Source organism: Chthoniobacter flavus Ellin428, from assembly GCF_000173075.1.
GTDB classification, from domain to species: Bacteria; Verrucomicrobiota; Verrucomicrobiia; order Chthoniobacterales; family Chthoniobacteraceae; genus Chthoniobacter; species Chthoniobacter flavus.
On the sequence record NZ_ABVL01000006.1, the window covers coordinates 283056 to 340285 of the forward strand.

49 protein-coding genes and 2 pseudogenes (2 of these 51 cut by a window edge) are annotated in these 57230 nt (G+C 61.4%); 25 read left to right on the top strand and 26 right to left on the bottom strand.

Going from position 1 to position 57230, the window contains the following annotated elements; all coding sequences use genetic code 11:
• The 7 genes from CFE428DRAFT_RS12680 to gcvT form a co-directional block, all read right to left on the bottom strand.
• Positions 1-182 carry the beginning of a slipin family protein gene (locus CFE428DRAFT_RS12680; RefSeq protein WP_006979945.1) on the bottom strand. 595 nt of this gene lie to the left of the window's left edge, so the window shows 182 of its 777 coding nt (coding positions 1-182); its start codon is at positions 180-182; its stop codon lies off the left edge, out of view.
• Between the two features lie 148 nt (positions 183-330).
• Entirely contained in the window at positions 331-1599 is a 1269-nt protein-coding gene (locus tag CFE428DRAFT_RS12685) for an NfeD family protein (RefSeq protein WP_006979946.1), read from the bottom strand.
• Between the two features lie 156 nt (positions 1600-1755).
• Positions 1756-2643: a phosphoribosylaminoimidazolesuccinocarboxamide synthase gene (locus CFE428DRAFT_RS12690; protein WP_237705482.1), complete on the bottom strand. Its 888-nt coding sequence runs from the start codon at positions 2641-2643 to the stop codon at positions 1756-1758.
• Positions 2644-3164: 521 nt separating this feature from the next.
• On the bottom strand, positions 3165-3743 hold the full coding sequence (locus tag CFE428DRAFT_RS12695; RefSeq protein ID WP_006979948.1) for a Maf family protein: 579 nt from the start codon (positions 3741-3743) through the stop codon (positions 3165-3167).
• A 27-nt stretch (positions 3744-3770) separates the two neighbouring features.
• The gene (locus CFE428DRAFT_RS12700) at positions 3771-4433 is read right to left on the bottom strand and encodes a DUF4412 domain-containing protein (RefSeq protein ID WP_006979949.1); all 663 of its coding nucleotides are present in this window, start codon (positions 4431-4433) and stop codon (positions 3771-3773) included.
• An 11-nt stretch (positions 4434-4444) separates the two neighbouring features.
• On the bottom strand, positions 4445-4849 hold the full coding sequence (gene gcvH, locus CFE428DRAFT_RS12705) for a glycine cleavage system protein GcvH (protein WP_006979950.1): 405 nt from the start codon (positions 4847-4849) through the stop codon (positions 4445-4447).
• A gap of 23 nt (positions 4850-4872) precedes the next feature.
• Positions 4873-5988, bottom strand: a complete 1116-nt coding sequence (gcvT, locus tag CFE428DRAFT_RS12710; protein WP_049975625.1) for a glycine cleavage system aminomethyltransferase GcvT — start codon at positions 5986-5988, stop codon at positions 4873-4875.
• A 107-nt stretch (positions 5989-6095) separates the two neighbouring features.
• On the opposite strand from gcvT, the gene CFE428DRAFT_RS12715 reads away from it, so the two are divergent.
• Complete coding sequence (locus tag CFE428DRAFT_RS12715; protein ID WP_042724877.1) at positions 6096-6908, top strand: rhomboid family intramembrane serine protease; 813 nt, start codon at positions 6096-6098, stop codon at positions 6906-6908.
• Positions 6909-6998: 90 nt separating this feature from the next.
• Here the strand turns inward: CFE428DRAFT_RS12715 and CFE428DRAFT_RS12725 are convergent, their stop codons facing one another.
• The 7 genes and pseudogenes from CFE428DRAFT_RS12725 to CFE428DRAFT_RS12755 all read right to left on the bottom strand — a co-directional run bounded on the left by CFE428DRAFT_RS12725 (position 6999) and on the right by CFE428DRAFT_RS12755 (position 17885).
• The gene (locus tag CFE428DRAFT_RS12725) at positions 6999-9692 is read right to left on the bottom strand and encodes a right-handed parallel beta-helix repeat-containing protein (RefSeq protein WP_006979953.1); all 2694 of its coding nucleotides are present in this window, start codon (positions 9690-9692) and stop codon (positions 6999-7001) included.
• Positions 9693-9798: 106 nt separating this feature from the next.
• On the bottom strand, positions 9799-10824 hold the full coding sequence (trpD, locus tag CFE428DRAFT_RS12730; protein ID WP_006979954.1) for an anthranilate phosphoribosyltransferase: 1026 nt from the start codon (positions 10822-10824) through the stop codon (positions 9799-9801).
• An 8-nt stretch (positions 10825-10832) separates the two neighbouring features.
• A complete protein-coding gene (locus tag CFE428DRAFT_RS12735) occupies positions 10833-11942 on the bottom strand; it encodes a TFIIB-type zinc ribbon-containing protein (RefSeq protein ID WP_006979955.1) in 1110 nt (369 codons plus the stop codon).
• Between the two features lie 9 nt (positions 11943-11951).
• A complete protein-coding gene (locus CFE428DRAFT_RS12740) occupies positions 11952-12278 on the bottom strand; it encodes a hypothetical protein (RefSeq protein WP_006979956.1) in 327 nt (108 codons plus the stop codon).
• A 3-nt stretch (positions 12279-12281) separates the two neighbouring features.
• Positions 12282-13409, bottom strand: a pseudogene (locus CFE428DRAFT_RS41050) (SPFH domain-containing protein).
• 334 nt (positions 13410-13743) lie between these two features.
• Complete coding sequence (locus CFE428DRAFT_RS12750) at positions 13744-17055, bottom strand: DUF7133 domain-containing protein (protein ID WP_006979960.1); 3312 nt, start codon at positions 17053-17055, stop codon at positions 13744-13746.
• A 164-nt stretch (positions 17056-17219) separates the two neighbouring features.
• A complete protein-coding gene (locus CFE428DRAFT_RS12755) occupies positions 17220-17885 on the bottom strand; it encodes a hypothetical protein (protein ID WP_042724879.1) in 666 nt (221 codons plus the stop codon).
• 232 nt (positions 17886-18117) lie between these two features.
• On the opposite strand from CFE428DRAFT_RS12755, the gene CFE428DRAFT_RS12760 reads away from it, so the two are divergent.
• From CFE428DRAFT_RS12760 to CFE428DRAFT_RS12775, 4 genes are all read left to right on the top strand, one after another.
• Entirely contained in the window at positions 18118-20877 is a 2760-nt protein-coding gene (locus CFE428DRAFT_RS12760; protein WP_006979962.1) for a 2-oxoglutarate dehydrogenase E1 component, read from the top strand.
• Between the two features lie 93 nt (positions 20878-20970).
• Positions 20971-22155 (top strand): 2-oxoglutarate dehydrogenase complex dihydrolipoyllysine-residue succinyltransferase, encoded by a 1185-nt coding sequence (gene odhB / locus CFE428DRAFT_RS12765; protein ID WP_006979963.1) that lies wholly within the window; start codon positions 20971-20973, stop codon positions 22153-22155.
• A 282-nt stretch (positions 22156-22437) separates the two neighbouring features.
• Positions 22438-22869: a hypothetical protein gene (locus tag CFE428DRAFT_RS37270; RefSeq protein WP_131989218.1), complete on the top strand. Its 432-nt coding sequence runs from the start codon at positions 22438-22440 to the stop codon at positions 22867-22869.
• Positions 22870-22916: 47 nt separating this feature from the next.
• Entirely contained in the window at positions 22917-23696 is a 780-nt protein-coding gene (locus tag CFE428DRAFT_RS12775; protein ID WP_006979964.1) for an LssY C-terminal domain-containing protein, read from the top strand.
• 33 nt (positions 23697-23729) lie between these two features.
• On the opposite strand, the gene CFE428DRAFT_RS12780 is transcribed toward CFE428DRAFT_RS12775, so the two are convergent.
• Positions 23730-24515, bottom strand: a complete 786-nt coding sequence (locus tag CFE428DRAFT_RS12780) for a sugar phosphate isomerase/epimerase family protein (protein ID WP_006979965.1) — start codon at positions 24513-24515, stop codon at positions 23730-23732.
• Positions 24516-24617: 102 nt separating this feature from the next.
• Between CFE428DRAFT_RS12780 and ilvN the strand changes: the two genes are divergently transcribed.
• Both ilvN and ilvC read left to right on the top strand, forming a co-directional pair.
• A complete protein-coding gene (gene ilvN / locus CFE428DRAFT_RS12785) occupies positions 24618-25097 on the top strand; it encodes an acetolactate synthase small subunit (RefSeq protein WP_006979966.1) in 480 nt (159 codons plus the stop codon).
• 20 nt (positions 25098-25117) lie between these two features.
• Positions 25118-26138 (top strand): annotated as a pseudogene (ilvC, locus tag CFE428DRAFT_RS12790) (ketol-acid reductoisomerase).
• Between the two features lie 70 nt (positions 26139-26208).
• On the opposite strand, the gene CFE428DRAFT_RS12795 reads toward ilvC, so the two are convergent.
• From CFE428DRAFT_RS12795 to CFE428DRAFT_RS12810, 4 genes are read right to left on the bottom strand one after another with little or no spacing between them, the layout of a single operon-like run.
• Positions 26209-26400, bottom strand: coding sequence for a hypothetical protein (locus CFE428DRAFT_RS12795; protein WP_042724881.1), 192 nt, complete (start codon positions 26398-26400; stop codon positions 26209-26211).
• 46 nt (positions 26401-26446) lie between these two features.
• Positions 26447-26665 (bottom strand): hypothetical protein, encoded by a 219-nt coding sequence (locus tag CFE428DRAFT_RS12800; RefSeq protein ID WP_006979969.1) that lies wholly within the window; start codon positions 26663-26665, stop codon positions 26447-26449.
• Between the two features lie 46 nt (positions 26666-26711).
• Positions 26712-28028, bottom strand: a complete 1317-nt coding sequence (locus CFE428DRAFT_RS12805) for a DUF1552 domain-containing protein (RefSeq protein ID WP_006979970.1) — start codon at positions 28026-28028, stop codon at positions 26712-26714.
• Positions 28025-30478, bottom strand: coding sequence for a DUF1592 domain-containing protein (locus CFE428DRAFT_RS12810; protein ID WP_131989222.1), 2454 nt, complete (start codon positions 30476-30478; stop codon positions 28025-28027). The genes CFE428DRAFT_RS12805 and CFE428DRAFT_RS12810 overlap by 4 nt, the downstream gene beginning before the upstream one ends.
• Positions 30479-30663: 185 nt before the next feature.
• Here CFE428DRAFT_RS12810 and CFE428DRAFT_RS12815 point away from each other — a divergent pair, with 185 nt between their 5' ends.
• Positions 30664-33129 carry a hypothetical protein gene (locus tag CFE428DRAFT_RS12815; protein WP_006979972.1) on the top strand — a complete coding sequence of 822 codons (2466 nt, stop codon included), beginning with the start codon at positions 30664-30666 and terminating at the stop codon, positions 33127-33129.
• 97 nt (positions 33130-33226) lie between these two features.
• Here CFE428DRAFT_RS12815 and CFE428DRAFT_RS12820 read toward each other — a convergent pair whose 3' ends face one another.
• Complete coding sequence (locus CFE428DRAFT_RS12820; protein ID WP_006979973.1) at positions 33227-33661, bottom strand: hypothetical protein; 435 nt, start codon at positions 33659-33661, stop codon at positions 33227-33229.
• A 299-nt stretch (positions 33662-33960) separates the two neighbouring features.
• On the opposite strand from CFE428DRAFT_RS12820, the gene CFE428DRAFT_RS12825 reads away from it, so the two are divergent.
• Positions 33961-34866 carry an alpha/beta hydrolase gene (locus tag CFE428DRAFT_RS12825; protein ID WP_006979975.1) on the top strand — a complete coding sequence of 302 codons (906 nt, stop codon included), beginning with the start codon at positions 33961-33963 and terminating at the stop codon, positions 34864-34866.
• A gap of 113 nt (positions 34867-34979) precedes the next feature.
• Here the strand turns inward: CFE428DRAFT_RS12825 and CFE428DRAFT_RS12830 are convergent, their stop codons facing one another.
• Both CFE428DRAFT_RS12830 and CFE428DRAFT_RS12835 read right to left on the bottom strand, forming a co-directional pair.
• On the bottom strand, positions 34980-35390 hold the full coding sequence (locus CFE428DRAFT_RS12830) for a DUF2752 domain-containing protein (protein ID WP_006979976.1): 411 nt from the start codon (positions 35388-35390) through the stop codon (positions 34980-34982).
• A 10-nt stretch (positions 35391-35400) separates the two neighbouring features.
• Positions 35401-36369: a GYF domain-containing protein gene (locus CFE428DRAFT_RS12835; RefSeq protein ID WP_006979977.1), complete on the bottom strand. Its 969-nt coding sequence runs from the start codon at positions 36367-36369 to the stop codon at positions 35401-35403.
• A gap of 123 nt (positions 36370-36492) precedes the next feature.
• Between CFE428DRAFT_RS12835 and CFE428DRAFT_RS12840 the strand changes: the two genes are divergently transcribed.
• The 10 genes from CFE428DRAFT_RS12840 to CFE428DRAFT_RS12885 all read left to right on the top strand — a co-directional run bounded on the left by CFE428DRAFT_RS12840 (position 36493) and on the right by CFE428DRAFT_RS12885 (position 46177).
• On the top strand, positions 36493-37086 hold the full coding sequence (locus CFE428DRAFT_RS12840; RefSeq protein ID WP_006979978.1) for a hypothetical protein: 594 nt from the start codon (positions 36493-36495) through the stop codon (positions 37084-37086).
• Positions 37083-37610 carry a hypothetical protein gene (locus CFE428DRAFT_RS12845; protein ID WP_006979979.1) on the top strand — a complete coding sequence of 176 codons (528 nt, stop codon included), beginning with the start codon at positions 37083-37085 and terminating at the stop codon, positions 37608-37610. Before CFE428DRAFT_RS12840 ends, CFE428DRAFT_RS12845 begins: the two co-directional genes overlap by 4 nt.
• Positions 37607-37954 (top strand): rhomboid family protein, encoded by a 348-nt coding sequence (locus CFE428DRAFT_RS12850; RefSeq protein WP_131989224.1) that lies wholly within the window; start codon positions 37607-37609, stop codon positions 37952-37954. The genes CFE428DRAFT_RS12845 and CFE428DRAFT_RS12850 overlap by 4 nt, the downstream gene beginning before the upstream one ends.
• Positions 37951-39594, top strand: coding sequence for a hypothetical protein (locus CFE428DRAFT_RS12855; RefSeq protein WP_006979981.1), 1644 nt, complete (start codon positions 37951-37953; stop codon positions 39592-39594). The genes CFE428DRAFT_RS12850 and CFE428DRAFT_RS12855 overlap by 4 nt, the downstream gene beginning before the upstream one ends.
• Entirely contained in the window at positions 39588-40871 is a 1284-nt protein-coding gene (locus CFE428DRAFT_RS12860) for a DUF4350 domain-containing protein (protein WP_006979982.1), read from the top strand. Before CFE428DRAFT_RS12855 ends, CFE428DRAFT_RS12860 begins: the two co-directional genes overlap by 7 nt.
• Positions 40872-41031: 160 nt before the next feature.
• Positions 41032-41997: an AAA family ATPase gene (locus tag CFE428DRAFT_RS12865; protein WP_006979983.1), complete on the top strand. Its 966-nt coding sequence runs from the start codon at positions 41032-41034 to the stop codon at positions 41995-41997.
• A 333-nt stretch (positions 41998-42330) separates the two neighbouring features.
• The gene (locus CFE428DRAFT_RS12870; RefSeq protein WP_006979984.1) at positions 42331-43665 is read left to right on the top strand and encodes a DUF58 domain-containing protein; all 1335 of its coding nucleotides are present in this window, start codon (positions 42331-42333) and stop codon (positions 43663-43665) included.
• Positions 43666-43668: 3 nt separating this feature from the next.
• Entirely contained in the window at positions 43669-44682 is a 1014-nt protein-coding gene (locus CFE428DRAFT_RS12875) for a stage II sporulation protein M (RefSeq protein ID WP_006979985.1), read from the top strand.
• Positions 44679-45479, top strand: coding sequence for an RDD family protein (locus tag CFE428DRAFT_RS12880; protein WP_006979986.1), 801 nt, complete (start codon positions 44679-44681; stop codon positions 45477-45479). The genes CFE428DRAFT_RS12875 and CFE428DRAFT_RS12880 overlap by 4 nt, the downstream gene beginning before the upstream one ends.
• A gap of 59 nt (positions 45480-45538) precedes the next feature.
• On the top strand, positions 45539-46177 hold the full coding sequence (locus CFE428DRAFT_RS12885; protein WP_006979987.1) for a hypothetical protein: 639 nt from the start codon (positions 45539-45541) through the stop codon (positions 46175-46177).
• Between the two features lie 102 nt (positions 46178-46279).
• Here the strand turns inward: CFE428DRAFT_RS12885 and CFE428DRAFT_RS12890 are convergent, their stop codons facing one another.
• From CFE428DRAFT_RS12890 to CFE428DRAFT_RS12900, 3 genes are all read right to left on the bottom strand, one after another.
• Positions 46280-48073, bottom strand: coding sequence for a trypsin-like peptidase domain-containing protein (locus tag CFE428DRAFT_RS12890; RefSeq protein WP_042724883.1), 1794 nt, complete (start codon positions 48071-48073; stop codon positions 46280-46282).
• Positions 48074-48235: 162 nt separating this feature from the next.
• Complete coding sequence (locus CFE428DRAFT_RS12895) at positions 48236-49348, bottom strand: S1 family peptidase (RefSeq protein WP_006979989.1); 1113 nt, start codon at positions 49346-49348, stop codon at positions 48236-48238.
• 165 nt (positions 49349-49513) lie between these two features.
• Entirely contained in the window at positions 49514-50908 is a 1395-nt protein-coding gene (locus CFE428DRAFT_RS12900; protein WP_006979990.1) for a translocation/assembly module TamB domain-containing protein, read from the bottom strand.
• On the opposite strand from CFE428DRAFT_RS12900, the gene CFE428DRAFT_RS12905 reads away from it, so the two are divergent.
• The 6 genes from CFE428DRAFT_RS12905 (at position 50907) to CFE428DRAFT_RS33515 (ending at position 57100) form a co-directional block, all read left to right on the top strand.
• The gene (locus CFE428DRAFT_RS12905; RefSeq protein ID WP_202797418.1) at positions 50907-52826 is read left to right on the top strand and encodes an ATP-binding cassette domain-containing protein; all 1920 of its coding nucleotides are present in this window, start codon (positions 50907-50909) and stop codon (positions 52824-52826) included. The two genes, CFE428DRAFT_RS12900 and CFE428DRAFT_RS12905, sit on opposite strands and share 2 nt — an antisense overlap.
• A 183-nt stretch (positions 52827-53009) precedes the next feature.
• Positions 53010-53339, top strand: coding sequence for a hypothetical protein (locus tag CFE428DRAFT_RS12910; protein ID WP_006979992.1), 330 nt, complete (start codon positions 53010-53012; stop codon positions 53337-53339).
• A gap of 259 nt (positions 53340-53598) precedes the next feature.
• Positions 53599-54897: a hypothetical protein gene (locus tag CFE428DRAFT_RS12915; RefSeq protein ID WP_006979993.1), complete on the top strand. Its 1299-nt coding sequence runs from the start codon at positions 53599-53601 to the stop codon at positions 54895-54897.
• 147 nt (positions 54898-55044) lie between these two features.
• A complete protein-coding gene (locus tag CFE428DRAFT_RS33510; protein WP_006979994.1) occupies positions 55045-55752 on the top strand; it encodes an ATP-binding cassette domain-containing protein in 708 nt (235 codons plus the stop codon).
• Entirely contained in the window at positions 55749-56594 is an 846-nt protein-coding gene (gene hpnD / locus CFE428DRAFT_RS12925; protein ID WP_006979995.1) for a presqualene diphosphate synthase HpnD, read from the top strand. The genes CFE428DRAFT_RS33510 and hpnD overlap by 4 nt, the downstream gene beginning before the upstream one ends.
• Positions 56595-56644: 50 nt before the next feature.
• Positions 56645-57100: a glycine zipper domain-containing protein gene (locus CFE428DRAFT_RS33515; RefSeq protein WP_006979996.1), complete on the top strand. Its 456-nt coding sequence runs from the start codon at positions 56645-56647 to the stop codon at positions 57098-57100.
• Here CFE428DRAFT_RS33515 and CFE428DRAFT_RS12935 read toward each other — a convergent pair whose 3' ends face one another.
• A protein-coding gene (locus CFE428DRAFT_RS12935) for a menaquinone biosynthesis decarboxylase (RefSeq protein ID WP_006979997.1) crosses the window boundary here: on the bottom strand, positions 57101-57230 show its final stretch. It continues 1370 nt past the right edge of the window; the window shows 130 of its 1500 coding nt (coding positions 1371-1500); the start codon falls outside the window, past its right edge; it ends in the stop codon at positions 57101-57103. It abuts the gene before it with no gap.

Here is a 57230-nt window from a genome sequence, read left to right on the forward strand (position 1 = left end):
ACGACGGGGATGAGAAAGATGAGGCCCGGCCCCTTCGTGCCGAGGAGCTTGCCGAGCCGGAAGATCACGCCGCGTTCATACTCGCGCAAAATGCGCGCGACCTGCGGGAGGACAATCGCGGCAACGATGAAGATCGGGATCAGCCAGGCGACGAGTTGGGCGAGGGGTTCGAGGAGGTTCATAGGTGTGGGTTGGGTTCGATGGAAAGGAGGTGAGGGACAAAATGCGGAGAACCGCGAATGGACGCTAATGAACGCGAATAGGAGCGGAGGGAATTGCGGGCTGGTTTTTATTCGCGTCCATTCGTGTTCATGCGCGGTTTTATCTTTCTCAGACGGAGGGCGGCTTCACCCTCAAGGTGAGCCCTTGTACGGCGGCGACCTCAACGAGCGCTCCGGCGTCGATAGGTTGATCGCTCACCGCGTTCCAATATTCGCCTTCGATGAAAACCTTGCCGCTGCCTTCGTCGATGCGGGTCAGGGCAGGGACGGTCTGGCCGATCATCGTCTCCGTGCCGACCTGGATCGGCAGCCGTTGCGCGCGCAGCCCTTGGCCGACGACGAAGATGAAGAAGAGTGCAGTGACAATTGTCGCAGGCAGGATGTAGCCGAGCGAAAGGCGGAAGTAAGGTCCGGCGTGGTCGAAGAGCAGGAGCGAGCCGAGCAGGAAGGCCACGATGCCGCCGCCGGTGAGGACACCGTGCGTAGGCGCGTAGACATCGATGAGAAAGAGGACCACGGCGAGGCCGATGAAGGCGACGCCCGCGGCATTCACCGGCAGGATCGCCGACATATAAAGCGCGAGAATGAGGGCGACAGCGCCGAGTACACCGGGCAGGATCACACCGGGATTGCTGACCTCGCCGATCAAGCCATAGATCGCGATGAGCATGAGGAGGAACATGACCTCCGGCCGCCAGAGCCGTTGAAAGATGCGCTCCGACGGGGTCATGCCGATTTCGACGACGGTTGCGCCGCTGGTCTGCAATTTGTGCCCGTTGATTTCACGGCCGTTGAGTTGGGTGAGCAGGTCGTTCATGTCCTTCGCCACGATCTCGACGACTTTCTTTTCCAGCGCCTGGTCGGCGGTGATTGAGGCGCTTTCCTTCACCGATGAACGCGCCCACTCGACGTTGCGCTTCCGTCGCGCGGCGATGGATTCGATGTAACTCATCGAGTAACTCTCGAGCTTGGTCTTCATCGTTTCGTCCGGCTGCGAGGTGCTGCCGAGTTCGACCGGGTGCGCGGCGCCGATGGTGGTCGTGGGCGCCATCGCGGCGACATCCGCGGCGAGGGTGATGAAGCAACCGGCGCTCGCCGCCGTCGCGCCCGAGGGCGAGACATAGACTACGGTGGGGACCGGCGAGGCGAGCAGGTCCTGCACGATGGATTTCGTCGAATCGAGCAGGCCGCCCGGCGTGTCGAGTTGAATGACAAGACACTGCGCGCCTTGCTTGCCGGATTCTCGCGTCGCGCGTCCGATGTAATTCGCCGTGGCCGGGCCGATCGGCCCGTCGACCTTGATCGTGGTTATCTTTTCCGCGCCGAAAAGAACGGTGGGGAAGAGCAGCACCGCAGCCAATCGCGCCAGGGCTTTCATGCCCGTAGCCTAATGCCGGAAGGCAGTCGTTTCAATCCCGGCGGGGGCAGGATGTCTTAATCGTAATCCTTAATCTTTAATCCTCCCCCGTGCAGATGGAGATGTGTGATTAAGGATTGAGATTAAGGATTAAGGATTAAGAGCCGACGAGTTGGCTTACACGCCGGCCAGGGCGCGGCCGGTGAGCCGCGAATACGCCTCGAGATATTTCTCGCTCGTCTTGTGCACGACATCCGCGGGCAGCGCTGGCGCCGGCGGAGTCTTGTCCCAGGTGAGCGTTTCGAGATAGTCGCGAACGAATTGCTTGTCGAAACTCGGCGGGCTGATGCCCAGCGCATACTGGTCCGCAGGCCAAAAGCGCGAGCTGTCCGGCGTGAGGCATTCGTCGATGAGAATGACGCGGTCATCGAGCAGGCCGAATTCAAATTTGGTGTCGGCGACGATGATCCCGCGCTCCGCGGCATACGCCCGGCCTTCCTCATAAATGCGGATGCTCAACGTGCGCACCTGTTCCGCCACGTCATCCCCGACCAACCGGCGGCATTCGTCCCAATTGATATTCATGTCGTGCCCGCTCTCGGCTTTGGTCGACGGCGTGAAAATCGTCCCGGGCAACTTCTCCGCCTGGCGCAAACCCGCCGGGAGCTTGATCCCGCAGATCGTCTGTGACGCCTGGTATTCCTTCCACCCCGAGCCGGCCAGATAGCCGCGCACCACGCATTCCACGGGGAGCGGTTTCGCCTTTTTCACGACCATCGCGCGGCGCGCGAGTTGGGCGGCATACGGCTGAAGCGCTGCCGGGAAATCGGCCACTTCGGTGGCGACCACGTGGTTTTCCACAAAGCCGAATCGCTGAAACCAAAAGGCCGAGATGGAGGTCAGCACCGCGCCTTTGTGTGGAATGGGGTTTGGGAGAATGCAGTCAAAAGCGCTGATCCGGTCCGTGGCCACGAGCAGGAGGTGTTCGCCGAGATCGAAGATCTCGCGCACTTTGCCGCTGGCGATTTTGCGGATGCCGGGAAGGTCGAGGGTGAGGATTTCCATCCGCGGCAGCATGGGGGGACAGGCCGAAACAGCCAACTCTCAAAAGCTGGGAAAGCCGCCAGATATTTTAGCGTAGAGGGCGCAGCGCGGCAAAGCCGCAACCAAAAGGGGAGCCACGAACATTCGAAAAGACAGGGAAGGGAAAGTGACCCGCGAATCACCCGAATGACGCGAATGATCTGCCCTCATTCGTGTTATTTGCGTGATTCGCGGGCCAAAAATTCTACGCGTCGTGCGGACATTTTCATGGTTAGCACTGCAGAGGACGCGGAAACGCAGAGGGCCGCAGAGGGAACCACGGATTACGGGTTGCACGGATTAAAGAAATCGAACCGGCACTGCCTTCAATTCCGAGGAGGAATGGAACCGCCGGAACTCTCGCGCGAAGCCATCCGGCGCGCCGTTCCGGGGCGCGCTCTCCTGATCGCTGAGAGTAACACGCTTCTTCATCTTTTCCTCCTCTGCGGCCCTCTGCGTTCTCCGCGTCCTCTGCGTTTAAAACGCCTTTCCGAGGCGGAGCTTTACGCCGTCGCCTGCAAGAATTCCTCCAGCGCCGCCGCGAGCGCCTCCATCGGGAGGCCGATGACGTTGGTGAACGAGCCCTCGATGCTGTCGATGAGCTCGCCACGGTCTTCCTGCGCGGCGTAGGAGCCGGCTTTATCCAGCGGGCCGATGCGGGCAAGGTAGGCGCGCAATTGGGCGTCGGTCAGCTTGCGGAAATGGACGCGGGTGACTTCGATGAAACCGCGCTCCCGGCCGGATTCTTCGTGGCGTAGCCAGACGCCGGAGTAGACGTCGTGGCTCTTCCCGTTGAGCCGTTTCACCATGGCAAAGGCGGCGTCCATATTGGCGGGCTTGCCGAGCACCTCGCCTTCGAAGGCGACCACGGTATCCACGCCGAGGACGAGGGCGTGCGGTTCCTGGCGGGCGATGGCGTGGGCCTTGGCGCGGGCATTGAAAAGCGTGATCTCGCCCGGTGAAAGGTGCGGCGCCATGATTTCAGTGACCTCCGCCGGTGTGACGCGGAAGTTGTAGCCGTGCTTGAGCAGCAAATGTCTGCGGCGCGGCGAAGCGGAAGCTAGGGTCAGCGGCAACGACATAGAGCGCGGCGGTGAGAGCCGCGCCAGCTACTTCGGCTGAAAATTGAGCTCAGGCGAGGAAATTTCTTTGTATCCTGCCGGGATATCGAACGACTTCGGGTCGACGTTTTCCTCCTTCGCCGAGATGATCGTGGTGGTCACCTTTTTTCCGTTGAGGACGATCTCCGTCTTCATCGGCATCCCCGGCATATCCTTGATTTCCGGCATGAGCCCCTTGCCCATGGCGGAGATGGTGCCCGCCTGGAATTGATCGAGCTGCGTGAGCACACTCTGGTAGTTGGGAAAATCCTTCGCGATCCAATAGGTGGCCGTGAGCGCGCCCGCGCCGGCGGTGAAGATTTCGCAGTCGTAGGCGTCGATCTTTTCCTTCTTCCCGGAATCCTGCAGCTTCGCCGGCTCCGTGCCGGCGCGGAATTTTTGCAGCTCCTCCATCATCTTCTTCGTCTGCTCGGCGGTCACTTTGAGATAGGTCCGGCCGCTGTGCATGAGCGTGATCATCTCCCCGGTGGCGCCATTCGTGATCGTGCTCGCGGACGGGCTGAGGTCCGCGCGGGCTTTGTTGCCCTTGATCTTGATCGTCTGCGTGCTGTTTTGTCCGCCGCCTTCCACCTTCTGCACGACCACCAGGTCCGCATGCAGGCAGACGGTGACGGCGAGGGACGCGGCGACCCCGAGGAAAAACGTTTTCACGAGGGAAAATACTACACGCCTTCGCCGGCGCCACTGGCTCCGCCAATCTGCTCGCGATATTGCGCGGGACTCTTCAACTCCTCGATTTCTTCACCGGCCTCGACCTTGATCTTGAAGATCCAGCCTTCGCCGTAGGGGTCGGTATTGATCAGCGCGGGATTCTTCGAGAGCGCGTCATTGGCGGCGAGGACGGTGCCGGAAATGGGCGAGTAGATATCGCTCGCGGCCTTCACGGATTCCACCACCGCGATCTGCTGGCCGGCGGTGACTTGCGCTCCGACCTTGGGCAGCTCGACATACACCACGTCGGTCAACTCCGCCTGGGCGTGATCGGTGATGCCGACCGTGCCTTCGGCGCCGTCGAGGCGGATCCATTCGTGAGTGGCAGCATATTGGAGATTTTCAGGAACGTTCATGGTGCGAGGTATGTGGGGAAAAATCAGTTGCTGGCCGTGCCGGCGCGATGCAGCGGTTTCTTTTCGATAGTCGCCGGGAACCGTCGTCCGCGGATTTCAATTTCGATCTGTTCGTTGATCCGCGCGAACTCGGTCGGGATGTAAGCCATGCCGATGCCCACCTTGAGGGTGGGGGAGAGCGTGCCGCTGGTCGTCTCGGCGATCTTCTTGTCACCCTTGTAGACCGCGTAGTGCGAGCGGGGCGGCGGGCACGTTTCCGTCATCTTGAAGGGTACGAGGCGGCGCTTCACGCCTTCCTGCCGCTGTTTCGTGAGCGCGTCCTTGCCGATGAAGTTCGGCTTCTGCAGGTCGACGAAAATGGAAAGCCCGGCTTCGATCGGCGTCGTGTCCGGCAGGAGATCGGAGCCGTTGAGCGGATAGCACATCTCCAGGCGCAACGTATCGCGCGCGCCCAGGCCGCAGGGCTTGATGTCAAATTCCGCGCCCTTGCGCAGGATGTCGTTCCACGATTTCACCGCGCGGTTCGCCACGCAGAAAACCTCGAAGCCATCCTCGCCGGTGTAACCGGTGCGGGCGATGAAGTAAGTCTCGTCGTCGATCACGGCACGGAGGATTTCATTGCGGGCCGGCCGCGAGTATTTGCCCTGGAAAAAGGCATCGAAAAGCTGGGCGGAACGCGGCCCTTGCACGGCGAGGCCGGCGAAGTCGGCGCTCCGATTCTGAAAGTCAACGCCCGGCGCGAGATGCGATTTCATCCAGGCGAAATCCTCGTCGATCTTCCCCGCATTGACCACGAGCAGGTAATTCTCCTCGCCGATGCGGTAGACGATGAGGTCATCGATGACCCCGCCGCCGTCGTTGAGCAGGAAGGTGTACTGGCATTCGCCCACCGCAAGCCGCTCCACGTTGTTGGTCAGCAGGCCATTCAGCCAGGCGAGCGCGCCGGGGCCTTCGGCGAAAAATTGCCCCATGTGGGAAATATCGAATATGCCAAGATTGCTGCGCACGGCATTGTGCTCGTCGATGATCCCGGAGTATTGCACCGGCATCGACCAACCACCGAAATCCACCATTTTGGCGCCAAGGCGCACGTGTTCATCGTGGAGTGGGGTCTGTTTTAGGGCTTGAGCTGCGGACACGCCCGGCAGCGTAAGTGGTGGCGTGAACGTGTCAACCTGCTAGGGGCAGAAAGGATTCGCCGGTTGCAATTATGACAGGGGAATTCAAAGTCTGCGCAACCCGACTCATGAATTGGATCACTCGCGCCGAACGCCGCTTTGGACATCTCGCCATTCCCAACCTGATCCGGGTGATTACGGGGTTCAGCGCGCTGGTCTTCATCCTGTATAAGCTGGTCAACCCGCACCTCATCGAGGTCCTCGCGCTCGATCCCCAGGCGGTGATGCGCGGGCAGGTCTGGCGGCTCGTGACCTACATTTTCATCCCCTCCATCGGCAGCCCGATCATCGACTGGATCTGGGCGGCATTCTACATCGGGTACATGTGGTGGATCGGCGATGGCTTGGAGAACGCCATGGGCAGTTTTCGGGTCAATGTCTTCTATCTCCTCGGGATGATCGGTGTAACCATCGCGGCTTTCTACACCAGGTCCGGTTTTGCCGCCGCCATGCTCAATAGTTCGCTCTTGTTCGCGTTTGCGCGTTTCTACCCGGAGGAGATGATTTATTTGATGGGGCTCGTCCCGGTGAAGGTGAAATGGCTGGCGTGGATCTCCGGCATTTTCCTCGTGCTCGGCTTTCTGGCGAATGGGTGGAGCTATCGCATTTCCCTCCTCGTGGCTTTCGCGAATTATTTCATTTTTTTCGGCCGCGAGATTTTCCAGGACGCAGTCCATCGACGCGAGGTCCATGGGCGGCGCATGCGCTTCGAGGCGGCGCGTCGCCCCGACGAGGAGGCGATGCATCGTTGTGCGACCTGTGGCCGTACGGAAATCCAGGCGCCGGATCTCGAATTTCGCGTCGCACGGGATGGTCAGGAATACTGTGTGGAGCATCTGCCAAAAGCGCCCACACCGCCGGCGCCGCCAGCGGCGCAATAGCGGTTCGATCGGGTTCTTCGACTACGTGCCCGCCGCCTTCGCCCTCGGGCACTCCGCTCAGAATGACCGCGGGAGGGACGCGTCCCGCCTCTACCGCGAATCCGGATGCTCGCGGGCGCCTTCGGCTTCCACGATTGGCCAGGTCGCGCGATCGGGGCTGGCGTACGGACCCATCTTCTCCACCGGGATCGGCTTGAAACCGAGAGCCCACGCGGGCGAATCGGTCGCGAGCCGGTAGTCGTCCTTGTCCGCGTCGAGGAATTTCGGATCGGCGATGACGCTGTGCTGATCGCCGAGCGCCTGCCAGCTTTGCCATTCGTTCAGTGATTCGGTTTCCTCGAGCGCGACATCGGCCGCGTAGAGCGAACCTTTCTCCGCCGGCCAGTCGAAGCGAATGCGGAAATTCTTCATCGCCTCGTGGTAACCCTTCTCGCCTTTCGCGGGGATGCTGAAGGCGAATTCGAATTCCTGCCAATCCTTCGTGACCTTCGCCTCCGCCGGCGCACTGGCCCAGAAATGTCCCGGCTGCCCATTCTTCGGCGGCAGGTAAAACTGCACCATCAGCGAAGCCTTGGCGCTGTCCACGTCGGTATGCATCCGCGCCTTCAGGCGATAGGCCGCACCGGGCTTCAATTCGATCTCGTGGCTGATGACGATCGGATAATTGTCCCGCTTCTTTTCGTGGTTGAAGGCGGCGTCGATGCGCAGGATGCCTTCATCGTTTTGCTCGATCATGCCGGCGGTGCCGCCGGGCGTGTGGATCTGCCACTGCCATTCTTCCGGCAGGGCATTGACGCCGCCGGATTTGAAATGCGGATTCGGAGCGAGATTGCCGCCGATGACTTTGCCGGCCTTGCGCTGGCCAGTTTTGATCGGCAGGCCGTAGTGCCAGTAGAGATTGTCGTCGAAGTGATTCCGCTCCGGGTTGAAGTTCACCACGTTCAGCGCCTTCGCCTCGGGATTTTTCCACGCGATGATGTTGCGCGTGAAGACGTCGCCGGACATCACGCGGCCTTCGCTGTCGGGGATCTTTTCCGGCGGGACGTCCATGCCGCGCATGTCCTTCCACGCGGGCAGATGCGCGACCGACTCATAGCCTTTGATCATCTGCGGCAACGTCGTTTCCCAGAAGTGTTGCTTCACCGTCCAGCCGTTGAATTCCCACTGCCGCAGGCCGCCTTCGACGAAGATATTGTTCTCCACGCGGCAATCGCGCGCGCTGTGCCCGTGGAGGCAGGAGCGGCCGCAGCGAGCGACGATGTTGCCGATGACGTCCACGCCGCCGGAATTGTCGTCGAGATAAATGCCCCACGCGAAATAGGGCGAGGTCCACTTGCCGTTCCAACCGAAGCCGAGCACGTCGTGGATGAAATTGTAGCGGATGACCGTGCCTCGCGGGCTGATCCAATCGCGTCCGCCGCAGTAGGTCGCCCCCACGTCTTCGGTCTCCAGCGCGATGTGGCGCAGGTGATTGTATTCGAGGATGTGATTGTTGCCGGTGAACTGGATGGCGAAACGCGGCGTGTCGTGAATGAGGCAGTGCGAGACCCGCTGGCCGACGCCTTGGAGAGCGACACCCACGCCTTGTTTGTAATAGACGCCGACGTGATGGATGTAGCAGTTATCGACGAAGTTATTCGCCGAGGTGAGCGTGGGCCGATCGCCGCCGCTCAGGCTCACGCCGCTGCTGCCGGTCCGTGAAATGTCACAGCCGACGATGCCGTTGTCCGCGCCATCGTGGATGACGAGGCCGGTGCCGCTGAAGTCGCCGACGTTGCGCACCGTGCAGGCCACGATGCGGCAGTGGTTGCACTTCGAGAGCACCACCGCGCTGCCGTCCGCGCACTCCAGGGTCAGCCCGCGCAGGGTGAAGTAATTCGCGCTCTCGACCTTGATGATATCGCGCACGGTCGGCGCGTAAGCCGGCGCGCTCTCGAGCGGGGCGGGCGGCTTGAAGTAGAGATGCCAGGATTCCTTGTCGAGATACCACTCGCCGGGCGCATCGAGGTCTTCGAGCGCGCCTTGGAAATAGTAGCGGTCATTCGCGCGCATCGCGTAGCTGCCGTCCTTCGCGGTGGTGATGGTGTGCTTCTCCGCGTCCACGCTCTTCACGCGCAGAATGTCGTTCCACCAATTGTAGCGCGGGAAGACGAAGACTTCGACGTCCTGTGGGCGCTTCCACTCGCGCCAGTCCTGTGGCTTCACGAGCAACGTGTGCCGGTCCTCACCTTCCTTGTCGGCATACATCGGCCACATCTCGCCATCCGCGTAAGCCCAGCCGCCGCTGTAGGGATGCTGCGGGTCGTAGTTCGGGTAGCGGGCGAGGATCTGGCGCTGCCCGCCAAAGAGGAATTGCTTGAACGGTTTCCCCGTGAAGCCCTGCGCGGCGACGTCGGTCTGGTAGATGCCGTCCTTCCACTCGGTCCAGTTATGGATTTGCACTCCGCCGATGAGGACCGGCTTTTCGTTTTCGTAAGCGCGCCAGACGACCGGCGCCTCGGCGGTGCCGGTGTCCCGGGCGTCGAAGGCCAGGCCTTGCGCGAGCTCGTGCACGCCTTCGCGGATTTGCACGGTCTTGGGTGAAGTGTCCCCGCCGGTGATGGCCGTGCGCACCGCAGTCTGCGCTTGCTTGAGCGTTTGGAAAGGGCCGTCGGTTTTCTCGGGATTGGGCGTCGCGAGTTTGCCGGACCATTGGTCGTTGCCGTCCTTGGCGACATACCAGTCGGTGGCGTGAGCCGCCGTCGCGAGAGCGGCGATAAGGAAGAGAGTGAGATACGGTTTCATTTCAAAACGGATGATGGGCGGAGATCGAAGATGGGAGTTCGAAGATCGGAAAAGCGTTCTGCCGATCTCCTAACTTCGATCTTCGATTTCCGCGCTTCGCCAATGCTCAGCGCGAGAAGCTTTGCAGGGCGCGCAGTTTTTCCAGGGCGCGGCCGGAGTCGATTTGTTCCCGGGCCAGCGCGAGGCCGGCGGCGAGGTCCTTGGTGAGACCGGTGATGACAAAACCCGCGGCGGCATTGAAAAGCACGATGTCACGCTTCGCGCCGCGCTCAGTGCCGTCGATGATCGCAGTCAGTATCGCCGCGTTGTGTGCGCAATCGCCGCCGCGCAAATCCTCGATCGTGCATGTCGCCAGGCCGAGTTCGGTGGGATCGACGGTGCGCTCATCAATGAGCCCATCGCTCAACGCATGCACCATGCTGGGACCGGTGAGCGAAAGCTCATCCATGCCCCGGCCGTGCACCGCCCACGCACAGGCGCGGCCGAGCACGCCCATCGCTTCCGCGTATTTCGGCAACAGCAGCGGCGAGTAGATGCCCACGAGTTGATAGGGCGGACGCGCCGGATTGAGCAGCGGGCCGAGCAGATTGAAAATCGTCGGCACGCCTTGCGCGGCCAGCGTCTTGCGCACCGGCCCGATCGCCTTGTAAGCCGGATGATACGCCGGCGCGAAAACGAACCCGAGCCCGTGCGCCTCGATGCAACGGCGCAAATCCGCCGGCGAGAGATCGATCTGCACGCCAAGACGTTCGAGGACATCGGCGCCGCCGCACTTGCTGGTGATGGCGCGGTTGCCGTGTTTCACCACGCAGGCCCCGCCGGCGGCGAGGACGAACATCGCCGTGGTCGAAATATTGAAGAGCTCCAGCTTGTCGCCGCCCGTGCCGCAGATATCGATCATCGGCCCCGGCAGCTTTTCCGGGTCGAGACCAGGATCGACCGCGCGAGCGAGCAATGCCTGCACGAAGCCGGCAATCTCGCGGGCCGTCTCGCCCTTGTCGCGCAGCGCGCGAAGGAAATCCGCCTTGGCTGTCTCGGCGACCTCTTCCGAAGTCAGCGCGGCAACGGCGTGCTCGATCTGGGCGGCGTCGAGATCGCGCCCCGCGCGTAATTCCGCAGTGAGATCTTCCATCGTGACCACTAGCGTTGATGCGAGCCGGCGATGGCCAGGAGGATGAGGATGACGACGATGACCGCCAGCGCGGTGAGCAGGATCTTCACCCAGCTCAACGGATGCTTGCCGGCGATGGCGCCGGTGTAGCCGTTGACCACGACCTGGAAAGTCTGCGCGCCGTAGGTATAGGCGAGCACCCACACCGGCACGAGAATGTGCTTGAAGGTCTGGCCCGCGTAATCGGAACTCACCTGGAGCATGCGATGCGTGTCGCCGGGCACCTGCTGGGCGCACATCTGCTGGAGTTGCGCGTCCATGTTCTCGCGCGCTTTCTGCGCGGCGGCCACGAGGTCGATCTGGTATTGCTCCACTACCCAGCCGCTGAGGAAGCCGGGATCGTAGGGCTTGAGATCGGTCGTCGTGGGAAAAGGCTCGATCTTGCCGAGCAAAGGCGCGGGCACGCCACGCGAGGCGGGCACCAGTTCGTCGTCGAAAAAATGGTCGAGCGCGCCGCCGCTCGGCTCCCAGCGCGTGCGCTGCACCTGGCGCGATTGCTGTTTGCCGTCCGAGTCGGTGTAATACTCCGTCTCGTAATAGTAGTAGCCGCTCTCCGCTGTCCAATCGGCGTGGGTCTGCGCGTCGAAAGTCCAGTAGGGCAGATAAATGCCGTGCACTGTGTCAGTCAGCGCGCGCGATTTCAGCGCACTCGGCGCGAACCACACATCGCCGTACCACTTGCGCACGATGTCGCGCACGTTGGCCTCGGTGATCTTGAATTGCAGCAGACTCTCCGGCCGGATCGGCGCCTTGATATCCTCGACGGGAATGAGAGCCGACGAGCCGCAGAAATCGCAACGCTGGGCCACGCGCGTAGGATCGAAGACGGTGATCGCCTGACAACTCTGGCACTTCACCGATTTCTTTTCCGTCTGCCAGCCGCGATCTTCATCGGGGATATTGCGCAGCGCGGTGACGAGATCGTGTTCCTCGATCTCCCCGCCCGCATCGGGCGCGGCTTTCATCGGCGAAGTCGTGCCGCAAAACGGGCAGACGAGCGCTTGCTTCGCAGGATTCCATTGCGCCTCGGCGCCACACGCCGGGCAGGCAAACTTGGAGCGGGCGGAGATCTCGGCCATTGGGGCGACTTAGCGGAAAGTGGGCGGTGACTGCGGCGACAACTGGATGACCTGCTGCGGCGTCGACGGTGGCGCAGCCGGAGCGGGTGTGGCCGATGCCGGTGCCGGTGTAGCCGCGGCCTTCGGGCTCGGCGTGGCCGGCGCGGTCGAAGGCGGGATCGGGGTTGGCGCTGCCACGGGCGGCAGCGGACCCTTTTCCTTCGGCGCCATCAGGTAGCCGATGATGATCAAGATCATCATGCCAATGATCGCCACGATGAGCGCGACCTCGAGCAATGTGAAGGCGCGGGATGCAGGACGCGTGTCCCCACGCGTCGGGAAAGAAACAGACTTCATTATTTAACTCGCGAGAAATTGATCGAGCGCTGCCTTGGTAATGCGCCACGTCGAACCGATCTTTTTGCCCTTCAAGTCGCCCGCTTCGAGCGACTGCAGCACGTCGGCTTCGGGAAACGCCGAGCACCTTCGCAGCATCCGCCGGGCTCATCAGGTCGGGCGTCGTGACGGGTGTGGGGGCCACGCCGGGAATCGGCGGCGGCGACATCTGCGCGGGCTGGGTGCCCTGGCCGGGAATGGGAGGCGGCGCCGCGGGAGGAGTGGCCTGCGAACCGAGTACTCCGCCCTGTTGCTGCATCATCTGCTGTGCCATGGCCATGCCCACGGCCATTTCGCTGGCGAAGCCGCCGGCTCCGCCGCTCTGGCCGCTGCCCATGCCCTGGGCCATTTGGAATTTCACGTAGTCGTTCAGGTTCCCACCGCCGCCATCGACGAACGCTTGTCGATTGCCTGCTCGACTTCCGGCGGCAGGCTCACGTTTTCGAGCACGAAGGTCGTCATCTCCAAACCATACTTGGAGGTCACCACTGGATTGATGAGCGGCAGCAGCGCCGCGCCCACTTCCTGGTAACGCGCCGCCACATCCAGCACCGGGATCTTGGCCTGCGCGAGCGCTTCGCTGAAGAGCGAGACGATGCGCGAACGCATGGTGTCGGCGAATTCATCGAGGCGGAAATGCTGGTCGCTGCCCGCCACTTCCTTGAGGAAAAGTTTCGGGTCTGTGATGTGAAAATCGTAGGTGCCAAAGGCGCGCGCCCGCACGATGCCGAAGTCCGCATCGCGCATCATCACCGGGTTCGACGTGCCCCACTTGTTGCCCGTGAAGAGCCGCGTGTTGAGGTAATACACGTCCGCCTTGAACGGCGAGCCGAAGCCATACTTCCAGCCCTGCAGCTTGGTCAGGACCGGGATGTTGTCCGTGGTCAGCGTGTATTTGCCGGGACCGAAGGTGTCGCCGAACTGGCCGACATACACGAACTGCACCGTCTGCGATTCGCGGACGATGAGCTGTGCGCCATTCTTGATGTTTTTGTCTTCGTCCGGCCAGCGATAGCTGAGCGTGTCGCGAGAATCATCGGTCCATTCGATGATTTCGATCAGTTCGCCTTTGATGAAGTCCATGAGGCCCATAGTGGTGTGGTCCTTTCTGCGGGAAGGTTAGGGTTTGCGCGAGGGAGGATAGCGGAGGGGGGCGGGAGGTCAAAAAAGAAAGGCGGAACATCCGTTGAAGGCAGAACATCCAACATCCAACGTTCAACATTGCCCCCACGGCACCGCGGGCGTCTCGCAAAGCCTCGGCTCAACATCCAATGGCGCAAGCGCGCGGCGGGGACGGGACCCCGATTGGATATTCCGCTGGGAGGGGCGACTTTCTAGAAAAGACCCTGCGTCGCGAAGCGCCGCCCCAAAGGTGGCGCTTCGCGCGATGGGTGGGTCGGCGACTGGAAAGTCGCCGCTCCCAGTGCTACTTCCGCAGGCTTTCGAGCCAGGCCAGCAGGTTCTGCAGGTCTGTGATGGTGAAGGAATTGAGCAGGCCTTCCGGCATGATCGACTTGTCGCGCTTGCCGCGCTCGGCGATGTCCGCTTTTTCGAGGGTTACTGCCTGGCCCGCGATGTTGCGCACGTCCACGCTGTCGCCGCCTTCGCGAGTCACGAAACCTTCGATTTGCTCACCCTTCTTCGTCTTGAACCACTGGCTCTCGAAACCTTGCGCAATCTTGGCGCTCGGCTTGAGGATCGATTCGGTGAGCGTGGCGCGGTCGTAAATTTTCACCACGGCGCTGAGGATTGGGCCCTTCGGTGGCTCGTCGGGGTTGATCGTGTGGCAGGCGATGCAGCCGGCCTTGAGGAACATCTGCTGGCCTTCCTTGGCGTCACCGCCCTTTTGCACGCCGGCGAAGATTTCGTCGTAGGTCATCGAGCCGATGAGCTTCTGCGGCACGCCAGTGTCTTTGAGCCCGAGCTTCTGGTAAGCGAAGAGCGCGGCCTCGGCCACGGCGTTGTTCGGGTTGTTGAGATTCGCCTTCACCAGCTCGGCGAGCGGCTTCGCTCCGGAACGCGCGATGGCATGGAGCAGAGCAGCGGCCGTCTCCGGCTTGTCGAAGCTCTTCTCCACATCCTTCTTCGCCGCTTCGCGCTCGTTCTGGCGGCCCACGCGGCCGGTGGCCAAATTCACCAGCACCGTCGCGGCGAGTTGGCGTCGCTGTTCGCGGGCGGTGTCCTGGGCAGTCCCCGTAGCGCCGGCGACGACGACGCCTTTGATGGCATTGCCGTGCAGGAGGGAATTATATTCGTTCACCCACTTCGCATTGTGCCCGCCGCGGGTGAAATCCTCGAAGACCTGGGTGAGCTTGGCGTCCGGCAGATCGTGTCCGGCGAGTGGCGCGAAGGCCTCGACCGCGCCCGGGAAGACGGTGCCGTTTTCCGAATTGGCGGTGAAGATGCGCAGTCCGCGAACGCGCAATTCCGGCGCTTCCTTGTCATTGGAGACGATTTCCTGCAGCGCCTTGATCGCTTCCGGCGGCATCGATTTGTCGTTGCGCACCATGCCCTCAATGGCGGTCAGCTTGGCCGGCGTATCGCTGCCCGCTTTCTGCAGCATGAGTTCGACCAGCCCGGGGAAGGCAACCTTGCACTGATACATACGCTGCACGAGCCACTTCGAGTCGTCCGCATTGGAAGCGTCGAGCGCCTTTTTCAGCGCGGCGCTGATTTTGTCCGTCTCGCTCCACGAGATGGGCTGGTAAACCGGTCCCGTCGTGTCGGGGCGCGTGCTCCACCACACCGTCGGGCTTTCATAAGGCGCGTCCTCATTGGCCAGACGGCAGAGGGCGTTGAGGATGCCGCGGCGCTCTTCGCCCTGGGCCCCGGAGAGGCGCTGGATGAGGCCGTCCACGACCTTCGGATCGTAAATGCCGTAGAGCGCCTTGAGCGCACCGGACTTCACTTTCTCGTCCGCCGAATCGAGGGCATTGAGGCAAACATCGATGGCCTTGAATGCGCGCAGGGTGCGGAAGGCGACGTGGGCAATGATCGGGTCGGCGTCTGCGACCAACGGAAGAACGGCCGGCGCCGTCTCCGTTTTGTCCAGACGTCGCAGCGACGTCATGGCCGCGAGGCGCACCCGCGGGTTGGCGTCCGAAAGCCCTTCCGTCAACGCGCTGGACAATGCGAGGCCTTTGCCGACGCGCTGGTTTTCGTCGCCAAGTTCCTCGAGCACGAATTCGCGGAGCTCGGGCACTTTCAAGAAGGCGGCCAGATTGACGACCGAGCGTTCCTGGCGGCAGTACTTTTGTCCGAAGGTTTCCAGGGCGGCTACGCGGGCGCCGATGGTCAGCGATTTATCGGCCACGATCTTGAGCAACCCGTCTTCGACGGGACCGCTGAGCGTGTAGTTGCTGCCCGAGGCGCTGCCCGCTTCCACCGGATTGCCCGCCGGCAGTTTGTATTTGCCTGCCAGGATTTGTCGCTGGGCGGCCAGACGGAGGACAGCGCTGGGCGAAGCGATCGCCTTGAGCAGTGTGTTGAGATCTCCATTCGTCAAATCCGGCACCTCCACCTTCGGTGCATCCTTCTTCTTCACCTCCAGCACGTAGCCAGCGTAGGGCCCGTTGTAGTTGAAGGTCGCACCTTCCCAGCTCGTGATGTAGAGGCGTCCGCTTGCGTCCACGTCGATATCCGTTGGGCGGGTGAGGGCGAGCCACTTTTTCTGCGGTGTCGCGGAGCGCTCCCAAGCCGGGCGCGGGTCTTTGCTCTCGGCCTTGGTCAGCTTGTAGCCGGCGCCGTTTTGCACGAGATCGTCGTGATAGAAGATGCCACCCACGCCCCACTCCACGGTGAAAAGGCCCTTTGGCAAGCCGGGTTCATCGATCCAGATTGAGCCGCACGGGCTGCCACCGCCGAAGTCGGCCATCGTTTCGATCATGTCTTCGTTGAAGTTCTTGAAGAGCATGGGGTAGCCCATGTGCGCGCCGGGCGGGTGGAAGCTGAGACGATCGTTCCAACCGCCACCGTCGTTGGTGTTGTCGCGGGTGAAGACGTCGAGGGTGGGCGTCACCGAGACGTCGTAAATGTTACGCGTGCCTTCCACGAAGAGCTCCAGGCCGGTGCCGTCCGGGCGGATGCGCACCACACCGCCGCCGCGATGGGTGAGCGTGCGGCCATCCGTGCCCTTGGCATTGATGCAGCCGTAATCGCCCATGGCGATGTAGATGTAGCCATCGATGGCCAGCCGGCAGCCATTGGTCGTGTGATCGGCACCGCGGAAGCCGAGGTCGAAGCCGAGCCCGGTGAGGATATCTTTCTGGCGGGTGGCTTTGCCTTCGCCGGTGTCGTCGTAATAGGCGGTGAGATTTGGCGGGTGCATCACGTAGAGCACGCCGGGGCCGTCGCCCTTCGGGCCGTCCCAGATCACGCCGCGCGGACTTTCCACTTCGCAAAAGGTTTTCACCTCGTCGGCATGGCCGGTCCCCTTGGTGTCGCGCAGGCGCAGCACCTTGCCGCGGGCCTTGCCGGCTTCATTGCGATCGCGGCCGAGCGAACCATTTTCGTCCACGGCGACGAAGAGCGTGCCGTCCGGCGCGGCGCTCACGGAGGTCGGGTAGCCGGCCATCGGCGGCTTGGCAAAAACGGTGGCCTCGTAACCCTCGGGCAGCGTGACCGTCTTCAGGATCTCCGCCTCGGAGCGTTCGGGAAGTTGATCGCCTTTCTTTTGGGCCGAGGCAGGCAACGCCAGGGTCAAGCCGCAGAGGAAGGATAGGGCAAAACGGTGGGACATAGTCCCAAATCATTCCGGGTACGGCGAATCCTTAGCGAGATTTGTTTTCGGTGGGGGCTGCGGGATTTCTTAATCTTAATCTTAATCGTAATCTTACTCCACCGGGGGAATGAGGATTAAGATTACGATTAAGATTAAGAGGCTCTTCGATATGCCAGACATCCCTACGGCGTGATCGTCACCGACTTGATGTAGAGCGTCCCGTGTCCCGGCGTGACCAGCACGTGAAAGGTCACATCCTGCCCACCGCCGACATCCTCCCAGCGGACCTTCATTTTCTTCCAATCGCTGCCCGGGGTCGCGGCATCGAGCTTGTACATATAATTGTCCCGCTTATCGAGCCGCATGAGCACATCGCTCTTCGGATGGACCAGCGCCGACCAATACCAAAACGTGCCCGGTTTCCAGGCGATCTCCCGGTCGAAGACGATGGCTTTGTCGTTCATCTTGAAATCCTGGGAGGCCTTGTAGGTCACCTCCGCATTCACGGTGTCCATTTCCTTGGGCGTGCGGAATTTCTGGGAGAAATCCGCGAACTGCGTGGACTTGAGCTTGATCTCCACGATCGGCGTCGTGCCGGGTTTCTGGGCCGCGGCGGGTGCGCCCGCTGGCGTGGTGCCCGTGCCGGGCGAGGCCACGGGTGGAAGCAGGCTGTTGCGGGAATCGTCAGTCGTCGAGATCGTGCCGTCCGGCTTGAGGTAAACCACCTGGCCGTCGCCCATCCAGCGGGATTTGCCTTTGGCGAAATCGCCGTTTTCCAAGCCATCGGCGGACATCGCCGTTGTTGCGCCGGCAAGCATGAAGCCGCCAGCCACCAGTAAGCCGCACATCAAATGACGCATAATTTTGAATCCGGGGGTGAGGGTATGAGAGTAAAGACGTAGTTGCACGTCTGTTTATTAAGGAAATGGCGAGGGTTGTTACCGATGGTGGGCATTTTTCCCAGTTTCACCCCGTGGCGGTTTTGCGATCCATCTCAGCCATTCATCAGTTTTACTTATTTTATTAATTTCGTTTGGTCGCTCTGAAGGGTGTGCTTAGATTCCAAACCCAATTTTCTTTATGGCTATTTCGTTCGCGAATCGTTTCAACGCCGACCTCCTGGATCAGAATTATGAGCGGTGGCGCAAAGATCCCGCTTCTGTGGACTCGACTTGGGCCGCTTTTTTCGAGGGCTTTGAACTCGGCTCCGTTCAGCCGAAAAATGGCGCTGCCGCTGCTCAAGCCGGCGCCCCGGTAGCCGCGACCGCTGACGCCCCGCTCCAGACCCGCGTCGATGGTCTCGTTTACGCCTATCGTACCCTCGGCCACACCATCGCGAACCTCGACCCGCTGGCCCACGAGCGCCCGCAGAACCCGCTCCTGAGCCTGCGCGAACTCGGCTTCGACGAAAAGGATCTCGACCTCACGGTGAGCTCGAAGTTCCTCCTCGGCGGCAAGCGCATGAAGCTGCGCGAGATGATCGGCGCGCTGGAGCGTATCTATTGCGGCCCGATCGGCACCGAGTTCATGCACATCCAGAATCCGCGCGTGCGGAACTGGCTGCGCGAGAAGATCGAGAATCGTCCGGCGGAATCGAGCACGGAGCAGGAAGTGCAGCGCCGCATCCTGCGCCAGCTCGTGAAGGTCGAGAGCTTCGAGCATTTCCTGCACACGAAATACCAGGGCCAGAAACGCTTCTCGCTCGAGGGCGGCGAATCGCTCATCACCGCGCTCTACGGCATCCTTGAGACCTGCCCGAATCGGGGCGTCGAAGAGATCTGCCTCGGTATGGCGCATCGCGGCCGCTTGAGCGTGATTGCGGAATTTCTGCGCAAGCCGTTCCGCACGATGTTCGCGGAATTCTCCGAGAATTACCTGCCGAACACCACCGCCGGCGATGGCGACGTGAAGTACCACCTCGGCTATATGACCACGCGGAAGCTCAAGAGCGGCGAGGAAGTGGAAGTGCGTCTTTCGGCCAACCCCAGCCACCTCGAGGCCGTGAACCCCGTGGTGATGGGCATGACCCGCGCCCGCCAGCGCATCCGCAAGGACACCGATGATCGCCGCAAGGTCATCGCCGTGCTCATCCATGGTGACGCCGCGTTCGCCGGCCAGGGCATTGTCGCGGAAACGCTGAACATGTCGCAGCTCCAGGGCTATCGCATCGGCGGCACGGTGCACATCATCGTGAACAACCAGATCGGTTTCACCACGCTGCCCGCGGATGCGCGCTCGACGACCTATTGCACCGACGTGGCAAAGATGATCGAGGCTCCGATCTTTCACGTGAATGGCGACAACCCGCTCGCCGTGCGCTTCGTCTCGGAGCTGGCGCTGGAATTCCGCCAGACCTTCAAGCGCGACGTCGTCATCGACATCTACTGCTACCGCCGGCATGGCCACAATGAAGCCGATGATCCGGTCTCCACGCAGCCCACGATGTATGCCGACATCACCACGCACCCGAGTGTGGGCACGCAGTTTGAAAGGCAGCTCGTCTCCGCCGGCGTGATCTCGCAGGAGGAGGCCGACGCGCTCGAAAAGGAAATGGAAGAGCGCCACGAAAAGGCGCTGGGCATCGTCAAGGCGGCGGAGAAGGACCAGACGATCAACAGCTTCAGCGGTTCCACCGCCGCCCCGCAGCCGGTCTACACCCACGAGCCGGTCGACACCGCGGTCCGCAAGGAAAACCTCGCGAAGGTGGTGAAGGCGCTGACCAGCGTGCCCGAAGGCTTTACCATTCAGCCGAAGCTGAAGAGCTTCCTGCTCGAGAAACGGGCGAAAGTGTGGGCGAACAACGGTCCCTTCGACTGGGCCTACGGCGAAGCGCTGGCCATGGGCTCGCTGCTCCTCGAAGGCATCCCCGTGCGCCTCAGCGGACAGGATGCGCGGCGTGGCACCTTCAGCCAGCGCAACTCCTATCTCTATGACCAGAAAACGCGCGAGCGCTACTGCCCGCTCAAGCATATCTCGCCCGACCAGGCGCAGGTCTGCATTTACAATTCGCTGCTCAGCGAATCCGGCGTGCTTGGTTTCGACTATGGCTACTCGCTGAATTTCCCGAACCTGCTCTGCATGTGGGAGGCGCAATTCGGTGACTTCGCCAATGGTGCGCAGGTCATCATCGACCAGTTCATTTCCTCCGCGGAATCGAAGTGGCAGCGTCCGAGCAGCCTCGTGCTGCTCCTGCCGCACGGCTACGAGGGGCAGGGACCGGAGCACTCCTCCGCGCGTCTCGAGCGCTTCCTCCAGCTCTGCGCCGAGGACAATATCCAGGTCTGCAATCTGACCACGCCCGCGCAGTATTTCCATGTGCTGCGCCGGCAGATGAAGCGCACCTTCAAAAAGCCGCTGGTCATCATGACGCCGAAGTCGATGCTGCGTCTCGAAGCCGCGGCGTCGAAGCTCGAGGACTTCACCAACGATCGTTTCCACGAGATCCTCGCCGACCCGTTGCACACGGAACCGGAGAAGGTCAAACGCGTGATCCTCTGTACGGGCAAGGTCTACTACGACCTGCTGAAACATCGTGAAGAGAAGAAGATCACCGACGCCGCCATCGTCCGCGTGGAACAGCTCTATCCGTTGGATGAAGCGCAGCTCAAGGCCGCGGTGGGACACTATGCGAATGCCACGGCGCTCGTGTGGTGCCAGGAGGAGTCCCAGAACATGGGCGCCTGGAGCTACATGTTCTGGCACTTGAACCGCATGTTCCACTCGATCCCGCTCTGGTACGCCGGCCGCGGCGCCAGCGCCAGCCCGGCGGTCGGTTCGCTGGCCGGGCATCGTGCGGAGCAAAAGCTCATCATCCAGGACGCCTTTAACCTAGGCCAATAGCAATTCGGATTGCGGAATGCGGAATGCGGAATGTAAGACACCGCTCCGCGCTACCGAACTCCGAACCCCGATCTTCGAACTCCGAATTTTCCCATGTCTCTCGAAATCAAAATCCCTGCCGTTGGCGAATCGATCACCAGCGGGCTCCTCTCGGTGTGGCACAAAAACGACGGCGACGCCGTGCAAGCGGGCGATGCGCTCGTGACGCTCGAGACCGACAAGGTTTCGACGGAGATCACCGCCGAGAAAGCCGGCACCTTGCGGGTGAAAGTGCCCGCCGGCACCGAGGTGAAGATCGGTGAAGTCGTCGGGACCATCGAGCCCGCTGAGGCGGGTGCTGCTTCCGCGCCCGCGAAGAGCGCCGAGCAGGTGCACGATGATAAATCGGACGCGAAGCAGACGCGCGAACACGTCGAGCCGCCCGCCGCGGTGATGCCGAAGACCCCGGCGGTGTCGATCCCGAAGCAGGCTTCGTCAGAAGTGGAGCACACCGCGAAGCCGAGCATTTCCGAGGCTGTCGCCGCGGCGAATGTCTCGCTGGCCGTCGTTTCGGAAAATGCCGTCGCGCCGGTGAGCGAAGGGCGCATCACCCGCAAGAAGCTTTCGCCGTTGCGCCGCAAGATCGCGCAGCAGCTCGTGATGGCGCAGCACACCGCCGCCATCCTCACCACATTCAACGAATGCGACATGAGCGCGGTGATGAAGCTGCGCTCCAGCCAGCAGGAAGCGTTTACCAAGGAGCACGGAGTCAAGCTCGGCTTCATGTCGTTCTTCATCAAGGCGACCGTCAGCGCGCTGAAGGCCGTGCCGGCGATCAATGGCCGCATGGATGGCGAAGACTTTGTGCAGAATCACTACTTCGATGTCGGCGTGGCCGTCGGCACCGAGCGTGGACTCGTTGTGCCGGTCATCCGCGATGCGGATCAGAAGTCGTTCGCGCAGATCGAGCGCGACCTCGCCGATTACGCGAATAAAGCGCGCGAAGGCAAAATCAAGATCGAGGATCTGCAGGGCGGTGTCTTCACGATCAGCAACGGCGGCATCTATGGCTCGTTGCTCAGCACGCCGATCCTCAATCCGCCGCAATCCGGCATCCTCGGCATGCACAAGATCCAGGAACGCCCGATCGCTGAAAAGGGCCAGGTCGTCATCCGCCCGATGATGTATCTCGCGCTCAGCTACGATCACCGCGTGGTCGACGGCAAGGAAGCCGTGACCTTCCTGATCCGGGTGAAAGAGTGCATCGAGAACCCGGCGCGGTTGTTGCTGGATTTGTGAAATGACGAATGACGGATGATCCCGCGAAACGGGAACGAGTCGCCTTCCTTTCGTCATTCGACGTTAGTCATTCCCATGCCCCTCTTCTCGTGCCCAAGCTCCAGCTTGGGCACGCAGTTGTCTTGGAAGCTCCAGCTTCCCTCCGACGAAGCTGGAGCTTCGCAGACAGTGGCATTACCAAGCTGGAGCTTGGTAACGAGGGGCGAAAAGGCTTCCCGGTGGCGGGTCGCTTGCCCGAACTGGCCATCCCTCGCCGACGCGCGAATATCCTAACGAGCATCAATGAACTTCGTTTACCTCGCAGATGGAGCTGAATCCTTCGACTTCCTCTCGCCGGGGCAAGTTTTTCGCGGCGATCCTCTTTGTTGGGCCGGCGCGCCAGCGATGGTCGGCTGTCTTGTCGGTTGTCTCGTATGGGCGATGAGGCTTCGGCGTAAGGGGCGACCTTCTCCCTGCTTTCCGGGACCTTTACTGTTGGCTCTTGTTCCCATCGCCGTCGGCGTAGCGACTGGCCTTTGGTTCCTGAGTCATTTCATTCAGGCATATATCCGGGCGCGTTCTGCCGGGATCGAGACCAACGGTGGTGATGAGCTGATTGTGAGCATTGCTGCGGTTGCTGAACTCATACTTGGTTTGGGCGCGTTCTTTTCAGTCGTCGCCGTTGGCCTGCTCATCCTGATCCATCGCAATGCCGGATCTTCCGCGGCGACCTGAATCAGGGACTTCCTTCCCTCTGCGAAAGCTGTCATACCTCAGCCCGCATGGCGCGTCCATTGACCCGTTTCATCGAGCGCTTTGGTGATTGGCTGATCGGCCTGTTGGCCGTTTGGGTCGTCATCGCCTACCTCGCGCTGCCCGTCTGGTGGAAGCGTCACGAGGCGAAGCACCCGGCTTTGATCGACGCGCCGTACATCACTGAGACCGGTGCGCACATTCCGGGCGATCCGCTGAACCTGTCCGTCATCGGCGCGGAGGACGATCTCCGCTCGGCCTTGGGAGCCGCCGGCTGGTATGCTCCGGATTCGATCACCATTCGCAGCAGCCTGCACATCGCGGCGTCCACGATCTTTCATCGTCCTTATCTCGATGCGCCGGTCAGCAATCTGTTTCTCTTCGGTCGCAAGGAAGATCTCGCCTTCGAGAAGCCGGCGGGGCGTGATCCACGGGAGCGGCATCACGTGCGGTTTTGGAAAGCGCCGCAACTCGACGAGCAAGGCCGGCCATGCTGGTTTGGTGCCGCGACCTTCGACCGCAGCGTCGGCTTGAGCCACACCACCGGCCAGATCACCCATCACATCGCCGCGGACATCGACATGGAACGCGACGGTTTGGTCGTCGACCTGCAACGCGTCAATCGGGTGCAGTCACTCGATTGGAAGAACGACTTCCAGCCGCAACCCGACGGACGCAACGGCGGCGGTGATCCGTGGCATACGGATCAGCGTATGGCGGTGGTGACGCTGAAAGCAGGGCTTGCAACCGTGGCCGGCCAGATGGAGGGGCTTGCTCCGTCTGCGCCCCATCTTCCAGCTTCGCACTGAAGTGGGCGGCGACGGAGCACCGCCCTCCATCGATCAATTCAGCCCCGCATCCGCCATCTGCTGACGCAAGGCGGCCAGCGCCTTCGCTGGCTCGGTGTTCACGTCCTTCCACTCCGGTTCGATGGCCAGCGTCTTGTTGTAACCGGCCTTCTTCAGTGCGCGGAGATAGGGACGCAGGTCGTAATCCGTCGTTCCGGGAATGGCGCGGCCTTTGATCTCCGAAACATGGATGTGCTCCAGAATGTCTGCGAACCGCTCGATCTCGCTCGGCGCTTCGCTCTCGATATCCATGTGGAAGTTGTCCGCCAGCAGCCGCACGCTGGAATGGCCCACGCTGTGCACGATGTCCGCGCCATCGGCGAGTGACATGATGAAATTCGAATCCACCCGGCAGACCGGTTCGATGACGATGATCACACCGTGCCGTTCCGCGAGCGGAGCATAGCTGGCCACGGCGCGAATGAACTGCTCGCGGGCCTGCTCTTTGGAGAAGCCTTCCGGCACCCGGCGCGAGGCGCCGCTGCCCCAGACGATCTTTTTCACGCCCACCTGCTCGGCACGGCGGAAGACACTCTCGCCCCAACGCTGCAGGCGGGCTTCATCGACCGAGGGTCCGATCGGGCGCAAGTCCGGCGGCAGCAGCCGATTGGCCGCCGTCACCGGCTTCGCCAGGGACTTTACGATGGCCAGACGCTCACGGAAAGCCGCCTCGTCCGCCTCGGGCACCAGGAGGGTCTGCACGTTCTCCTCCACGAAATCGAAAGGTTGATCGGCAAACGCCGCGCCGTGTTTGATGTCGATGTAAAGGCCGAGTTGCATGGGAGAAATGGGTGAAGGGGCAGTGCAACTGGCCCGAAGCGGGGCGTCAACTTTAAGTTTGACTCACTCGCGACCCGCACCGAGACTCCGCGCCCCTAAATTATGCGCCACACGATATCCGTTCTCGTCGAAAACAAATTCGGCGTGCTTACGCGCATCGCCGGAATGTTCAGTGGGCGCGGCTTCAATATCGATACGTTGAATGTCGGCCCTACGCTCGATCCATCCACCTCGCGGATGACGATCGTCGTCCAAGGCGATGACACCGTCCTTGAACAAGTCACCAAGCAACTCAACAAGCTGGTCGATGTCATTCACATCGACGACTTCCACGACGACGAGGTCGTGGAGCGCGAGTTGCTGCTCATGCGTGTGACCGTCACCCCGGGCAACCGCACCGAAGTCATGCAGCTCTGCGACATCTTCCGCGCGAAGATCGTGGACGTGCAGCACGAAGTGCTCGGCATCGAAGTCACCGGCAACGAATCCAAGATTCAGAAATTTCTCATGCTTATGGGCAAGTTCGGCATCTCCGAGCTCTCGCGCACCGGTCGCGTCGCCCTTGCCCGCAAACCCAACTAAACCTCGAACCCCTATCTCTCATGGCCAAAGTCTACACTGACAAAGACGCTGATCTCTCCATCTTCAAAGGCAAAACCCTCGCCGTCCTCGGCTTCGGTTCGCAGGGCCACGCCCACGCACTGAACCTCAAGGAATCCGGCGCCAAGGTCATCATCGGCCTCTACAAGGGTTCGAAGTCGATTCCGGTCGCCAAGGAAAAGGGCTTCGAGGTCTACGAGACCGGTGAAGCGGTGAAGAAGGCCGACGTCATCTTCGTCGCGCTGCCCGACACCAAGCAGGCCGCTGCTTTCGAGAAGGACATCAAGCCCAACCCTCAGCAAGGGCAAGACCCTCCTCTTCAGCCACGGCTTCGCCATCCATTTCAAGACCGTTGTCCCGCCGAAGGACGTGAACGTCATCATGGTCGCCCCGAAAGGCCCGGGCCATATCGTTCGCCGCCAGTACACCGAAGGCAAGGGCGTGCCCGCTCTCATCGCCGTGTATCAGGGTGGCAAGGAAGCCAAGAAGATCGCTCTCGCCTGGGCGAAGGGCGTGGGTGGCACCCGCGCCGGCGTCATCGAGACGGACTTCAAGGAAGAGACCGAGACCGATCTCTTCGGCGAACAGACCGTACTCTGCGGCGGTTGCACCGCGCTGGTCCAGGCCGGCTTCGAGGTCCTCGTCGAGGCGGGTTACTCGCCCGAGATGGCTTATTTCGAGTGCCTGCACGAGCTCAAGCTCATCGTCGATCTGATGAATGAAAAGGGCATCGCCGGCATGCGCTTCTCGATCTCCGAGACGGCGAAGTGGGGCGACATCACCGTCGGCCCGAAGATCATCGATTCCGGGGTGAAGAAGCGGATGAAAGCCGCGCTCAAGGACATTCAGACCGGCAAGTTCGCCAAGGACTGGGTCAAGGAATATAAGGGCGGCTACAAGAAGTACAACGCCCTCCTCAAGAAGGGCGAGAAGCATGGCATCGAGAAGACGGGAGAAAAACTCCGTTCGCTCATGCCGTGGATGCCGAAGCGCTCGATCAAGGGCGTGCAGGCCGCTTACTAAGCACCCGACAAAGATTTCCCTTCAGAAGCGTCGCTGGGCAACCGGCGGCGCTTTCTTTTTTGGCAACGACTTACATGATTTCTTCGCCGTTCGGTAATTGACCAATGCGCAGGAAGGTCTTCACGAGTTCGCCTTCTCCACAAACGATTAGCCCCGGAAAACGTTTGAACCAAAGCGCTGAGGGAACCTCCGGCTCTTGATCAAGCCATTCCGCTAAAAGCGTCAGTTGTTGAGCTTCGATACTACGTTCCTGAATCCGCAAGACGAGATGCCGTAGCAGCGCGGGAGGGACTCCTTGCCGTCGGACTTTAGGCATTCGTTCCGCCGTAGAACCCTTGGACGATTTCCTCGCGCAATACGACCGCTTCTACCGGGTCGTCGGTCGCTGCTAGCTCCTTGGCCAGACGTCCCAGTTCATTTGGGGACAGCTTCCGTTGCGCCCCCAATCGCCACGCGAAGCGGACGACTTTCTCCTGCTCTTGTGGCGGGAGCGCTTCGATTTCGCGGATGATTTCGGTAGCGGTCACGGTTGTAGTCTAAGCGGAAGTGCTCTCCGCGACAAGTTCGGCGAAGCTACGCCAAACTCAGCGGCCCGCCGGCGCAGAGGTCGGCTTTGCCAAAGGTCTCGAGCTGGGTGTGGCCCATGGCGTGGGCGAGGGTCAGCCAGAGGCGGTTGTGCGGGGTTTTGTCGAGCTTCACGCTGCGGCCCATCTTGAAGCCGGGAGCACCGCCGATCATCACGCACGGGATATTGTCCAAGGCGTGGGTGTTGCCTTTGCCGAGCTCGTTGGTCCAGACGATGAGTGTGTGGTCTAGCATACTACCCTCGCCGGACGGCTCGGGCGTTTCCGCTAGGCGTTTCGCGAGATAGGCGAGCTCACCGGCGAACCACGTGTTGATCTTCTTCAGCTTCGCGTAGGAATCCTGGTTCGTATCGGGCTCGTGGGAAAGCGAGTGGTGGCCTTCCTGGATGCCCAACCAGCGCATCTGCGCCTGGCCGACGGAACGCATGTACTGCAGCGTGGCGACGCGCGTCATGTCGTTGGCCAGCGAATTGACCAACAGGTCGATTTGCATGCGGCTGATTTGCGGCGTGTTGTCGTTCACCAGCTCCACGCTCGGGTCGAGCTCGGGCATCGGGTGCGTCATCTTCGCGTCCTTGTCGCTGTGCTTCAGATCCTGCTCGAGGTTGCGGACGATGGTCACGTGCTGATCGAGCAACGCCTTGTCGCGCGCGCTGAGCTTGGCGGAGACGCGCGTGAGATCCTCGCGCACGTCGTCGAGAATGCTCACGAGATTGTCGCGATCCTTCATCCGTCCATACATCTTGCCGAACATCTGGTAAGGATTATCGATCGGCGCGACCGGCTGATTGGCGCCGGCATAGCTCATCCGCGTCCAGGGATCCGCGCGATCCGGCACCGCGACGCCAAACTCCAGCGACCCGAAACGCGTGCGCGTATCCTTCTGCCCCTGGAGGAAATTCTTGATCTCCTGGTCGATCGAAATGCTGCTCGCCCATCCCGCCGGCGTGCCGCCGCCGCCGCGGATGTTGCCGGGCAGGAGCTCATTGGCCGTGAGCAGGCAGCTCATACCGCGCATGTGATTGTCGCCATCGCCGCGGATCTTGTTGCAGATACCGTCGACCACCAGCGTCCGATCCTTGAAGGGATTCAGCGGCTCCATGATCGGCTTGAACGCCAGCTCACCGGCGGCATCGGGCCAGAATTCGTTCGGCAGCGTGCCATTCGGCGAGAACATGATGATCACGCGCTGGCGACTCTGCGGCGTCGATGCCCCCATGAGGCTCGGCAAGCCGGCGAGGAAAGGCAGCGCAGCGGAGGAGACGCCGAGTTGGCGGAGGAATTGGCGGCGGTTCAGGATGCTCATAATGGTTTTGGGGCGGTGGACGGTTTCGATTCCTGCGCGACCTTGGCCTCGGGCTCCGGCGTCCCGCGCATGGCGGCAGTAATGGCGATATCGCTCAACAGCTTGCGGATATTGAAACCGGAACTGGTGAACGACTGGCGCAAATTCTCCAACTCATCCGGGCCGTAGACATTCACCTCCTGCTTCACGGTGTACTGGAAAAGGAGATGGATGAAGGCGCGATGCCCGCTCGGCGTTTCCGCCGCGAACTTCACCAGGTCGCGCGCGCCGGTGAGATGAATCTTGTCGCCTTCATCGGTGGAAAAATCGGTCACCGCGTTCACCGGTTTGTGATTGTCCTGGGTGCGCCAGCGGCCGATCGCGTCGTAATTCTCCAGGCTGAAGCCGAGCGGATTGATCGTCCCATGGCAGCCCATGCAGTTCGTGTTCTTCGTCAGCTCAGTGATCTTCTCGCGCATCGTGAGATGCGAGTCGAACTTCGCATCCTCGAAAGCGACCGCCATGGGCGGCGGCTTGAGCGTCATCCCGACGATCGTGCGAGTGAGAAACACGCCGCGATGAATCGGCGAGGTCTGCTTGCTCGAAGCAAAGGCGGCGAGCAGATACGGATGCGTGACCACCCCCGAGCGCCGATTCGGATCGAACTCCACGCGCTGGAAGCCTTCACCGGAAACGCTCTTGTCATACAGCTTGGCCAGCCGCTCGTTGAGCAGCAGGTAATTCGCCTGCAGCAGCTCGCGGTAGTCCGACTTGTCACTCCATACGACCTGATCGAGGAAGAGGAAGAGTGAGGTGCGCAGATCGGCGAGCACCTGCGCGTCGAATTCCGGAAACGACTTGGGATCCTTCTGGATGCCTTCCGCGCGCTCCAGTTCGAGCCAGTAGTGGAAGAAGCCGTGCATCTTCGCCTTGGTTCGCGCGTCGGCCATCATGCGATTGGTCTGTGCGACGATTTGGTCGTGTGTCTGCAGCTTTCCTTCCGCCGCCGCGCGGAGGAGCGTCGTGTCGGGAATCGAATCCCACAGGCTCAGCGCCAGTCGCTCGGCGATGTCATATCCATCCGGTTTCCCTTCCTTCGGGATTTCCGGATAGAGGAACCGGGGCGACTTGAGCGTGTAGAGCACCGCGCGCTTCACCGCGATCTCCGGCGTCTTCGCCACCTCAAACTGATGCTCGATGAAATGGTGATACGCGTCGTCGCTCAATGGCCGGCGAAACGCCGCTTCGGCAAACTTCCGCGCGAACTGCTTGAGCTTGTCCACACGATCCGGCGCACCGGATTTCGTGCCGGCGAGTTCATCGAGATGCGCATCCACGTGCTCGGCGACCTCGATGGCCGCGTCGGTCGTCGCCGCATCCCATTCCTTCGAAACGCCCGTCCCACGCTCATAACCCACGCTGCGGTCGTCCGCGGGGAAAGTGGTCTTCACGATCATCGTCTCGCGCAGGCGTTCCGGCGAAAGGAACTGCGACGGCACTTTTTCCACCACGCCATGCGGCGTCTTCCAGAGCAACTCGATCGAGGCGGTCTTGTCCTTGAATTTGAAGAACTCGAGTGAGATGGGATAAGCGCGCCCGCCGAGAAGGAAGACGGTGCGTTTCTCCTCGCGCACATCCGGCCCGCTGCTCACCCACGCGTCCACGAGCAGATTCTTCATGTCGTTCACCGCGAGACGCACGCCGTTCTCGCTCTTCACGATGAACTCATACGTGCCCGTCTCTTCCGCGATGACGGAGCCTTCCCAGCGAACGGAAAATTCCTCGGGCTCCATCTTTTCCGGATCGGGACTGGTCGCGGCGAAGTGGAAATCCACCTCCGAATCCACGCGGTCGAATTGCACCTTCGGCCGATTCTTTTTCTTGTCGTCACCCTTTTTCGCCACCGGTTTGTCGACCGGCTTGGCCTCCGTCGTGGCTGCCGGGTCGGCCGGCTTCTCGAGTTGCAAGCCGGAGTAGTGCGCTTTCAGGCCATGCTGCGCACCGAGCGCGCGGTCGAAGCCGGGCCGGAAGCGTCCCACGAGATCGGCCACCGAGGTGCGGTACTGCGAGAAGGTCAGCCGGGAGAGATCGAATTCCGGCGGGTTCAGTCGCGCCTGCGCTTTCGGCGAGTAAAAGGAATCGTAGATATACGCTGCCACCTTGGACGCATCGTCCCCGACGCATGCGCCCACGTTGTCATCCGGCATTGTCCGGGCGATGCGCTTGACCAGCGACTGGAGCGAACGGTTGCCATGCAGCGGCTCGTCGTATTCGTCCTTTACCCCCTGGCCCCTGTCCCCGTGGCAATCGGCGCACATCTTCTGGTAGATGGCTGCCCCCGTCCGTGCCTCCCCGGCGGGAAGATCGTAGGTTTTCTCGGAATGGTGGTTCTTCTCAGCCGCCAGACCAACGATCGGCCCGCTCAAGAGTAATCCGCCTAACGCCAGGGCCGTCGGCGTCTTGGAAGTCAAACGGGGAAAAAGGGTGCGGAAAATGGGGTTCACTGGTTGCTGGGCGGGACTTTGGAATTTAAGGGCAAAATCCGGAGAAAGCACGCCGGACTAGCAAAACCTCGGGAACGGCCCGTCCTTAGGGTTCCGCGCATGCGAAGTGCTCGACAGTGGTCACACCTTTACCCCTTTCCCGTCGCCACTCTGTGAAAACACTCCCATTTGCCCTGTTTACTCTGTTGGCCCTGATCGTGGGCGCGCGGGCCCAGGACCAAATCGTCTACGACAACGCCTTGGAAAACGGCTGGGTGAGCTATGGCTGGGCGACGCTCAATTACGCCAACACCAGCCCGGTCCACAGCGCCAGCGACTCCATTAGCGTGGTCGACTCCACGAACACCGCCCAGGCGCTGTATCTCCACCACCCCGCTTTCGACCCTTCCCTCTACAGCAACCTCACGTTCTGGATTTACCCCACTGTCGCCAAAACGAACGAACTGCACGTCCAGGCCACGCTCAACGGCGCGGCCCAAACCGCGGTCAATCTCTCCTTCACCGCCGCGCAGGTCGGTCAGTGGCAGCAAGTCACCATTCCGCTCTCCAACCTCGGGGTTGCGGGCAATGCCAGCTTCGACGGCTTCTGGATCCAAAACATCACCGGCGGCCCGCTGACCTTTTACGTCGACGACATCTCGCTCACCGCCATCCCGCCGCCGAATCCCGTGCCGCTCACCGTGGATGGGCAAAACGTCATCCGGACCTTCGATGCCCGCGTGCACGGGATCAACCTCGCCATTTGGGACTCGAATCTCCAGGGCGCCGCGACGGCGAATGTCCTCTCGACGATGGACATCGGCATCGTCCGGTTTCCCGGCGGAAGCAGTTCGGACGACTACGATTGGTCGACCGATCGCTCGGTCTCGAATGGCTCGTTCCAGTGGGCCAATCACGCCAGCGCTTTCGCCAGGGTCGCCGAGACGGCCGGCGCGCAAGCCTTCATCACGATCAACTACGGCAGTGGCACGCCCGAGCAAGCCGCGGCATGGGTTGCCTACTATAACGGCAGCACCACGAACACGGCCTCCCTCGGCGTGGATTCGAAGGGGCACGATTGGAAGACGGTCGGCTTCTGGGCCACGATCCGCAGCTCGGCGCCGCTCGCTTCGGATGACGGCTACAATTTCCTCCGCGTCTCGCATCCCGCGCCCTACGGCTATCGCTATTGGGAGATCGGCAATGAATGCTACGGCAGTTGGGAAAACGACCTGCACGGCGCGAGTGGCAGCGGGCTCACCGGCGTGGCGCACGATCCCTACACCTACGCCCAGGCGTTTCCATCCTTCTACACCAAGATGCTCGCTGTGGACCCGACCATTCACATCGGCGCCGTCTCCACGGAGGGCGAGGATTCGTATGGCAACGGCACCCATGCCGTCGCGAACCCGAACGAAGGCAATTCCCTGCATAGCGGATGGACGCCGGTCATGCTCGCCACGCTGCATTCGCTCAACGTCACGCCGCACTTCCTCATCTACCACTACTACGCACAGAACCCCGGTGGCGAAAGCGACTCCGGACTGTTGCAAAGCGGCGCGACCATCGCCGTCGAAGCCGCGAACCTGCGCAAGATGATCGGTGATTACTTCGGTGCCGGCGGCACCGCCATCGAACTCACGGTCACCGAGCTCAACTCGGTCAGTTCCAATCCCGGCAAGCAATCGACCAGCCTCGTCAATGGCCTCTTCTTCGTCGATGCCATCGGCCAGCTCACCCGCACGGAATTCAATGCCTGCACCTGGTGGGACCTGCGCAATGGCGGAGGGACCGGCGGCAACAACAACGCCTCGCTCTATGGCTGGCGGACGTTTGGTGACTACGGCGTCGTCGCCTCGGGAGACATCTCCGGCACGCCGGCGAATACGCCCTTCCCGTCGTTCTACGCGGGGAAGCTGCTGGGGCTTTGGGCGCAAAGCGGCAGCCGCATCCTCAGTACGACCAGCGGCTATCCGCTCCTGGCAATCTACGGATCGAAGCTGGCCAATGGCAGCCTCGCGCTCCTCGTGGTGAACAAACATCCCAGCTCCGACTTCCCCGCGCAGCTTGGGTTGAGCGATTTCACGCCAGGTTCCACCACGGCCACGGTCTATTCCTACGGCAAGCAGAACGATCTCGAGAGCACTGACATCACTACCGGCACGGCCACGCTTTCCGGCACCACGCTTAATTACACCTTCCCTTCCTATTCCATGAGCGTGGTCGTGGTGAAGGGACAGTTTGAAGCCTGGCGCGAACAGCACTTCACCACCGCCGAGTTGAACAATCCATCAATCAGCGGAGACAACGCCGAACCGGCAAACGACGGCGTGACAAACCTGGTTAAATACGCGCTCGGTCTCGATCCCAAGACGCCTTCCGCCACCGGCGTTCCCGCACTCAGCAACACCGCGCTCAGCGGGAAGAAATACCTCACGCTCACCTTCACCCAGTGGCGGTCGCTTACCGACATCACCTATCAGGCCGAAGTCTCCAGCGATCTGGAAACCTGGCAATCCGGCTCGCCCTACACTGTGCGCGTCGACAACGGTAGCACCGACACCGCCGTCTATCGCGATGCCACCGCCATTGGCGACGTGCCGCGACACTACATTCGCCTGAGCGTGGTGCGGCCTTGATTCTCTGGGGAGATCATCCGGTTTCATGTCAGGATTTGCGGCCCTCGCTGATGCACGTAGGACCCCCGAGGTCAGTCACCCTTGCCCCAATCGGGCTCTATCCGTGCGTGTGGTAAAACAGCTCGTAGATGAACGGGATATCGTGGAGCCCGGGGATGAATTGCGTGCTGTGAGTGCCTTGCAGAATTTGGATCCGGGCCGTGTGTTTCCTCAGCGCTTCATAGCTCGTCACTTTGTCGGCATGGGTGTCCAGGTGAAGCGTGACCGTTGCCCAAGTGTTGAGCTGCACATTCTTGAGCGTTAGGTTCAGTGGGATCTCAATCGCCGACGCGTGCATCCCGCCGTGGCCATACGATTTTTTGGCGACGTGAAAGGTCGCTTCTGATCGGCCCGCCTTGGCGTGGAGATAGACATAATATGGCGCCGGGATGGGATGTTTGGAGATGAGGATCTTGTCGATGACGAGATCAGTGGCGAAGGAACGGCCGCCTAACAAAAGCAGGGCAATCAGAACGGAGAAATAACGGTTCATAAGGGTGTGTTGTTTCGCAGCGTTATCACAAAAGAGCACATTCCGTGCAGGGGCGCCAGCCGCGCCCACCGATTGAGATTTGGCAGAGTGGAAGCAACGTATGCCTGCGTACACCGCGAATCATTTCGGTTTCGGAATTTCCACCGTGGGAAAGACCAGCATCCCGCTCCATTCCAAGCGCGGCGTCGCGAATGATGGATTTGCTGTTGAGACGATCGGCCACGGGGATTTCATAGGCACGCGGATGGATTTCGTCTAACCTCGCGTCCCCTCTGCCGGTATTTGCTGGTGCCCACCCCATGAAACAAATCGCTCTCCTTTGCGCCGTTGTCGCTGTCGCCATCACCTCCGCCCTGGCCGCCGAGCCGGCGAAGCCGGACAAGGTGCTCAAGCTCTGGGAAGGTAAACCGCCGGGCAATTTCACCGCGCCGGGGCCGGAGACGCTCACCGAGCCGAAGCCGACGGACAAGCTGCCTATCCAGCGCCTGACCAATGTAACCGAGCCACGCCTCGAATTCTATCTCCCGCAAAAGAAGAACGGCAACGCGGTGATCATCGTCCCCGGAGGCGGCTTCGGCGTGCTGGCCTCCCAACACGAAGGCTCCGAGTTGGCGACATGGTTTCGCGATCGCGGATTCGTCGCGGCGGTGCTCGAGCATCGTTGCCCGACGAACAAGCTGCCGAAGCAGTGGGAATTTCCGGCGATGGACACGCAGCGTGCGGTCAGCCTCCTGCGCAGCAAGGCGGCGGATTTTGGCGTGAAGCCGGATCGCATCGGGCTCTTCGGTTTCAGCGCGGGCGGGCAGGTGGCGCTCATTGCTACGACGAACGATGACGCACTGCTCTATCCCGCCGCGGATGAAGTGGACAAGGTGAGTTGCCGCCCGGATTTCCTCATGCTCTGTTACGCTTGGCACATCCTGGCGGACAACTCTCTCACCGAGTTGAAGCCGGAGATTCACATCAGCGCGAAGACCCCGCCGACGTTCATCGCCCAGGCGAATGATGACAAAGGTTCGCTGGCCGAAGGCAGCACGCTGGCTTTTCTTGCTTTGCGCAAGGCCGGGGTCTCGGCCGAATTGCACATCTACTCCACGGGCGGACACGGCTTCGGCCTGCGGCCGAACGACACGCAGGCGCCCGGTGATTGGCCGGGGCGGCTGGAACTGTGGCTGAAGGCGCGTGGGTTGCTGGGGGAGAAGTAGGGGGATTCGAGCCTGAGAGTTAGATAGTAATCAGTGATCAGTATTCAGTAATCAGTGGGAGCCAGAGAGACTGACTACTGATCACTGATTACTGATTACTGCCCACTGCCCACTCACACCTTCGCCCAGACCAGCCACGCCCAATTGGCCAGAATCACGCCGATGGTGGTATAGCGGACGATGTTTCCAACACGCTTGGGAATGACGTCGAAGCGCAGGCGTGGCAGGCGAAAAGCGAGGACGATCGCGGCGTAGAGGTCGTAGACGACCACCCCGCCGTAGCTGAGAAAGGCGAGGGGATTGGTGCCGGCGGCGGCCCACCAATCGTGATGAAAGGTGTAGCGCAGGGTGCGGGTGGCGCCGCAGGTCGGGCAGGGAAAGCCGGTCACCCGATGGAATGTGCACGGCGGGATCGGCAGCCGGAGATACAACCAGAACCAGGCGCCGGCCAGAGTCGCGAGCGAGACGGCGAGCCAGATCGCTTCGTGATCTAGTTCTCCCGGTCGCAGGCGCCGCCAATTCACGGCCGGGTCTCTAGTGATGCGCTTGGGTGGCGGCTATTCCGCCGGCGACGGCGACGACAACGAAGACGATGACCGCACAGCACACGATCATCGGCAGGAGGACGCCGAGCACCGCGCGGCCGGTGGAGATCTCATGCATTTTGGAAATACCGATGCACAGCACGACCAATCCCCAGATGCCACTGGCGTAGGCGCCACAGATGGGAATGACCTGGAGGGCGGCCGCCGAACCCATGGCGTAACAGTAGGTGCGATAGGTCGTTTCGAAGGGCTGCTTCGCTCCCTGGCAGATCATGAGCGCCAGATGCGTGAGACCGCTGGTGACGAATGAATTGATGATCGCGATCACGGGCAGCAGCAGTGCCCAAGCGACCAACATGCCGGCGCCCCAGACCATGGGAAAGGGAGTCTTTTGGTTTTGCGACAGGACAGGGTTGGTTCCGAGCTGGATGACCGCTTGGGAGAGGATCGTCACCAGGCCGCCCGCCCACGAGGTGATGACGAGGTAGCCCAAGGGCGCGCCGAGCCCACCATCGCGACGCATATTGGCAAAGGTGGCTGCGGGTTCGGTAAGGCATCCTTTCACGGTCTGCCAGATAGCTGGGAAAAAGCCCAGTTGGTCGCGGTTTTCCCACGGCGGGCCATTGCGACCGAGCTCGGTGCCGGGCAGCGCCCCAGTCTGCATCACGCCCTGGAGGACGCTTTCCTTGGCGGCGGCGGAATACGGCTTGCCATCGAGATAGACGATCTCTTCCGGCGGAAAATAACGGCCGGTAGCGGTGCAGCGGATCCACCCCGGAGGAACAGCCTCGCCGCCTGGACCGGAAGGACGCGCGTCCTTGAGCGGCTGCCAGTTGGCCATGCCCTCCTTCCAAATAAGCGTGTTTTCGTTGATCTTGCCCGAGGCGATGAGAGCATCGAGTTCGCTGTCGGAAACCGGTCCCTGACGTTGGTCGCCTAATGCGTAATACCAATTCATGTTGTCCTTGTTCTGTGGTGGTGGGTCTTCTACGTTCCGCCGGACGCGGCAAAGGCCGCAGTGAAGATGAATCCCTTTCGCTAGTAAAACGAAAACGCATGTCTACTACGGCTCCGGTTGAGAATGGTTCCCTGGACCTGCCCGGTGTGCCGTGCGGCCTTGGGGCCGTACGGTCTGGATGCGGTGCAGGAGGCGCATTGCCCATCGTGCCGGGCGAGCTTGCGCGGCCAGGTCTTTGCCGCGTGGTGGACGCCGGAGAAGATCGAGTCGAAGCTTGATCGCGCGCTGGAAGGGGAGGCCGTCTGCTTTTTCCATCCGTCCAACCGGGCGGCGCTGGCCTGCGATGCTTGCGGACGTTTCATCTGCACGATTTGCGATCTCCCGGTGGGTGCGCGGCATCTCTGTCCGGTGTGCTTGAGCAAGGGGCTCGGCAAGGAGAAGCTGCCGGAAATCATCCCACGGCGTTTCCTGTGGGCACGCACCGGGTTGGCGTTCGGCATTCTGCCCATCATATGTCTCGTCTGGCCCATGTGGGTCATCAGCGGCGGCACGGCGGTGATCCTGGCGATCATCAGTTGGTGGCGGCCGGTGAGCCTGGTGCGCGGGCGTCAACGCTGGGCGGCGATTCTCGCCATCGTGCTGGGGATTTTGCAAATCGCGGGATGGTTTGGATTCATCCTGTTGATCTCCTACTCGAAGAATAACTCCGGCAAATGAGCACCCCGACGCATGTTTATCGTAAATTGCGCGGCGGCGGTTTTTCGTGGAAAGGCCACGGCCGGCTCTGGCGCGCGGAGGATCATCTCCTCGAGGTTACCTCGATCTATGTTTCCGAGAGCTACCGGCGGTTCTTTTTCCAGGACGTGCGGGCCTTTATCGTCCAGCGGACCAATCTGCGCGCGATCTGGGCGGCGATCTTTGGTGGTGTCGGGACGGTTTGTGCCCTGATCGCCTCGGCTACCTGGTGGGCCGGAATCTCGAACTCCTCCGAGGACTGGCACGTGGCGTTGTATATTCCCACCGCCTTGTTCGGCCTGGCTGCTTTGGTCTTCCTGGTGCTGTGTGTGATTAATCTCTCGCTCGGTCAGACATGCCGTTGCCATGTGCTCACCTCCACGGGTTGGCACGCGCTTTCCGCGCCGACGCGGGTGGGCAAGGCGAACCACACGCAGGCCGAGATCATCTCCATCGTTCAAGCCGCGCAAGGTCCTGCTCCGACGGCGGGACCCCCTCCCCTATGAGGACCGGACTGCAGCAACAGCGTTGCCATAATCACATGGGACGCGAGGCGGTCGCGCGCTGTCCGTCGTGCGGTTTTTATTTCTGCCGCGAGTGCATTACCGAACACGACGAGCGCATCCTCTGCGCCTCGTGTCTGAAAAAGCAGGCGGCCAAGGCTGAGCGCCCGCCCCGCAACTTCGCCCCGGCGGCGCGCACTGCGGTCGCGCTGTGCGGGTTCGTGGCGGCGTGGTTTTTCTTTTACGTCATCGGGCGGCTGCTGCTGGCCACGCCCACGCAATTTCACGAGGCGACCGTGTGGAAGAGCAAGGTGATCAATGAAATGGACAAGGACCAGGCGCCATGAGCCAGTCGCCGGTCAAACGCGAAGGGCCCAATCCGCTGGAATGGGTGGAGAGCGCGGTGCGCCTGCTCCGCTCCGCTCCGCCGGGCGCGTTGCTTTGTTACTACCTCGGCAGTGCGCCGTGTCTGCTGGGGCTGCTGTATTTCTGGGCGGATATGAGCCGGGGCGCCTTCGCCGCGGAGCGTTTGGTCGAGTCGGCGTTCAATGTGGCTGCGCTCTATATCTGGATGAAGTGCTGGCAGGCCGTTTTCCTGAGCAAGGTGCGCGCGCATCTTTTCATGGAGAAGGACGAGCCGTGGACCCTGGCGCGGGTGGGCCGCATGGTGCTGATCCAGGCATCGCTGCAACCGTTGGGGCTCTTCTTGCGGTTCATCGCGGCGAATGTGCTCATCCCTTACGTGTGGACATATTCCTTTTTCGCCGGCGCGGCCATTCTCGGCGATGGCCGTGAGCCGAGCTTGCGCGCGGTGTTGCGCGGCGCGTGGCGGGAGGCCGGGCTGTGGTGGCGCCAGACGCACCTGGCGTTGCTCTGCCTCTTCGGGTTCGCGCTCTTCATCTGCCTCAATATCAATATCGTCTGCGGGCTGTTGCCATACGCGTTGCGGATGTTCCTCGGGATCGAGACGGTATTCACCCGCGATGGCCTGGCCATGTTCAACACGACCTTTTTCGCCGCGACCTTCGCCGCGACCTATTTGTGCTTTGATCCCATTCGCAAGTCGGTCTTCCTCATTCGCCATTTCCATGGGCAATCGCTGCAATCCGGCGAAGACCTTCGCGTGGAACTCCGCACGATCCGCAGCCGCACGCGGATGGCCGTGGCCGCGCTGCTCCTTTTCGCCACGCTGCTCGCCGCGCCGCTGACGTCCGCGCAGGCCAGGGACGTCCCACCCTCGCCCGCTTCGCCGCCGTCGGCGCAGGTCGATTCCTCCCAGCTCGATTCTTCGCTCGATCGCGTCCTGGAACGCCGGGAGTACGGCTGGCGTTTCCCGCGTTCCGCCAAACCGGAGGCGGAGAAGCAAGGCAACAGCATCGCCAGGATGTTCGCCCGCTGGTTCGATCGCGTGAACGCGTGGATGGACAAACTGCAAAATTGGCTGAAGCACCTTTTCGAATCCAAGGACGACGACCAAAAGGAGCCCACGGCGCCGTTCCATCTCGCCTGGGCGACGATCGCCAAGCTGATCCTGATTATTCTCCTCATCGCCGTCGTCGTCTTGATCGCGATGATGTTCTGGCGGGCGCGCCGAAGGCAGGGCGAAGTGGTGCTCGCCGAGGCGGTGACTGCGGTGCCGGATCTCAACGAAGAAAACGTGACGGCCGATCAACTTCCCGAGGATGGCTGGCTGCAACTGGCGCGCGAACTGATGAGCAAAGGCGAGCTGCGGCTCTCGCTGCGGGCGTTCTACCTGGCCACGCTCGCCCATCTCGGCCAGCGCGAACTCATCCGCCTCGCGCGCTATAAATCGAATCACGACTACGATCGCGAATTGCAACGCCGCGCCCGGGGAAACGCCTCGCTGCTGGAGGCGTTTGATGCGAATCTGTTCATCTTCGAGGGCGCCTGGTACGGCGACCACGAAATCTCCACCATGACCCTCGACGGGTTCGCGCAAAATTTCGAAAGGATCCGGGCATGCTAGGAAAACCACTGGTGCGCGCCTTCCTCGCCGTCGGCCTGGTCGTTGCGTTCATTGCGGGGCTCTCCCGGCTTTTCGTGTTGCGTTACGAAGTGGGCGATATTTATCCGCCCTATTCTTCGCTACGCGCCGATCCGCTCGGGACGAAGGCCCTGGCCGCGGCGCTCGGGGAACTGCCGAAAATCGAGGTGCGCCGCAATTTCAAGTTCCTGCCGAAGATGCACACCGACGGGCCGGTGACGCTGGTTTACGCCGGCGTGACGCACCATGCCTTTTGGACAGAGGACGAACTGACGGCTTTTAACGAGCTGGTCCTCAATGGCTCGCGGGCGGTCTTTACCTTCTACCCCGTGGCATCTCCGCCCACTGACGTGCAGGAAACGCTGGCCAAAGATCAGGCGCGCAAAAAGAAAAGGGAAAAGACCGAAACCGAGAAGGGCGACGACCAGAAAAAGAAAGACGCCAGGGACAAGAAGGATCAGAAAAAGAAGGACAGGAAAACCGAGAGAGAGGATGAAGACCGTGCGCAGTACGTTGGATTCAAGAAGGTCGCCGAACGCTGGGGTTTTGCGTTCGACTATTTGCCGGAGGAAAAGGGCAAGGCGTATGACCGCCACGCCGCGCTCGTCGAACCCGGCGGGCACATGGAGAGCGATATCTCCTGGCACAGCGCGCTTTATTTTCGCGACCTCAAGCCGCAGTGGAAAGTGCTCTACATGTGCGGCACCATGCCGGTGGTTATTGAGCGGAAATACGGGAACGGCAGCATCATCCTGATGGCGGATTCCTTTCCGATCAGCAACGAAGCGCTCCGCGGCGAGCGGCATCCCAAGCTGATCGCGCGGCTCTTCGATGGGCCGACGCCGATTGTCTTCGACGAAGAGCACAATGATCTGCGTGAGAGCTCTGGCATCGCCTCGCTGGCCCGCAAGTATCAGCTGCACGGCGTCGTCGCGGGATTGGTCCTGCTGGCCATCCTCTTCGTGTGGAAAAACATGGCGCGCTTCATCCCCCCCTATCAAACGAAGGTCAGCGAGACCACCGTTGTGGCGGGCAAGGAATCGAGCGAAGGCTTCGTCAATCTGCTGCGCCGGTCCGTCCATCCCTCATCCATATTCGGCATCTGCTTTGCCGAATGGCGCAAGACGTTTAAAGGCCGGCCGCGCGAACTGGCCCAGGTCGAGGAGATCCGGGCGGAGGAGGAAGCGCGTCCCTCGCGCGAACGCGATCCGCTCGAAACCTACCGCGCCATCAGCCGCGCCATCGCCCGCAAAGTCTGACCGCCGCCCTCTTGAGAAACTGTGAAAAAAGTGCCCGCGAATCACACGAATGACACGAATGGAGTGCTTCTCATTCGTGAAATCTGCGTGATTCGCGGGCCTAACAACATCTCCGCCGATTTATTTCACGGCCTCTAACCTCACCTTACAACTCCATCTCATGTCCACCGACCTCGCACCCATCCAGGAAGTCCTCACCCGCGCGCGCACGGAAGTGCGGAAAGTCATCATCGGCCAGGAAGACGTGGTCGATAAGGCGCTCATCGCCATCTTCACCGGGCACCACGCACTCATCGAAGGCGTGCCCGGCGTGGCCAAGACGCTCCTCGTGCGCACGCTGGCCTGCGTGCTCGGCACGGATTTCAATCGTATTCAATTCACGCCCGACCTGATGCCCGCGGACATCACCGGCACGAATGTTTTCAACCTCCAGCGCAACGAGTTCACCCTCATCAAGGGACCGGTCTTCACGACCTTCCTGCTGGCCGATGAAATCAACCGCGCGCCGGCCAAGACGCAATCTGCGCTGCTCCAGGCGATGCAGGAGCGGCGCGTCACCATCGACCGCGACACGCACGAGTTGTCGCCGAACTTCACCGTCTTCGCCACGCAGAACCCGGTGGAATACGAGGGCACCTATCCACTGCCCGAGGCGCAGAAAGACCGCTTCATGCTCAAGGTCTTCATGAACACGCCCGACCGCGCTAGCGAACTGGAACTCGCCCAGCGCATGCTCGGTTCCAATTCTCCCGAGGAAGCTCTCGCCTCCGGCGTGGTGCAACCGGTGATCACCGCCCAGGACCTGATCGCGCTGCGCGCTTCGCTGGAAAAAATCACGGTGCGCGACGAACTCGTCTCGTATGTCGTCGATGTCGTCCGCGCTACCCGCGAAAATGACAGCGTGCTCGTCGGCGCCGGCCCGCGGGCCACGCAGGCGTTGCTCCTTTCCAGTCGGGCCAACGCCGCCCTCGCCGGCCGCGATTTCGTCACGCCGGATGACGTGAAATTCCTCACCGAAGCCGTGCTCGGCCATCGCCTCGTCCTGCGCCCCGAATACGAGATCGAAGGCGTCACCGTGACCGAAGTGATCGGCAAGATCCTCGAGCAAGTTGCTGTGCCGCGCTGATGTCCTGCCAAAGTTTATGAAAAACGCAGAGGCGCAGAGACGCAGAGAGAAAGAAAAGGATGAAGGCGGAAGGATGAAGGATGAAGAAGCGTGTTGTTCGCTAGTGAACAACACCATTCAAAAGTCGCGTAGCGCACTTCACTTCATCCTTCATCCCTCATCCTTTCCCCGCCTCTTTGCGGTGCTAACTCTGAAAATTTTCACGGCGTGCGGCAATTTCTTTCGTCCACCAACGCCTCTACACTTCTTCTCTGCGCCTCTGCGACCTCTGCGTTTAAAAATCCCTTTGGTTACGGCTCCGCCGTGCTGTAACTCGGCGTTTTAAAATTCCCCATGCTCGTCCCCCGCACCCGCCTGTTGCTTTGGATCTCGCTGATCGTGCTGCCGTTTGCCGCGGTTGGTGCGACCGTGCCGGGGGCGTTTTATCTCGCGGCAGTGATCATTGGTCTGCTGTTCGTCGCGGTGTTGTTCGATGCGTTTTTGTCGTTCAACCAGTTGAACGGCATTCGCGTGCAACTGCCGGAAGTCGTGCGCTGGCAGAAGGACCGGCCGGGCGTGCTCGAGGTGCGCATTCACAATGAATCGCTGACCGGGCGCTTGCTGCGCATTGGCTTTGCCTTTCCGCGTGAGATCGTGCCGGAGACGGACGACCGCACGGTCAAGCTCCCCGCGAATGCAGGCATTTCGCGGATCGACTGGACGGCTACGCCCAATCGACGCGGACAGTATTTTCTCGAGCACGCTTATCTCGAGGCGGCGTCGCCATTTGGCTTTTGGGCGATGCGTGCGAGCCAACCGGTGAAAGCGGAGCTGCGCGTCTATCCCAATCTCTTCGACGAACGCAAAAATGTGGCGGCGCTTTTCCTCCGTCGCGGGCAACTCGGCGTGCATGCCCAACGCGCCGCCGGGCAGGGGCGCGATTTCGAAAAGCTGCGCGAGTATGTGCCCGGCGACAGCTACGACGAAATCCACTGGAAAGCCTCGGCCAAGCGCGGACATCCGGTGACGAAAGTCTTCCAGGTCGAGCGGACGCAGGAAGTGTACGTCATCGTCGATTCCTCGCGGCTCACCGCGCGGGAGATCGAACTCGACGGCTCGCGCACCACCGCGCTGGAGCGCTTCGTCACTGCCGGGCTCATCCTCGGCCTGGCCGCGGAACAGCAGGGCGACCAATTCGGCCTTATCACTTTTAGCGATCGCGTGCTGAGCTTCGTGCGCGCGAAAAGCGGGCAGGCCCATTACGACGCCTGCCGCGACCGGCTCTACACCTTGCATCCGCAAAGCGTCACCCCGGATTTCGAGGAGCTGTGCTCCTTCATCCGTCTGCGGCTGCGCAAGCGCGCGCTCCTCATTTTCCTGACCGCGCTCGATGACCCGATGCTCGCCGACAGTTTCGCCAAGGCGACGGAACTCATCTCCCGCCAGCACCTCATCCTCGTCGACATGCTCCAGCCCGTCGGAGCCGATCCGCTTTTCTCCGACGAAAACGTCTCGAATATCGACGACCTTTATCGCCGGCTGGGCGGGCACTTGCAGTGGAGTAAATTGCGTGAGCTGGATAATATCCTGCGCCGCCGCGGCGTGCGGTTGTCGTTGCTCGATCCCGCCCGGCTCGCCGCGCAACTCATCGCCCAACACGCTGACGTGAAACGCCGCCAACTACTCTGAGTCATGATCATCGATCTCCCTCGCTTCATCGACACCGAGCGCCCCACGTGGATCGAGCTCGAGAAAATCCTCGATCGCCTGGAGGAGGGGACCGGTTACGTCATGTCGCTCGAGGAAGTGCAGCGGTTTCATCTGCTCTATCAAAAAGTCTCCGCCGACCTCGCGCGCGTCGCCACCTTTGCCTCCGAGCCCGAGCTGCGCCGCTATCTCGAATCGCTTACCGCGCGGGCCTACGGAGAAATCCACGAGACCCGTCAGCGCGGCCGCCCCTTCCGGCCGATCCATTGGTTCGTAAACGAATTCCCCCGCGCCTTCCGCAAACGCTCCGGCGCGTTTGCCCTTTCGGTGATCATCACCATCATCGGCATGATCTTCGGAGGCATCGCCACCACCTTCGATGATGAAGCCAAGGAGGCCATCCTTCCCCAGCAATTCAGCCATCTGCTCGGCGACCCGGCCAAACGCGTGGCGGACGAGGAAAAGGCGAAGAAAGACCGTCTGGGTGGCGTCCACTCGACCTTCGCGGCGGAGTTGATGGCGAACAATATCAAGGTGTCGATCTTCACCCTCGGCCTCGGGATCACCTTCGGCACCGGCACGATCATCGAGCTTTTCTACAATGGCGTCCTCCTCGGCATGGTGGTCGTGGATTACATCATCGCCGGGCAGACCATGTTCATGCTCGGCTGGCTGCTGCCGCACGGGGTCATTGAGATCCCGGCGATTCTTGTCGCCGGCCAGGGCGGGCTCCTGCTGGCCAAAGCGATCATCGGGTATGGCGATCGCGCTTCGTTTGAAGAGCGCCTGCGCGGTGTCGGCAAGGACCTCATGGCGCTGGTCTGCGGCTTCACCGTCATGCTCATCTGGGCGGGCATCGTCGAATCGTTTCTTTCCCAATACCACGAGCCCTTCATCCACTATTGGCAGAAGATCCTCCTCGGCCTGATGGAATTGAGTGCGCTCATCTGGTTCCTCTACTTCCGCAAGCTCGCTGAACCGGAGGAGGAAGCTGCGTGAACCCGACTCTGAAAATTCGCACCCCCGAGGGGATCGCCTTCTCTTTCGCACTGGCCGGACCGGTGGTGCGCTGTCTCGCGTGGATCATCGATTTCCTGGTGGTGGCGACCGGCGCCACGATCATCAACAAATTCGGGCAGTTGGCCGGTTTGGTCAGTCCGGATCTCGCCCAGGCGATCATGGTGCTCAGCTATTTCGTCTTCTCGATTGGCTACGGCATTGTTCTCGAGTGGTCGTGGCGCGGACAGACCGTGGGCAAGCGACTGCTTCGCCTGCGAGTCATGGACGCCCACGGGTTGCGCCTGCAATTTCATCAAGTGCTCCTGCGGAACCTCCTACGTTTCGTCGATATGCTGCCCGCGCTCTATCTCGTCGGCGGGTTGGCCAGTTTCTTTAATCGGCGCGCCCAGCGGCTCGGCGATCTCGCAGCGAATACGGTGGTCGTTTACAACCCCAAGCCCGCGGAGCCGGATCTCGATCAACTACTCGCGGGAAAATTCAATTCGCTCCGCCAGCACCCGCACCTCGAAGCCCGTCTCCGCCAGCGTGTTTCGCCCGACGAAGCGCGTCTCGCCTTGCAAGCGTTGATGCGCCGCGACGAACTCGATCCCGCGCCCCGGGTAGCGCTTTTTTCCGAACTCGCTGAGCACTTTAAAAGCCTGGTCATGTTCCCCGCGGAGAGCGTCGAGGCGATGCCGGATGAGCAGTACGTCCGCAACGTCGTGGACATCCTCTTCCGCACGCATGCGGCGGAAGCGAAGCCAGCCAGTGCCGAGATGGCGAGGGCGCTTGGTTGATGTCCTGACTTCCAAAAACGAGAGCAACACCCAAACTACCATTTAATCCCCCTCTTCCCATGAATCTGCGGCCTGTTGTTTTCCTCTTTGCGCTGTTCCTTTTGGCCGGCGTTGGTCTTGGCGACGACCGGATCGTTTCAGTCGATCAACAGGCGAAATTCATGACGGTCGAGCAGGGAGGGTTGCTGAAACTTTATCGGCTGACGGATACAACGGATATCACGGTGAATGGTGCGAAAGCTTCCATCCCGCAGTTGCTGCCGGGACAAACGGTTGCGGTGAAGCTGGCCGGCTCGGTCACGGCCGTCAAAGTGGTCGCGTCGGGACTGGCTAGTAATGCGAGTTCCGCTCGCCCACTGGCGCTTCGCACCATCACGATACAAATGCGCGTCGACGGTAGCGACCGCCTGTTTTATCAGGACGGGAAACTTTGGATCGAACACATGTCCGCGCAAAAGCCGGCGAACATTTTCATCAACGGCATCGAATGGACGCCGAACTGGAATGGCGATAAGACGGACGTTTTTACCAAGTTCTCGGTCCCTGTGGCTCCCATCGGCCAGGGGCATGTCACGATGAAACAGTTTGCGGGTCGCTCCAAGGTGAGACAGGAACATTCGCCAATCGCACCGGTCGTGGTGACGATTTCGGATGACCCGAGCGGAGCCGACGACTACGAGATCCAACTTTCCTGGTAGACCTGTGCGTAGGCGCCTGTCCCCAGCGACGGGAACGGATCCGATTCGCAGTCGTATCCCGGCGCGTGAGGACCGACGCGGAGAGGGAGAGTGCCTGGCGCGCTATCTCTTGATCGTCTTGAGCACCTGGCCGAAGCCGTCTGCCAGGGCGTCGCGATCGCGTTCTTGTTCCGTGAGCTGGCGCTGGAAATAGTCGTAGGTAAGGCTGGCGTGGGCGCCAACCACGTCGGTCCGGCAGAGCGATTTGAGATAGGACACGAAGTTGTAGTTCGCCGTCTCGGTGTCCGTCTGGCTCATGTGGGTGTGCTTTTGACCGAGCCAGTCGTCGATCCGGCTCTTGATCGCCGGGTTGGTGTGCAGCCCCGGGGTAATGCGCCCTGTCCGGTCGATATCCACGATCAGCTTGACCAGATCCTTGGTCATGGCCTCGATGTTTTCCATGGTGGCCGCTTGCGCGGCGAAGGCGGCCCAATTGATCGGCTGCCAGGCTTTCACGCTGTCGATGCGATAACCGAAGTGCCGCAACACCGGCTTGCTGAGCGGCTTTTTCGTCACCGGATCCATCTTGTTGATCATGACGTAAGTGGCGACGCCGACCACCTTGCCGCTCTTGATATGGATGATCGGGCTGCCGCTGTTGCCCGGCACGAACGGAGCGTCGACCTCGACGAGATTCGGACCAATGCCGACGATGTGCCCCATGATGGTATTGACCACGCCGGCGCCTTCCGCGTTGCCGAGCACCACGACGGCGTCACCGATGGCCGCTTCCTTGTCGACGCCCTGCATGATCTCGAATGGTTTCCCTCCCGGCGCCGTTTGCATGAGCACAATGTCATGGCCGACGGCCGCCGAGGCCGCACCGACTTGCACTGCATCGCCATTGAGCGTCTTGAAGCCCGCGCCCTTCACTCCTGCGGCGACATGCGCGTTGGTGAAGAGGAACGATCCCTTGCCGTAGGTGGCGAGAAATCCGCTCCCGGCGCCGTTCGTGCCGCTGACGAACACGAGGCTGTTGCGATAGGTCTTCACCAGTTCCGCGGCATCGGCGGAAGCTCCATTGTCGTTGGCGGCGACATTGGGCGCCGGGTTATTCGCCTCCGGGTGATTCGCCGCGCGATTCGCGGCAAGTTCCGCCGGTGTCGGACGGGAAATCTGTCCCGCGAGATCGGCTGGGGTCGGCTCGTGGATCGGGAGTCGGACTTTGGAGAGCTGCCCAATCTCAGCCTGGTTCAGCGCCCGGTTGAAGATGAACATGTCGTCGAGGCAATCGCACTGGGTATTTACCTCCGGCTTGCGGTAGGTCGCCGTGCCGATCGTTTGCAGGCTCTCGCGCAAGACCACGGGCGCCGTGCCGCGGCTCTCGCCATCGAGGAAAAACGTCATCTGGCTGCCATCGCAAGTCACCGCCACGTGATGCCAGCCGGTCAGATCCTTGACCGTGCAGTAGGTCCCCTCGACGTCTTTTTGGATGTAGCCAAAATGATCCCCCGCCGCGACCAGCGGGCTTTCGTGCAGAGATTCCCAGACGATGCCGTGATTGCCGGGACAGGGCAGTTTCATCCAGGTCGCCAGGGTGTAGGTCCGGTCTATTTTCAGCGGCGGCAAAGCTTTGAGAATGGCGCCCGGCGTGGCAAAGTTGACGCATTGCCGGTCGCCGTCTTTGACGAACCGAACCGGGCCGAAAAACACGCCCTGCAAGGCCTGCTGCGCCGACGAGAAGACGACGCTGCCGTTGGCGGAGCGATCCATGGAAACGGCCAGGACGAGATTGTCCGCGAGCGGTCCCAGGTCCCGGACGATGGCGACCGTGTCTTTGGGGGCCGCATCCTGGGCAAGAGCGGCCACAGGCAGGAGAGAGCTGAGGAAGGCGATTGCGAATCGGGTCAGTTTCATATCACGGGCAAAGGGGGAAGGGGCGATATTGAGTGTCGTGTTTATACGTTGAAACGGGGCGGTCGGCAACCGCATCGCGAACGGCACGAAGGAGGACGTTTCAAAGCGCCTTCTGTGATTCGAAGATGACTCAATCGCCGCTGCCCCGTCGCCCTACCTCCTTCACTGCATCTTCCGCATTTCTTGCAAAATCTGATCGAAAACGTCCGAGAGCGCCTTCCGCTGTTGCTGCTGCTCGTTGAGATTGTGAACGAAGTAATCGTAGGTGATGTGCTGCCGCGCGGCGAGGATGTCCGACTGGCTCAGGCTCTTGAGCCCGGCGATGAAATTCTGGTCGGCGCGTGCCGCATCGCGGGCGCTGGAATGACCGTGCCGGGCATTCGCCGTCCACCAATCGATCTGCGTCTTGATCGCCGGATTCGTGTGCAGATTCGGCGTGATGTCGTGATGCTTCGCCAGGTCCATGAGCACACGGCCGAGATCGTCGGTGAGCTTCTCGACATTCTCGAGCTCGTTGGCCTGCGCGAAGAAGGCGGCCCAATTCACCGGTTGCCACGTCTTCACACTATCCACGCGATACCCAAACCGGCGGATGCGCGGCTGGCGGATCGCCTGGTGCGTGGCCGGGTCGTAATCCTTGATGATCAGATACGTCGCCACGGCGATAACCTTGCCGGTCTTGAGATGAATGATCGGGCTGCCACTGTTGCCGGGGACAAACGGCGCATCCACTTCAACGAGGTTTGGCCCAATGCCGACAATTTTGCCCTTGATCGTATTGATCACCCCGCCGCCTTCGGCATTGCCGAGCACCACCACTTCGTCATCGATCGAAGCGTTCTCGTCCACGTGATCCATGACCTCCAGCGGCTTGCCGCCCTGGGCCACGAGCAGACGGAAAATATCATGCCCTACGGCAATCGACGCCGCCCCGATCTGCACCTGCGTGCCATCGAGCGTCTTGAATCCCGCGCCGCGCACCCCGGCCGCGACATGTGCATTGGTGAAAAGGAAATTCACGCCGCCGAGCCTGGCGATGAAACCGCTGCCCGCGCCATTGGTTCCCTGGACGAACACGAGGTTGTTGCTGTTCGCCTTGACGACCTCCGCGGGAGTCAACGGAACCGCCGGCGGGGCCGGAGCGGCGGGCGCCGCTGGTGCAGGCGGAGCCGCCGGAATGGAAGTGGCGATCGAGGCCGGTACTTGCGCCAGCAGGTGTCCGGCGATGAGCGAAAGGAGAGCAGCGGCAGCGGCGGCGCAGCAACGAGTGTTCATGGAGGGGTGAAGTCATTATGCGCGTTTTGCCGGATTCCGCACCTCTGAACTCACTGGGAGAGGCGACTTTCAAGAAAAACCCTGCACCGCGAAGCGGTGTCCCACGAATGGCGCTTCGCGCGTTTGTTTCGGTCGGCGACTGGGAAGTCGCCGCTCCCAGGGGCCCTACTTCGACGCAGGCAGCAGTAGGTCCAGCGCGCTCTTCACCGCGTCCTTGCCGGTCTTGACGGCCTCGCCCGCGGCGTTTTGTACGCCCTCGATCACCGCGCCCTGGGCGGCGGCGATCAGACGAGGCGAGAGGTCTTCGTGGGGCTTGTCCGCCGGGCCGGTGAGGCGCATGGGAGCCCAGACGTAGCCGCCGCGCGATCCGGTGAAGACTTTCCCTTGCGAACCCGGCAGCCATTGCAGGCTGCTCGGGGTGACGCCCACCTGGAAGGTGCCGTCAATGATTCCATTGGCGACGGTGAAGGCGCCTTCCACGCGGATGAGGCCGTCGGATTCGGCGATGAAATTCTTCACGCTCAGGCCGCTCTCGTCCTGGGTGAAATCGCCCGAGGCGCTGTTGAGATTGATCCGGCGGAACTGTTGGGTGCGGGTGAAGGCGGCGATTTCATCGAGCACCGGGAGGGCGGTGAGTTCGCCCTGGGTGAGCTTCACGGTGCCGGAGATTTGCGGGCCGCCGCGCGCGGGGAGCGGGCTTTTCACTTTCACTTCGCCGGAGAGATTTCCCTTGGTGCGCACGCGCCAGTCTTCGGAGAGATACGGCGTGATGGCGATATTGATCAGCGTGAGCTGCAGGTCGGCCTCGCGGGTGAAATCGATCTCGCCCGTGGCTTGCAGCGAACCGCCGCTGGGCTGGCGCAATTCCGAGCTGCTGATGAAAAGCGACGGCGCGCGATAGCGCAGGTGCAGGTTATTGACATCGAGCGGCGGGAGCTTGCCGTAGGTGAGGCGGCCGCCCTGGCCAGTGAGCTGCCAACTGCCATCGTGCGGCTCGACTTCAAATACGGTGCCGCGCAGGCCGCCATCCTTCCAGGTGAGCTGGGTGTCATGCACCGTTGCCTTGCCGATTTCCACGCGATTCGGAAACCAGCCATTGCTGGTGTGCTCGGTCTTGGGCGCGCTGAGGGGCGAAGGGGCGGGCTCCAAGGGGCGGTCAATGCGCGGCCCGCTGAGATCCACGCGCACACGCTGCACGTCGAATTGTTCCACCTGCCACACCTTCTCGAAAAAGCGCCGCAGGCTGATCTCGGTGCGGATTTGCTCGATCTGCAAATTGGAGAACGCGGCATCGGGGCCGCCTTTGGCCTGGAAGCCATCGGAGAAAATGGTCGAGCCGGCGAAGCTCAGCGGGGCGATCTCGGCGTCGGCATGCAGGGTATCGCCGGCTTTTTTGGCGATGAACTGGCGGAACCCGTCGCTGTGCAAGTAAGACTCGACCGCCGCCCTGCCGACGAAATAGCCGACGATGAGCAGGACGAGTAAAATGGGGGTTGCCCAGAAAAGGAGGCGGAGCCCCAAGCCGGGGCGGCGATTGCGAGGACGGGAGGAAACTGCCATGACCACACTTTTGCCACTGACAAAGCGGCGTCAATCCACAACCCTCTGCGCCGTCATGCTCGAACTCAAGGAAGTCTCCCTCCAGCTCGGTAACGCGCCCGACGATCAGCTTCTGCTCTCGGAGTTAAACATCCGTTTTCCGAAGAAACATTTTGCGGCCGTTCTCGGCCCCTCCGGCTGCGGCAAAAGCACGCTGCTCAAGGTAATTGCCGGCCTGCGAGAGCCGACGCTCGGCCATGTGGCTTGGGACGGGCGCGACCTTTCCGAGGAGGGCGACATGGACCCGCACGAGATCGGCTATGTGCCGCAATTTAGCATCGCCTACGACCTGCTCACGGTGTGGGAGAGCGTGGACAGCACCCTTTCCCTGCGGGTGAGCGGCCTGAGCCGCGACGAGCGCGAGGCGCGGCTCGAACAAATCCTGAAGGAAGTGGGGCTCGACGAAATTGCCGACCGCCAGGTGCGCGTGCTTTCCGGCGGACAGAAGCGCCGTCTGGCGCTGGCGCTGGAGTTGGTGAGCGCGCCGCATTTGTTGCTTTGCGATGAGGTGACCAGCGGCCTCGATCCGAAAGCGGAGGACGAGATTGCCCACCTCATGCACGAGATCGCGCAGGGTGGGAATCGCATCGTGCTTTCGGTTACGCATAGCCTGCGGCATCTCGCGCTCTACGATAGCGTGGTTGTGCTCTACCAGGGGCACCTCGCGTATCACGGCCCGGCGAATCATCTCTTCCACTATTTCGACGTGGAAAAGCCGGAAGAACTTTTTCCGCGGCTCGCCCAGCGCAAGCCGATGGACTGGCATCGCTCGTGGCAGAAGCATCGCGTGAGCTACGGTCTCGAAGCGCAGGAAAACGTGGCGGAGGAAGTGGCGCTGGAGGAAGTCTCGAGCGTGCCCGCACAGGACGAAAATGAAGGCGAGGAGCACTATGCCCGGCTGCGCAAGAAGGCGCGTTTCGACGACGAGGAATCCGCTGCCGAGAAAGCGGAGGCCGAGAAGGAAAAGGCCGCGGCTGACGAGAAGCGCGAGTTGGAGACGCGCAAGAAGCTCGACTATCCCGGCACGCCGAGTGCGATGAGCCAGTTCAGCATCCTCCTCGCGCGGCGCTGGAAGATTTTCTTCCGCGATCGCGGCCAGCTTTGGTTGCAGCTCGCGCTGCTCTTCGGTTTCCCGCTGCTTGTCGTGGTCTTCGCGCTCGATGGCCTGCCGCAGATCAAGAATCCCAACGGGGTCTTTTCCGGCAATCTCTATGAACAAGCCGCGCAGACCATGGCGCAGAAACTGGATATGATGAAAACGGGCAGTCTGGTGTCCGGCTTGATCATGTTCCAGGTCGTTCTGCTGGCGCTCATGGGTTCGAACAACGCCGCGCGGGAAATCGCCGGCGAGCGGTTGATTTTCGAGAAGGAAAAATTCGCCGGAGTCCGGCCGTCCGCTTACGTGGCCTACAAGGCGGTCTTCCTCGGCGTGCTGGTTCTCGCGCAATCAGGATGGATGGCGTTCTTCGTGAATTACGTCGTGCAATTCAAAGGAGACGCGTTCACCCAGATGATGGTCCTCATCTTCGTGAACGCCGCTCTCACCGCGGTGTGTCTCGCGCTCTCCAGTTTGATGAAGACCGCGGAACAGGCGTCGCTCGTGTCCATCTATCTGGTCGGATTTCAGCTACCGCTTTCCGGTGCGGTGCTCGCCCTGCCGAAGGCGTTGAGTTTCTTTACCCAGCCGTTCATCGCGTCCTATTGGGGTTGGTCGGGTTTCATTCAGACCATGCACGACACTCGGTTTTACGATGCCATGGTCAATGTCTCACAGACCAAGCTGGCGGCCGCCGACCTGTGCTTCTGGGTGTTGATGACGCACGTCGTTCTTGGTCTGCTTATCGCCTACATGGGGTGCAAAAATTCGCAGTGGGAGTGATGGGCGATTGACTCTCTGGGCTGGGGACGTAGTCCTACCCAGGATTGGTTCGGTTCGCGAACCTCGTGCGAAAAACTCGCATGGCATGTGCTGTTTATTTTGGGGCGTTGCCTCGTCCGACAGCCCCGGATGCAGGAACCCACCCACTCTCCCGTCTGTCTTTCAGCCGGGACATTCCTTTCAATGAAAAACATCAAGATCCAACCCATGTTGTTCGTCGCGCGATTCCTCGGCCATTCGCTGTTGATCGCGGGTTTCTTCTGGCTGTTCATCGTCATCCCCATGTTCTGCCACGTCGTCAGCCGGCGCGTGATGGAACAAAGCGACGCGCGGCTGGCCAATCGCACGGAGAACACATTCACGCTGCGGGACATGGAGACCGAATCCCACGCCAGCATCAAGGACTCCTTCGCCCGCTATCCGGGGCACATCGTTCCCACGTTGCTGATGGTCGCCGGCGGGCTGATCCTGGCCTATTTCCCGCGGATCGGATTGAGAATGCCCGAGAGGTAGGGGCGGCGCGAAGTCGAAACTGCGCGACGCGACGGTCTGTGACCGTCGAGGGATAGGAGGAATAGGAAGAATAGGAGTTATAGGAATACCACCACCCTATTCTTCCTATCTTTCCTATTCCTCGACGGCCATCGGCCGCCGCCACCGCGACCCCGCGAGTTCTTGCATCCGCCAACTCGGCGACGGCGATTACCTAGAAGACGAAGAAACCAGCCGCCACGCTTCCCTTTCGCGTCGGGGGTTGCTTAACTACTCCCTCATGTCTGTCCCGGTTGCGTATGTCCCGCCTGCCATTCCTCTGCAATGGCTGCTGCTGGGCGCGTTCGTGGGTTACCTGGTGGTAATGTTCACCAACCCGGTGCGCACGAGTTTGCGCGACGGTCTGCGTTGCGTGCGGCGTTACAAAGTGATGTGGCTCACGCTCGGGTGCTTCGGTTTTGCCTACGCACTCTTTCAGCTGGCGCTACGCTATTACTTTTTCTGCGTGCTGCCGCCGGCGGATCGCCCGACGTTTGTCTGGATGCGCGAAGGCTGGCGCGATCCGAATTTCTGGCTGCACGGTTCGCCGGAATCGCTCTGGTATCTTCCGCCGCATGCCTTGCATTTCGTGACGCATGAAAATGCGCTACCGACGTTGGAAAGCGTTGCGGGCATTTTCAATCTGCTCGTTGTCACTTTCCCGCTCTCCGCGCTGGCCGCGGTTCTGTTTTTGATCAATTGGGATGGGCATCACGGGGTGCTTTGGCGCGCGCTGCACAAGCGCTTCCGCTTTTGGGGAATCGCGGTGCATGGCGGCATCATCATCTGCGCGCTGGCGGCCCTGACGAAGCCGTTCCTCTATGCGGCGCCGCAGATCCTGCACTTGCAACAAGCCGCGTCGCTGATCTGGTTTCAATGGGCGCCGGTGGTCGATTGGCTGTCGTTCCTTTTCGAATATCTCGTCGGGGTTTGCATCCAGATCGGCCTCGCGCTCGTCGCCTATTGCTGGGTGCGCGGACTCACTTTTACCCAGCAACATCTCATCGACTTCGCCATTCGCCGTTTCAGCTATGTGGTGCGCTGGGCGCTGGTCGTCATGCTGCTGAGCAGCCTCTGCATTCACCTGCCGCTCATTTTGGAAAACTTCGATGCCTTCCAGGGGATGTTCCCGCGCGATCATGGGGCGATCGATCTGCGCTTGCGGCTGGCCCGAGGTGCGCTCACGGTCATTCTGCTGCTTTTCTCGGCGATGCAGATCACGCTCACCTTCCACAGCGAATCGCTCTCCAAAGCGGTCCATGATCACCTGCGCTTCCTGAGCAAGCACTGGTGGTCGTTCGGTTGGTTCGTCGTCGTGGCCGGCGTGCATTTCTATCTCACGCTGATCCTCCTGAATCTCGTGGAGCTGGGCTTGGGCGATGGCACCTCGCTGGGTATCGCTTGGGGGCTCATCATGCCGTGGATAAACGCCTTCGTCGCCGCCTGGCTGCTCGCGAGCTGGGTGTGCTACTACAAGCATGGCGACGCTGCTCCGGCGACGTCACCGCGGGGGTCGGTGGAACAAGGGGTGCTGTTCTAGGATGGATGAAGTTTCTGGTTTCTGGTTTCTAGTCCTGCCGCTGCGCGATCTTGTCTAAAAGACACACGCAGAAGGTCAGTTGGCGCGATCAAATTTAGCCCCGCAGAACCCAACCAGAAACCCGAAACTAGAAACTAGAAACCGATTTTGCCCGCCTCCGCTACTCATCCTCTCGAACTGCGCAACGTCTCCGGCACATGCACCGATGGCACCGCGATCAACGCCATCACCACCGCTTTTTCCGCGGGACGCCTGCACCTCCTGCGCGGCGCGAACGAGGGAGGGAAGAACGCGCTGTTCCGCTTTGCCGGTTTGCTCGAGCAGCCAGTGGAGGGCGAAGTGTTGATCTATGGGAACGCGACGCGGAATCTCGATGATGACGCACGCACGGAATTACGGGCCCAGCGTTTCGGTTTCGCTTTTGCCGCGCCGTTCTTGCTGAGCTCATTCAGTGTCATTGAGAATGTCGCCATGCCGCTTTTTAAAATCTCCCAGGTCGATCCCGAGGAAGCACGTCGGCGCACCGAGGCGATGCTGGAATTCGTCGGTCTTTCCGGCGCGGTCGAGGCGCGGGTCGAGGAACTCGCCGAACCGGCGCAATACCGGGTGGCGATCGCGCGCGGCCTCGTCAACGAACCGGCGGCGTTGCTCGTGGAGAATCTCGACGGCGTCCTTACCGGTGTGGACCTGGAGGAATTTGTCGAAATGCTGCGCAAAGCGGCCACCACTTTCGGCCCGGCGATCATTGCCACGGCATCACCGGAAATAAAAACGCAGCCCAGCGACCGGGTGCTCGACATTCATAATGGGAGCATCGCCCGGGATTCGGAATGCTTGCCGGAGATCTGCGAATGAGCACGCCCAGCCCCGACGCCCAGGCCATCACCCGCGCGAGCAAATCCAATCTCGCGCTCGCCTTCGTCTCGCTCCCGCGCGAGCGGCGTGAGGACATGACCGTTTTTTACGCGTGGTGCCGGGTCATCGACGACATCGCCGATGATCCCGGCCAAACGGTCGAGAATCGCCGCGCCGCGCTCGACCAGTGGAAGCGCGCGGTGCAGCAGCCGGTGGATGGCGAATCCACCCTCGCCGCACCGGTGCGCACGCTCGTCACGAAATATCACCTCGACGTCAGTCTCTTCCATGAGCTCATCGCGGGCGTGGAGATGGATCTCGACGGGGTCACCTACCAGACGTGGGACGACCTGCGACTTTACTGCTATCGCGTGGCCAGCGCCGTCGGGCTCATCAGCATCGAAATTTTCGGCTGCCGCGATCCGCTGGCCAGGGAGTATGCCTTGCAACTCGGCCTCGCGCTGCAGCTCACCAATATCCTCCGCGACGTCGGCGAGGATTTTGCCAATGGCGGTCGCATCTATCTCCCGCGCGAAGATCTTGCCCAATTCCATTACACCGCCGGGGACCTCGCCGCCCGTCGGCACAACGAAGCCTTTCTCGCTCTCATGCGTTTCGAAGCCAGCCGCGCGCGGGGCTTTTATGCCGCTGCGGAGAAAGCGCTGCCAGCCGGCGACCGCCGGGCATTGGTCGCCGCGGAAATCATGCACGCCATTTACCGCCGCCTGCTGGAGCGCATGGAGCGCGACGACTTCCACGTCTTTGGCCACCGCTACAGCCTGGGACGCCTCCGCAAGCTCAGTCTCATCACCCGCGAGATTCTCCGGGCGCGATTCCTTTGAATAACTGGCGCTTGCACTGCGTCGGATTCCGGCAATAAGTCCCGCCGTTCATGAATAAGCTCGTCCCTTCCATCTCCCTGGCTCTCCTCGTGTCCTTTGCTTTCACCGGTTGCGAAACACCGGGTCAGAGCGCGCTGACTGGCGCGGCCACCGGGGCGGCGATTGGCGGGTTGGCCACGGGCCATGGGGATGGTGCCTTGGTTGGCGCCGCGATTGGCGCGGGCACCGGATATCTCGTTGGCAAACAAGTGCAGGCCGAGCGCCGCGCGGCCTACGATGCCGGTTACTACGATGCGCGCAACGAAGACCGCGGCTATCCGGAGGATCGAGGCGGCTATCGGGAAGACCGTTATTACCGCGATCGGTATCCCTCCGGTCGTCTCACGGATCGCCCTGGTTTCGTGCTCAGCCCGTACTATCCGTACAGTCGCATCGACGTGCGTGGCATCCCCCGTGGAGCGCAGGTGGAAGACCCCGCGACCCACCGGGTTTTCATCAATCCGTGATCACTTCCCCGCAAGCAGCGCATCGACGCGCTGCTTCACGGCTGGGTCCATCTTCAGCAGGTCCGGCCAGGTACGGTGATATCCCTCGCCGGGCAACTTGCGTGTGGCATCGATGCCCATGTGGGTGCCG

Excerpts from the sequence above, each read along its gene's own strand:
- CFE428DRAFT_RS12900 (WP_006979990.1), bottom strand. The coding sequence starts at position 50,908 with ATGGCAGTTTCCTCCCGTCCTCGCAATCGCCGCCCCGGCTTGGGGCTC.
- CFE428DRAFT_RS12905 (WP_202797418.1), top strand. The coding sequence starts at position 50,907 with ATGACCACACTTTTGCCACTGACAAAGCGGCGTCAATCCACAACCCTC.
- CFE428DRAFT_RS12850 (WP_131989224.1), top strand. The coding sequence starts at position 37,607 with ATGAGGACCGGACTGCAGCAACAGCGTTGCCATAATCACATGGGACGC.
- CFE428DRAFT_RS12895 (WP_006979989.1), bottom strand. The coding sequence starts at position 49,348 with ATGAACACTCGTTGCTGCGCCGCCGCTGCCGCTGCTCTCCTTTCGCTC.
- CFE428DRAFT_RS37270 (WP_131989218.1), top strand. The coding sequence starts at position 22,438 with ATGAACTTCGTTTACCTCGCAGATGGAGCTGAATCCTTCGACTTCCTC.
- ilvN (WP_006979966.1), top strand. The coding sequence starts at position 24,618 with ATGCGCCACACGATATCCGTTCTCGTCGAAAACAAATTCGGCGTGCTT.
- CFE428DRAFT_RS12860 (WP_006979982.1), top strand. The coding sequence starts at position 39,588 with ATGCTAGGAAAACCACTGGTGCGCGCCTTCCTCGCCGTCGGCCTGGTC.
- CFE428DRAFT_RS12845 (WP_006979979.1), top strand. The coding sequence starts at position 37,083 with ATGAGCACCCCGACGCATGTTTATCGTAAATTGCGCGGCGGCGGTTTT.
- CFE428DRAFT_RS12780 (WP_006979965.1), bottom strand. The coding sequence starts at position 24,515 with ATGCAACTCGGCCTTTACATCGACATCAAACACGGCGCGGCGTTTGCC.
- CFE428DRAFT_RS12865 (WP_006979983.1), top strand. The coding sequence starts at position 41,032 with ATGTCCACCGACCTCGCACCCATCCAGGAAGTCCTCACCCGCGCGCGC.
- CFE428DRAFT_RS12835 (WP_006979977.1), bottom strand. The coding sequence starts at position 36,369 with ATGAATTGGTATTACGCATTAGGCGACCAACGTCAGGGACCGGTTTCC.
- CFE428DRAFT_RS12715 (WP_042724877.1), top strand. The coding sequence starts at position 6,096 with ATGAATTGGATCACTCGCGCCGAACGCCGCTTTGGACATCTCGCCATT.
- CFE428DRAFT_RS12840 (WP_006979978.1), top strand. The coding sequence starts at position 36,493 with ATGGTTCCCTGGACCTGCCCGGTGTGCCGTGCGGCCTTGGGGCCGTAC.
- CFE428DRAFT_RS12750 (WP_006979960.1), bottom strand. The coding sequence starts at position 17,055 with ATGTCCCACCGTTTTGCCCTATCCTTCCTCTGCGGCTTGACCCTGGCG.
- CFE428DRAFT_RS12725 (WP_006979953.1), bottom strand. The coding sequence starts at position 9,692 with ATGAAACCGTATCTCACTCTCTTCCTTATCGCCGCTCTCGCGACGGCG.
- trpD (WP_006979954.1), bottom strand. The coding sequence starts at position 10,824 with ATGGAAGATCTCACTGCGGAATTACGCGCGGGGCGCGATCTCGACGCC.
- CFE428DRAFT_RS12820 (WP_006979973.1), bottom strand. The coding sequence starts at position 33,661 with ATGAACCGTTATTTCTCCGTTCTGATTGCCCTGCTTTTGTTAGGCGGC.
- CFE428DRAFT_RS33515 (WP_006979996.1), top strand. The coding sequence starts at position 56,645 with ATGAATAAGCTCGTCCCTTCCATCTCCCTGGCTCTCCTCGTGTCCTTT.
- odhB (WP_006979963.1), top strand. The coding sequence starts at position 20,971 with ATGTCTCTCGAAATCAAAATCCCTGCCGTTGGCGAATCGATCACCAGC.
- CFE428DRAFT_RS12855 (WP_006979981.1), top strand. The coding sequence starts at position 37,951 with ATGAGCCAGTCGCCGGTCAAACGCGAAGGGCCCAATCCGCTGGAATGG.
- CFE428DRAFT_RS12890 (WP_042724883.1), bottom strand. The coding sequence starts at position 48,073 with ATGAAACTGACCCGATTCGCAATCGCCTTCCTCAGCTCTCTCCTGCCT.
- CFE428DRAFT_RS12875 (WP_006979985.1), top strand. The coding sequence starts at position 43,669 with ATGATCATCGATCTCCCTCGCTTCATCGACACCGAGCGCCCCACGTGG.
- hpnD (WP_006979995.1), top strand. The coding sequence starts at position 55,749 with ATGAGCACGCCCAGCCCCGACGCCCAGGCCATCACCCGCGCGAGCAAA.
- CFE428DRAFT_RS12825 (WP_006979975.1), top strand. The coding sequence starts at position 33,961 with ATGAAACAAATCGCTCTCCTTTGCGCCGTTGTCGCTGTCGCCATCACC.
- CFE428DRAFT_RS12735 (WP_006979955.1), bottom strand. The coding sequence starts at position 11,942 with ATGGCCGAGATCTCCGCCCGCTCCAAGTTTGCCTGCCCGGCGTGTGGC.
- CFE428DRAFT_RS12695 (WP_006979948.1), bottom strand. The coding sequence starts at position 3,743 with ATGTCGTTGCCGCTGACCCTAGCTTCCGCTTCGCCGCGCCGCAGACAT.
- CFE428DRAFT_RS12775 (WP_006979964.1), top strand. The coding sequence starts at position 22,917 with ATGGCGCGTCCATTGACCCGTTTCATCGAGCGCTTTGGTGATTGGCTG.
- CFE428DRAFT_RS12870 (WP_006979984.1), top strand. The coding sequence starts at position 42,331 with ATGCTCGTCCCCCGCACCCGCCTGTTGCTTTGGATCTCGCTGATCGTG.
- CFE428DRAFT_RS12755 (WP_042724879.1), bottom strand. The coding sequence starts at position 17,885 with ATGTGCGGCTTACTGGTGGCTGGCGGCTTCATGCTTGCCGGCGCAACA.
- CFE428DRAFT_RS12885 (WP_006979987.1), top strand. The coding sequence starts at position 45,539 with ATGAATCTGCGGCCTGTTGTTTTCCTCTTTGCGCTGTTCCTTTTGGCC.
- CFE428DRAFT_RS12805 (WP_006979970.1), bottom strand. The coding sequence starts at position 28,028 with ATGAGCATCCTGAACCGCCGCCAATTCCTCCGCCAACTCGGCGTCTCC.
- CFE428DRAFT_RS12760 (WP_006979962.1), top strand. The coding sequence starts at position 18,118 with ATGGCTATTTCGTTCGCGAATCGTTTCAACGCCGACCTCCTGGATCAG.
- gcvH (WP_006979950.1), bottom strand. The coding sequence starts at position 4,849 with ATGAACGTTCCTGAAAATCTCCAATATGCTGCCACTCACGAATGGATC.
- CFE428DRAFT_RS12690 (WP_237705482.1), bottom strand. The coding sequence starts at position 2,643 with ATGGAAATCCTCACCCTCGACCTTCCCGGCATCCGCAAAATCGCCAGC.
- CFE428DRAFT_RS12740 (WP_006979956.1), bottom strand. The coding sequence starts at position 12,278 with ATGAAGTCTGTTTCTTTCCCGACGCGTGGGGACACGCGTCCTGCATCC.
- CFE428DRAFT_RS12685 (WP_006979946.1), bottom strand. The coding sequence starts at position 1,599 with ATGAAAGCCCTGGCGCGATTGGCTGCGGTGCTGCTCTTCCCCACCGTT.
- CFE428DRAFT_RS12910 (WP_006979992.1), top strand. The coding sequence starts at position 53,010 with ATGAAAAACATCAAGATCCAACCCATGTTGTTCGTCGCGCGATTCCTC.
- CFE428DRAFT_RS12915 (WP_006979993.1), top strand. The coding sequence starts at position 53,599 with ATGTCTGTCCCGGTTGCGTATGTCCCGCCTGCCATTCCTCTGCAATGG.